This window comes from Streptomyces coelicoflavus, from assembly GCF_003112555.1.
Lineage (GTDB): Bacteria > Actinomycetota > Actinomycetes > Streptomycetales > Streptomycetaceae > Streptomyces > Streptomyces coelicoflavus.
The window spans coordinates 558,881-612,921 of sequence record NZ_BEWB01000005.1 but is presented as its reverse complement, the minus strand read 5'-3'; the positions used below and the strand labels follow the sequence as shown (position 1 = coordinate 612,921).

Here is a 54,041-nt window from a genome sequence, read left to right as displayed (position 1 = left end):
CGGTTCGGTCGCGCGGTGAGCCAGGGGTTTCCCGGGGCCCAGGGGGCTCCGGTGACAGGGCATGTTCCGGTGCTCCGGCTCGGTGAGGTCCTTCTGGTCACGCTTCAGGGCGATCTGCACGACAGCACCGCGCAGCAGCTCCAGGAGGACCTCGCCGAGACGATCGTGCGCAGCGGTGCCACGGGCGTGATCATCGACGTCTCCGGCGTGGAGATCGTCGATTCCTTCCTCGGCCGGATCCTGGCCGAGATCGCCGGGCAGACCGGCCTGCTGGCCGCGCGGACCGTGCTGGTCGGCATGCGTCCGGCGGTCGCCATCACGCTGGTGGAGCTGGGCCTGACGCTGCCGGGCGTGCACACCGCGCTCAGCACCGATGTGGCCATGGAGGTCCTCAGGCAGCAGGCCCCGTCGTCCCGCTTCGGCGGACTCGGCCAGGAGCGTTTGTGATGCACACTGCCGCGGGCTCCCAGGCCCGCCTGCCGATCCGTTCGGACATGGATCTGGTGTGGGTGCGACAGCATGTGCGGCAGGCGGCCGCCCAGCTCGGCTTCGGCCTGGTGGACCAGACCAAGCTGGTCACGGCGGCCAGTGAGCTGGCCCGCAACACGCTCGTGTACGGCGGTGGCGGCACCATGGAGACGGAGCCGCTCGTCGAGGGGACCACGCACGGGCTGCGGCTGACCTTCAGCGACGAGGGGCCCGGCATCCCGGACCTGGAGCAGGCGCTCAGCGACGGCTTCACCTCCGGCGGCGGTCTGGGCATGGGGCTGGGCGGTGCCCGGCGTCTGGTGCACGAGTTCGGGATCGAGAGCACGCCGGGCGCCGGGACGACGGTGCGGGTGACGTCCTGGGTGGGCCGGCCGCCCCGCCCGCGTGAGGAGTCCTGATGCCCCGCGTGTGGGACGTACCGGTGCACGACTCGACCCGGGTGCGCGACGCCCGGGTGGCCGCGGAGCACGCGGCGGCCCTGGCCGGTCTCGACGAGCAGCGGACCTCGACGGCGGCGCTGGTGGCGACCGAGCTGGCCACCAACCTGCTCAAGCACGCCGGGGGCGGCCGGGTGGTCGTCGACGTGGTCGCCCCGCCCGTCCTCGCGGCCGGCCGGGACACGGCGCCGCGGGTGCAGATCGCCACGGTCGACCACGGCCCCGGGATCGCCGACGTGTCCGCCGCGCTGCGTGACGGCTTCACCACCACGGGCTCCCTCGGTGCGGGGCTCGGCACCTGTGCGCGCCTCGCCGACGACTTCGACCTGCACAGCGTCCCCGGCCGGGGCACGGTCGTCGTCGCCCGGGTGGGCCCGGTGCCCGAGATCCGCGCCTTCGATCCCGGACCGGCGGGCCGGCTGCGGGCCGGCGCGGTGAACGTCCCGTTCGGCGGCGCCGAGTACTCGGGCGACGCCTGGGCCTGGGTCCGGGACGGGGACCTCGTCACGCTGATGCTGGCCGACGGTCTCGGTCACGGCCCGGAGGCGGCCCATGCCTCGACCGCCGCCGTGGAGGCGCTGCGGGGCTCGGCCCACCTGCCGCCGGCCGAGGTGGTGCGGCGGCTCGACCGGGCGCTGTCCGGCACCCGCGGCGCGGCCGTCGCGGTGGCCCAGGTCGACGCACGGGCGTCGGTGCTCAGGTTCACCGGTGTGGGCAACATCGGGGCGCGGCTGTGCGAGGGCGGCACCTGGCGGCATCTGGTGTCGCGCCCCGGCATCGTCGGCACCCACCGGCCCACCACGCTGCGCGAGGAGGAGTCGGCCTGGGCGGACGACCGGGTGCTGGTCCTGCACAGCGACGGTCTGCCGAGCCGGTGGTCGCCGACGTCCGACACGTGCCGCACCTCGGCCGACCCGGCGGTGACCGCCGCCGTGACGATCCGTGACGCCAGCAGCCCGGCCCGGCCCGTGCGGGACGACACCGCCGTCGCCGTGCTGGCCCCGACCCCGCCGGATGGCCCATGACCCGAACCTGGCAGATCAGCGACGTCACCGACGCGGCCCTGGCGCGCATCGCCACCGCACGGCTGGCGACGGCCTGCGGCGTGCCGCCCGTGGAGCGGACGCGGCTGACGGCCTCGCTCGGCGCACAGCTGCGGCTGTGCCTGACCAAGGGCGGCACCTGGCGGCTCACCCTGGAGACGGGCACCGACTCCCGCCCGGCCGCGGGAGCCGGGGAGCACGTGCTGCACGCCGTGGTGACGCCGTCGCCGGAGGCGGCCGCCGCCGGGCAGCCGCCGTGGCGGGTCACGGTGCCGTGCCCGGAAGCGGCGCCGGACGTCCGCACCGACGGTGCGGTGGACGACCCGGCGGAGCTGGCTCAGGCCCTGCTGGGGGCCGACGAGGACACGGCGCTGGTCCTGGAGCGGCTCACCGAGCAGGAGGACCTGGTCGACTTCCACCGGGAGGAGTTGCAGCAGACGAACCAGGGCGTGGTGGCGCTGCACGCCGAACTGGACGCCGCCGGACGGGCCCAGCGCGAGGCGTTCGCCGCCGAGCGCAAGGCGCGCACCGAGGCGGAGAACGCCCGGCGCAGGCTGACCTTCCTGGCCGACGCGAGCGCGGTGCTGACGGCGTCGCTGGACCATCACGAGATCGTGCGCCGGCTGCCGGAGCTGCTGGTGCCGGAGTACGCGGCGAGCGTGGACATCTGGCTGTTCGACCAGGACGGCAACCGGCCGGGCCCCGCCCACGCGGCCGCCGCGGTGGTCGCCGCCCGCACCGGACGGCCGCAGTACGCCGCGGCGCACCCCGGCGGGCTGCCCGGCGTCGACGACCAGCCGCCCTCGGCGCTGGCCCCGGAGCGGCCCCTGCTGTGCATCCCGCTGCCGACGCGGCAGGCACCGCTGGGTGTGGTGACCCTGTCGCCGCCCGGGGAGCGCTGGGACCCGGACGACGCCGTCATGCTGGTCGAGCTGACCCGGCGGGCCAGCATCGCGATCGACCACGCCCAGCGCTACCAGCACAACCGCGACATCGCCGAGACGCTGCAGCGGGCCCTGCTGACCGAGTTGCCGGCCCCGCCCGGACTCACGCTGGCCGCGCGCTATCTGCCGGCCACCCACGGGCTGAACATCGGCGGCGACTGGTACGACGCGTTCCGCCAGCCGGACGGCGGTGTCATCGCCGTGGTCGGGGACGTGACCGGGCACGGGCTGCGCGCGGCCGTGATGATGAGTCAGCTGCGCACCGCCCTGCGCGCCTACGCGGTGGACGGCGGCAGCCCCGGGCAGTTGCTGACCCGTCTGCACACCTTCCTGCACCACCTCCAGCCCGACCTGTTCGCCACCGCCGTCATCGCGCGCTTCCACCCCGACGACCCGAGCGTGACCTGGGCGGCGGCCGGTCATCCGCCGCCGGTGCTGCGCACCCCGGACGGACGGGTCCGGACGCTGGACGCGAAGCCCGGTGCGATGCTCGGCATCCCGCTGCGGCAGGAGATCGCGGACCACACGGTCCCCATGGCGCCCGGTTCGACGCTCGCGCTGTACACGGACGGGCTGGTGGAGCGCCGCGCCCGCGGCATAGACCCGGGCATCGCGCGGCTGACGCAGGCGCTCGGGTCGTTCGGACCGGCCGAGCTGGACGCCGATCTGGAGGGTTCGGCGGAGGGGATCCTGCGTCCGATGCTCAGCGACTCCGAACGCGACGACGACGTGTGTCTCCTGCTGTGTCACCTGCGCGGTCGCGGCTGACCCCGCACCGTTTTCACGCGGTTCGCTCCCGCCCGGTGCGTTCCCGGGCGGGGCGGGGCATGGTGGTGACCGGGCCTGTCCCCTGCCCGCACCGGGCCGTGTCGCCTGCCTGCCGCACCCGGCTGGCCGAAGCGGTCCGGGCACGGTGACATGGGGCGAGGTGACATCGGCGAGGTGCGAAGAGGCGATCCTCGGGCAGGCGAATGGCGTTCGCGGCGGACCGCCCCGGAGCCGCAGGAAGGGATGAACACCGTGACACGACCCAGGATCCTGGTGGTCGGCGCAGGTTTCGCCGGCGTGGAGTGCGTCCGTCGTCTGGAACGCAGGCTCTCGCCGAGCGAGGCCGAGATCACTCTGGTGACCCCGTTCTCCTACCAGCTCTATCTGCCGTTGCTGCCGCACGTCGCCGCCGGGGTGCTCACCCCCCAGTCGATCGCGCTCTCGCTGCGCCGCAGCAGCAGGTACCGGACCCGGATCATCCCGGGCGGCGCCATCGGCGTGGACCTGAAGGCGAAGGTCTGCGTGGTGCGCACCATCACCGACCGGATCGTCAACGAGCCCTACGACTACATCGTGCTGGCGCCCGGCAGCATCACCCGCACCTTCGACATCCCCGGACTGACCGACCACGCGTTCGGCATGAAGACGCTCGCGGAGGCCGCCTACGTCCGCGATCACGTCATCTCCCAGCTGGACCTCGCCGACGCCAGCGAGGACCCCGTGGAGCGCGCGTCCCGGCTGCAGTTCGTGGTGGTGGGCGGCGGCTACGCGGGCACCGAGACCGCGGCGTGCCTGCAACGGCTGACGCACGCGGCCGTCAAGCGCTACACGCGGCTGGACCCGGCGCTGATCAAGTGGCATCTGATCGACATCGCGCCGAAGCTGATGCCGGAGCTGGGCGAGCAGCTCGGGCGGGACGCGCAGCGGATCCTCACGCGGCGCGGCATCGAGATCTCCCTGGGCGTGTCCATCGCCAAGGCCGGGGAGGAGGAGGTCACCTTCACGGACGGCCGGGTGGTGCCCACCCGCACGCTGATCTGGACGGCGGGCGTGGTCGCGAGCCCGCTGATCGCCACGCTCGGCGCGGAGACGGTCAAGGGACGGCTCGCGGTCACCGCGGAGATGTGCCTGCCGGACCACGACGGGGTGTTCGCGCTCGGCGACTCCGCGGCCGTGCCCGACCTCGCCAAGGGACAGGAGGGTGCCGTCTGCCCGCCCACCGCGCAGCACGCCATGCGGCAGGGCCGGCACGTCGCCGAGAACCTCATCGCCACTCTGCGCAACCAGCCGATGCGGCCGTACGTGCACAAGGACCTCGGTCTCGTCGTCGACCTCGGCGGCGCCGACGCGGTCTCCAAGCCGCTCGGCGTCGAGCTGAAGGGCCTGCCCGCGCAGGCGGTGGCCCGCGGGTACCACTGGTCGGCGCTGCGCACGGGGGTGGCCAAGGCGCGGGTGGCGGCCGACTGGGCGCTGAACGCGATCGCGGGGGACGATTTCGTACGCACCGGTTTCCAGGCCCGCAAGCCGGCCAAGCTCAAGGACTTCGAGTACACCGACGCCTATCTGACGCCGGAACAGGTGCGGGAGCGGGTCGAGGGGGCGGACCGGGCGGAGTTGTGACCGCGGTCGCCCCCGCGGCCCGTGCCGGACCGGGGCATGACATGCTGAGAAGTGGATCTCGGCGTGAACCGGCCGGGACATGGCTGGAACCGGCTGTGAGGGCCGGCTGAATCGGGAGAGTGTTCGGCGGCGTGAAGGCAGCGGGACGCCCGGCGCGGACACGGCTGCGCGACCGCGTCGCCGCGTCCGACCCCGGGCTGTTGCGGCTGACGGCGGGCTTGCGGACGGTCGGCGCCATCGCGCTGACGCTGGGTGTGCTCGCCCTGTCCGGCGTGGACGTCAAGCATCTGGTGGCGGGCGCCATGACGGCGATGGTCGCGACCTTCGCCATCCGGGAGAAGGAACCGGGTCCGCAGGCCGTCACGCTGGCGCTCGGCCTGCCCGTCGCCCTGGCCTCGGTCTCGCTGAGCACCCTGCTCGCCTCACGGGTCGTCATCGGGGACGCCTTCTTCGTCGTCCTCATCTTCTGCGCGGTCTTCGTCCGCCGGTTCGGCGACCGGGGCACGGCCCTCGGGCTGATCGGCTTCCAGGTCTACTTCGTGTCGCTGTTCGTCGGCGGGAAGGTGTCCGGGCTGCCGGGGCTGTGGGCCGCCGTCGCGGTGGCGTTCGCGTCCAGCGCGGTGGTGCGTTTCGGGGTGGTCCCGGCGACGCCGGCGCGCATCCTGGGCCTGCTGCGGCAGGCGTTCCGGGCCCGGCTGGCCCAGCTGATCGCCACGCAGATCGAGTTGCTGGACGCCGGTCCCGACGCCATCGACAAGACGCTGGAGCGGCTGCGCGAGGGCACCGCGCGCCTGCACGAGACGGCCCTTCTGATCCAGTCGCGGCTGGAGGAGGGCACGCCCGACGCGTCCACGGCACGCCTGGTGCAGCGGCGCATCGCGGACGCCGAGATCGCCGCCGAGCGACTCGGTCTGCTGCTGCTGACCGCGCGCAGCGCCGAGCGGGCGGACACCCTGACCCTGCACCTGCCGGGCGCGCCCGCCCCCAGCGTGGGCAGTTCGCCGGCGCCCGGCGAGGCCACGGAGACGCTGCGCCGCGATCTGACGGCGCTGCGCGCCCTGGTGCTGCGCCCGCCCGCCGAGGCACGCGGCACCGCGCTGTCCCATCTGCGCAACCGGCTGCTCGGCTACCGGGACGAGGAGAACCTGCCCGAGGCGACCGCCGCCGTCCAGGACGTGTTCCGGGGCATCGGCGAGACGGCGCGCGCCGTCATGGGCCTCAGGATCGCGCTGGACGGGCCGCAGGACGAGTCCGACGACTCACCGGCCACCGCCAGGTCCCGCGAGGAACTGGACGCCGAGGACGCGGCCATCGACGCCGGCGAGGAGGCGGCGCCGGAGGAGGAGCAGACCGGGCTGCGGCGGCCCACCACGCGCGCCGCGGTGCAGGTGGCCGTGGGGTCGTCGCTGGCCATCGCCGGCGGGGAGCTGCTGTCCACGCAGCGCTGGTACTGGGCGGTGCTCACCTGCTGGATCGTCTTCATCAACACCGCTTCCACCGGTGAGATCCTCGTCAAGGGCTACCGCCGGCTGCTGGGCACCGTGCTGGGCGTGGTGGCGGGCATCGTGCTGGCCGGTCTGGTCGGCAACCACACCTGGACGGCGTTCGGCCTGGTGCTGGTGCTGATCTTCGCGATGTTCTACACGGCGCCGCTGTCCTACACGCTGATGTCGTTCTTCGTCACCGCGATGCTCGGGCTGCTGTACACGCTGCTGCACACCTACAGCATGTCGGTGCTGCTGCTGCGGGTGGAGGAGACGGCGCTCGGCGCGGCCTGCGGGATCGTGGCGGCGGCGCTGGTGCTGCCGATCCGCACCGACCGGCGTACGAACGAACTGCTCGGCACGGTCCTGGAGCGGCTCACCGACGTGACGGAGGGTGCCGTCGACCAGCTCAGCGGCGGCCCGGAGGCCGATCTGCTGGACACGGCGCGCGACCTGGACCAGGCGCTCGGCGATCTGCGCGCCGCCACCCAGCCGCTGACCCACCCGATCACGCCGCTGCGGGCCAGGCGCGACACGGCCCAGTACGTGGTGGCGCTGCTGGAGACCTGTGCCTATCACGCGCGGTCGCTGGCGGCGACCGCCGAACTGCTGCCCACCCATCCGTCGATCGCGGCCGACCCGCGGCTGCGCGGCGCGGTGCGGCGCACGGTGCGCAACATCGAGGCGATCGCCGCCCATGTCGCCGACGACGACGCGGGGACGGAGGTGGAGACCGGGCCGAGCATCGCCTCGCTGCTGGAGCCGGACGCCGCCGGGGTGGCGCGCTACGGCCGCATCACGGGCCGGGTGCTGCGGCACCTGGAGCGGCTGGACGAGGCGGTGGTCGGCCTCGCCCGGCCGCTGGGTGTGCCCGTCAGGGCGCCGCAGCGGTGACGGTCCCACCCGGGTGGTGAGGGTCAGAAGTCGCTGGGCAGACCGCTGGCCTCGGCGATGCCGCGCAGTTCCTCGTTCTGCTGGTGGCGTTCCTTGAGGTAGTCGGCGATCTCGCCGAGGCGCTCGGGGTCGGAGGCGGTGGCCGCGTCGGTGACGACCCGGACCGGGCCGGTCTCGTCGGTGTCGATCTCGACGACCTCGTTGTCGAGACGTCCGGTGACGGCGGTGGCGATGACCAGTGCGGCCTCGTCCCTGATCTCCTGGGGCAGCGCCTCGGCGTTGTCCCCGTCCAGGGAGAAGTCGATGGTCGGCATCTGCTGCTCGTCGATCGCCTGGAGGACCGGTTCCACCACGCTGAGCAGCAGCTGGTAGTCGTCGTTCGGCATGCGAACGCGCAGGAGGTCGAGGTAGACGTCCACGGGACGTCCGTCCGGCGGAGGAATCTCGTGTTCGTTCATTCGCCCCGTGTTCCCCGTGCCGGGCCGCTCAGACCCTCCGCAGCCGGGCGAGCGCGAAGGAGAAGACACCGAAGAGGACCAGGCCCGCGGCGACGCAGGCCAGCAGCCAGGGGCCGAGGGAGGTGCCGGCGAAGGAGCGGAGGGTGTCGTCCAGTCCCTTGGCCCGCTCCGGTTCGTAGTCGACGGCGGCCCGTACGGCGAAGGCTCCCGCCCCGGCGAAGACGAGACCGCGGGCGGCCCCGCCGGCGACTCCGGTGACGTCGACCAGCCGCCGGGTGCGCGGGCCCAGTCCGCCGAGTCTCATCTTCTTGCGGAAGGTGCGGCGGGCCGCCTGTATGCCGATCACCGCTCCGGCGACGACGATCGCGGCCCCGGCGATGCCCACGAGCCAGCGGCCCGCGGGCATCTCCATCACCCTGGCCGTGACGTCCCGGGACTGCCGGTCGCTGGATCCGCTGCCGCCGGCGCCGGCCGCGAAGGCCAGTACGGAGTAGGCGACGAACGTGTAGAACACGCAGCGGGCGGCGGCGGGGAGGCGCTTGCGCAGGGTGTGGCCGTCCTTGCCGGTGACGCCGAAGAGCGCCTCGGACAGCCGCCACAGGGCCATGCCGGCCAGCCCGGCGCCGAGCGCCCAGAGCAGCACGGCCCCGAACGGCTTGTCCGACAGCTCGGCCAGGGCGCCGCCCCGGTCCGCCTGCCGGTTTCCGGCTCCGAAGGCGATCCGCAGGGCCAGGACGCCGACCAGCAGGTAGATGACGCCGCGGGCGGTGAGCCCGGCCCGGGCGGCTCCCTCGGCCGCCGACCCGTTCGCGGCCCGTCGGGCGCGGCTTCGTCCGGTGGCTGTCAGGACACGTGCGTTCATGTGGATCCCCTCCCGGACTCCGGATGCCCCGGCTTCTCCCTCGCACACCGTGCGGCTGCCGGCGTGCGGCTGCCCGTACACCGTCGGGCGGGTACGGGCAGCCGTGGTGTCGCGCCCCGTCGTCCTGGTCCGTTCGTCTCCTGCCGGTCCGACGTCCGTGCGTCCCCCGGGTCCCTCGTCAGTCCGCCACGCCGACGGGCGCGGCGCCGGGCGCGGTAGCCGGCTCCGGCGGCCCGGCCAGTTGGCGCCGGGCGGCGTCCAGGGCCCGCGTCACGTCCCGCGTGCCGGTCGACACGCACAGCGTGTAGGCCAGGTCCCGGGTCCGCGGGCCCGGCTCGCCCGTCGCGCCGGCGGGCTCGTCCACCGCGGCCGCCTCGTACTCCTCCAGGAGCCTGCGCAGTACCTCGGGGTGTGGCATCAGCATCCGTCTCGTCCCTCCCTGGTCCCCGGGCCCGTCCGGCGTGTCGTCCGTCCGGCTCCTCAAGTGCGCACCGCGTGGCCGGGGCGGGTGGCCCGCTCCCCCATCGCCTCGTCGCGCACGCGGGCGCAGCTGCGGCTGATCAGCCGCGAGACGTGCATCTGCGAGATGCCCAGGCAGTCCGCGATCCGGCTCTGCGTCATGTCCTCGAAGAAGCGCATGTAGAGAATGGCGCGCTCACGTTCGGGCAGCCTGCGCAGGCCCTCCTTGGCGGACTCCCGGTCGATCACGGTGTCGTACGAGGCGTCGGCGGCGCCGAGGGTGTCCGCGAGGCTGTAGCCGTCGTCGCCGGCCGACAGTTCGGCGTCCAGCGACAGGGTGCTGAAGCTCTCCAGCGCCTCCATGCCGGCGCCGACCTCTTCCTCGGTCAGCCCGGTGTGGGCGGCGAGGGCGGCCACCGAGGGTTCGGGACTGCCCGGGCTCTGGACGAGTTCCCGGCGGGCGACGCGCACCTTGTTGCGCAGTTCCTGGACCCGGCGGGGCACCCTCAGGGCCCACATCCGGTCGCGGAAGTGGCGCTTGACCTCACCGGTGATGGTGGGGACGGCGTAGCTCTCGAAGGCTCCCCGGCCGGGGTCGAAGCGGTCGATGGCCTTGACCAGGCCGAGCGCCGCCACCTGGCGGAGGTCCTCGAGGGATTCGCCGCGGTCCCGGAACCGTCCGGCGATCCGGTGGGCCATGGGCAGCCAGGCCGTGACCAGTTCGTCGCGCACGGCGTCCCGTTCGGGTCCGTCGGCCAGTCCCGCCAGCCGGCCGAAGAGGGCCATGGTGTCGGGGGCGTCGTCGTGCCGGCGGCGGGCCGGGGCGGCGGAGGGGTCGTCGGTGGGCCGGGGGGTGGTACCGGGACGGATGGTGGGCGTTTCTATGAGCATGCGGATTCGCTCCTGAACGGTGGTCTCAGGGGACTTTCCGCGGGAACGGCGCTGTCCGGGGTGGCCCCGGCACAGCCGGAGTGTCCGAAACAGCCGTACCGCTCCCGCTGCTGCGCCTCCGGTCCGAAGCACGAATCTGCGACTGCCCCTGCCCCGGTGGAACAAACTCCGCTTTTCCAAAAGTCATCAGGACAGCGGAACGACGACGGTGATGCACTTGCCTCCCGAGGGAAGATCTGCCACGCGCACCTCGCGGGCCAGCCGGCACACGATCGGCCAGCCCCGGCCGCCGAGGCGCCGGTGGCCGCGGTCGTCGGTGGGCGGCACGGCCACCGGGAGGTCGTGGCTGCGGTCGCACACCGACAGCAGCACTCCCGGGTGCGCTCCGGGTCCCACGACGTCGACCTGGAAATCGGTGATGCCGCCGCCGTGCAGGATGGCGTTGGTGGTCAGTTCCGAGGCCACGAGCAGGGCGTCCGACAGGGCGCGCACGTCGCAGGACGCGGTGCCGTGGAGACCGCGGCACTCGGTGACGGCGTGCTCGACCGCCTTGCGCGCGTCGGCGGGCCTGCACGGCCCGCACCGGTGGTGCGGGTCCGTGCTTCGCCGTTCGACGGGTCGGGTGGTGTCCCTCTCGCTCATCCGTCGGCTCCCTGGTAGGTCCGGTTCGGTTCGCCGGCGTGCGCGCCGTGCGGCCCCGTCACTGTCGGCTGACCTCTGCCGGTACCGGCAAACCTTCGGTCCTCCTTGCGGCCCAAGGGATCCGGGCGCCCTGCGGGGTACGCGGAGTGCATGACGGATGTTGTGGACTCGGACGAACTGCTGCGCCGCATGCACCGGGCGCGGGCCTGTGCGCTGGAGGAGGGGCGCAGCTGGCGGGCGCGCAGCGAGGAGCTGCGGCCGACCGACCCGGAGGGCTCGCGGGAGGCCGCCGTACGGACGGTGGCGTACGAGGCCGTCCTGCGGGTGCTCGACGAGGTGCTGACCCCGGGCCGGAACGCGCGGTGAGGGACCTCGGGACGGACGGCCGGAACGCGCGGTGAGCGGCCGCCTCGGGACGGATTGACGGAGCGCCGGACGGGAAACCGGGCGGCATGACAGCCGATCACCGCCGAGCACCGGTCCTGGAAGCCCTCGCCGAGTACCGCCGTGAGGGGCGGCTGGCGTTCACGCCGCCCGGGCACAAGCAGGCGCGTGGCGCGGACCCGGCGGTGCGCGAGGTGCTGGGCGACGCGGTGTTCCACGGCGACGTGCTGGCGACGGCCGGGCTCGACGACCGGCTCACCCGGGGGCGGGTGCTGCAGCGCGCGCAGGAGCTGATGGCGGACGCCGTCCACGCCGATCACACGTTCTTCTCGACGTGCGGGAGCTCCCTGTCGGTGAAGGCGGCGATGCTGGCGGTCGCGGGGCCGCACGAGAAGCTGCTGATCGGCCGGGACGCGCACAAGTCCGTGGTCTCGGGGCTGATCCTGTCCGGCATCGAACCGGTCTGGGTCGAACCGCGGTGGGACGCCGAGCGGCATCTGGCCCATCCGCCGTCCGCGGAGGCGTTCGAGGAGGCGTTCGCCGCCCATCCCGACGCCAAGGGCGCCCTGGTCACGAGCCCGACGCCGTACGGCGCGAGTGCCGATCTGCGGGCCGTGGCCGAGGTCTGCCACCGGCGTTCGGTGCCGCTGATCGTCGACGAGGCGTGGGGCGCGCATCTGCCCTTCCACCCCGACCTGCCGTCCTGGGCGATGGACGCGGGCGCCGACATCTGTGTGACCAGCATCCACAAGATGGGCAGCGGTCTGGAACAGGGCTCGGTGTTCCATCTGCGCGGCGACCTGGTGCAGCCGAAGGTCCTCGGCATGCGCGCCGACCTGCTGAGCACCACCAGCCCCTCGGTACTGATCTTCGCCGGTCTGGACGGCTGGCGCCGCCAGATGGCGCTCGGCGGCCAGGAGCTGATGGGCGGGGCGCTGAGGCTGGCGGCCAGCGTGCGCGCGGCGATCGAGGAGATCGACGGGATGCACGTCAACGACCGCGACGACTTCTGCGGTCCCGGCAAGGCCCACGGCTTCGATCCGCTGCCGGTCGTCATCGACCTCGACGGGCTCGGCGTCCCGGGCTTCCAGGCGGCGGACTGGCTGCGCGAGCACCGCGGCGTGGTCGCCCACATCACCGACCACCGCCGCATCGGCGCGCAGATCACCCACGGCGACGACCGGGAGACCGCGGACGAACTGCTCACCGCCCTCAAGGACCTGGCCCGCGCCGCCGGCGGCCTGGAGCCCGCGCCGCGTGTCGAGGTGCCCTCCCCGGCCGAGCTGCGGATGCCGCAGGTGGACCTGCCTAGGGACGCCTTCTTCGGCCCCACCGAGGACGTGCCCCTGGAGCGGGCCTCGGGGAGGGTCGCGGCGGAGATGATCACGCCGTATCCGCCGGGCATTCCGGCCGTGCTGCCCGGTGAGCGGCTGGCCGAGCCGGTCCTGCGCTATCTGCGCAGCGGTCTGGAGGCCGGGATGTACCTGCCGGACCCGACCGATCCGGCACTGGAGACGATCCGGGTCGTCGCGGAGCGTGACGAGTGAGGAGCGGGCCGGGGACGGGCGAGTGAAACGGGTCACTCGCCCCGGTACCGGTTTCGCGGAACACCCGGAGATGGTTTAGCGTTCATCCATATGTGGCGACGGAGTCGACCGAAACGTCCTCCGCGGTCACCGCTTACGGCCCTGGCCGGCCTCCCCCGTCCGGCCAGGGCTTTTTCATGCTCTTTGCACGCCCTCGCGCCCCCGTTCCCGGTTCTCGCACGGAATCCGTACCGGATTCGCCGTCCGCCGAGGTGCTCAGGGCGCCGGCAGCGACTGAAATGGGCATAGGGAAAGCCCCGGAACCGAATCGCCGGCGAGGAGCCCCGTGCCATGACCAAAGCGATCAAACTCCTGAACGCCCTGCCCCTCCCCCAGCGCGCGCGGCTGATGGAGCTGGCCCAGGAGGTCTCCTTCCCGGAGGACGACCGGATCTTCGAGGCGGGAGCCAGGGCGGACCGCTTCTGGGTCATCCGCTCCGGCGCGGTCTCCCTGACCCAGCGGGTGACGTCCCTTCAGCGGGTCACGGTCGCCAGTCTCGGGGTGGGCGACCTGCTCGGCTGGTCCTGGCTGTTCCCGCCCTACGAGTGGGACTTCGGCGCCGAGGCGTTCAGCCCGGTACGTGCCTACGAGTTCGAGGCGGACGCGGTGCTCGACCTGTGCGAGCGGGACCCGCAGCTGGGCATCGTGCTGGTGCGCTCGGTGGCGGAGATCCTCGCGCACCGGCTGGAGAACACCAGGGGCCGGCTCATGGAGCACTACGCGCTGCACGGACGCGGCACCCTGTGAGGCGCGGTCAGACGCGGTAGCGGCGCAGCGCCGGCATCGCGGCGGCCAGCGCCAGCATCACGGCCACGACGAGCAGCCCGCCCCCGGTCACGGCCTCCCGCGCGCCGAAGGCGGAGCCCGCCCCGCCGTGCAGGACGTCGGCCAGCCGCGGGCCGCCCGCCACGACGACGGTGAACACGCCCTGCATCCGCCCGCGCATCTCGTCGGTGGCCGCGGACAGCAGGATCGCCCCGCGGAACACCATGGAGACCATGTCGGCGATTCCGGCCACGGCCAGGAACGCCACCGCGAGCCACAGGCTGCCGCTCAGCCCGAAGCCGGTGATGGCCGCACCCCACACCACGACCGCGCCGATCACCATCCAGCCGTGCCGGCGCGCCCGGGAGAAGGTCCCGGAGAACAGCCCGCCGGCCACGGCGCCGACGGGGATCGCCGCGAACAGCAGACCGAGCGCGAGCCCCTCGCCGTACGGGGCGTACGTCTCGGCGGCGAGCTGCGGGAACAGGGCGCGGGGCATGCCGAACACCATGGCGACGATGTCGGCCAGGAAGGACAGCAGCAGCACCTTGTGCCCGGCGATGTAGCGGAAGCCCGCCACCACCTCGCGCACGCCCGCGCGCCGGACCGCCGTGCCCGCGAGCGGCGGCAGCGCGGGGAGCCGGTAGACCGCCCACACGGTGACGCACAGGGCCAGCGCGTCGATCAGGTACAGCTCGGGCAGGCCGATCACCGGGATCAGCGCACCGGCGAGCAGCGGCCCGACCACCTGCCCGGTCTGCATGACGGTCGAGCCGAGGGCGTTGGCGGCGGGCAGCTCGTCCTCGGGCACCAGCCGGGCGATGGAGGCGTTGCGGGCCGGGGCGTTGAGGCCCCAGAAGGCCTGTTGCAGCGCGAGCAGCAGCATCAGCGCGGCCACCGACGCCATGCCGGTGACCGCCTGTATCCAGAAGAGCAGCGAGGTCACCGCGATGCCGGTGTTGGTGATCAGCAGCAGCCTGCGGCGGTCCATGGTGTCGGCCACCGCGCCGCCCCACAGGGCGAAGACGATGAGCGGCAGCAGCCCGGCGAGGCTCGCGGCGCCGACCCAGGCCGAGGAGCCGGTGATGTCGTAGATCTGCTTGGGCACGGCGACCGCGGTGAGCTGGCTGCCGACGGCCGTGACGATGGTCGAGGACCACAGCCTGCGGTAGGCCGGGCGGCGCAGGGGGCGGGTGTCCATGGCCCAGCGGCGCCATCCGCGCTGCCGCGTCCCGTCCGGCGCCGGGGCCTTCGCCTCCGGTTCGGTGCCGCTCTCGCCGCTGCTCTCGCCCGTGTCGCCGCTGCTCTCGCTGGTGTCGCCGCTGCTCTCGCTGGTGTCCACACGCTTCCTACATGCTCGGTACATCTTTCGACTGCGGGGATCACTATCGCAGCCGCGTTCGAGCCCGCCGGACGCGCGTGGCCCGATACCGGCCCTCTCACGCCCCGGCGACGAGGGAGACGCCGAGGACGATCATGGTGGCGGCCACCAGGCCGTCCAGTACGCGCCAGGCCGAGGGCCGGGCCAGGAAGCGGCCGAGGTAGCGGGCGCCGAAGCCGAGCGCGGCGAACCAGACCAGGCTGGCCGCGGCGGCTCCGAGGCCGAAGGTCCAGCGCAGCGGCCCCCGGTCGGCGGCGACGGAGCCCAGCAGGAACACGGTGTCCAGGTAGACGTGCGGGTTGAGCCAGGTCAGCGCCAGGCAGGTGAGTACGGCCCGGCGGCGGGAGCCCGCGGCGTCGCCCTCCGCCCGCAGCGCGCCGGAGGGGCGGAAGACCCGCCGGGCGGCCAGGGCGCCGTAGCAGAGCAGGAAGGCGCCGCCGATCCAGCCGACGGCGGTCAGCGCGCCCGGCCAGGCCACCACCACGGCGCCCACCCCGCCGACGCCGAGGGCGATGAGCAGGGCGTCGGACAGGGCGCAGATGCCGACCACGGCGAGGACGGCGTCGCGGCGGATGCCCTGACGCAGGACGAAGGCGTTCTGGGCGCCGATGGCGACGATGAGCGAGAGTCCGGTGCCGAAACCGGCGGCGGCTGCCGTGAGGGCGCTGTTCATGCCCTCGACGCTAAGCGGACGATCACCGGACGTACAGCTAAAGATTCTTACGTATCATTAGCCAGCGTGATGAAGACATGACGCCGACGTTCGCGGATCTGCCGCTGGACCATGTGCGCACCCTCCTGGCCGTCGTGGACGAGGGCACGTTCGACGCGGCCGCCGACGCCCTGCACGTGACGCCGTCCGCGGTCAGCCAGCGGGTGAAGGCACTGGAGCAGCGCACCGGCCGGGTGCTGCTGCTGCGCACCAAGCCGGTGCGGGCGACCGACTCCGGTGCCGTGCTGGTGCGGCTGGCCCGGCAGGTGGCGCGGCTGGAGCGGGACGCCTCGGCCGAGCTGGGCCTGCGGGGGGCGGACGAGCCGACCCGGGTGACGGTGGCGGTGAACGCCGACTCGCTGGCGACCTGGTTCCTGCCCGCCCTCACCCGCATCCCCCGGGAGCCCGCCCTCTGCTTCGAACTGCGCCGGGAGGACGAGGGCCACACGGCGACGCTGCTGCGGGAGGGCGTGGTGATGGCGGCGGTGACGTCGTCGCCGGAACCGGTGCCGGGCTGCACGGTCCGGACGCTGGGCCGGATGCGCTATCTCCCCTGCGCCGCCCCCGGGTTCGCGGCCCGGCACCTGGAGGCGACGCCGCGGGAGGCCGTCGCCGACGCCCCGGTGGTGGTCTTCGACCGGCGGGACGACTTCCAGGACTCCTTCGCCCGCCGGCTCGGTCACGGTGGCGCGAGCGCCGCGCGGCACTACGTGCCGACCTCGGAGGGCTTCGTCGAGGCCGTCGCCGCCGGTCTTGGCTGGGGCATGGTCCCGCAGCCGCAGGCCGAGCCCCTGCTGCGCACCGGCCGGCTCGTCGGCTTCGCGCCGGACCTGGCGGTGGACGTCACGCTGTACTGGCAGCAGTGGAAGCTCGACTCCCCGGCGCTGGCCGCGGTGGCGGACGCGGTGGTCACGGCGGCCGCGGAGGCGCTGGGCCGGTAGACCCACGGAGGCGGACACGGCGCCTCACGAGGACCGGGCCGGTTTCACCCCGCTGTCGACAGGTCACCCGCAACGGAGTAGGCCATGCACGAGGACGCGAACGATACCGATCGCAGGTGACTTTGATGGACAACTGGCGAGAGCACGCCGCATGCCGGACGGAGGACCCCGACCTCTTCTTCCCGATCGGCACCACCGGCCCGGCCGCTTTGCAGACCGAGCAGGCGAAGGCGGTCTGCCGGACCTGCCCGGTCCGGGAGCAGTGCCTGCGGTGGGCGCTCGACACCGGGCAGACCCTCGGCGTCTGGGGCGGTACCAGCGAGTTGGAGCGCCGTGCGCTCAAGCGACGCGAGGCCGTACGCCGCAGGTCGGCGTAACCCGGCGCCCGCGCCGCCCGGTTGGCCGCTCAGGCGGTCTGCCGTGCCGCGGCCCGGCCCGCCGCCCGACCGGAGAACAGGCAGCCGCCCAGGAAGGTGCCCTCCAGCGCGTTGTACCCGTGCACCCCTCCCCCGCCGAAGCCGGCCACCTCGCCGGCCGCGTACAGGCCCTCGACCGGGGTGCCGTCGGCGCCCAGTGCGCGGGAGTCCAGGTCGGTCTGGATGCCGCCGAGGGTCTTGCGGGTGAGGATGTGCAGCTTGACGCCGATCAGCGGGCCCGCGGCCGGGTCGAGGATGCGGTGCGGGATGGCAACCCGGCCGAGGCGGTCGCCGATGTAGCGGCGGGCGTTGCGGATGCCCTGCACCTGGGCGTCCTTGGCGTACGGGTTGGCCATTTGCAGGTCCCGCGCCTCGATCTGGCGCCGGAGTGCGGCGGCGTCCAGGAGTGGCTTGTCGGTCAACCGGTTCATCTTGTCCACCAGTTGCTCCAGGTCCGGCGCGGTCACGAAGTCGGCACCCTTGCGCAGGAACGCGTCCACCGGGGCCGGGGCGCCCTTGCCGAGGACGCGTTCGCGCAGGAATCCGGCGCGGTCCTTGGCGGTGATGTCGGGGTTCTGCTCGGAGCCGGAGAGCGCGAACTCCTTCTCGACGATCTTCTGGGTGAGGACGAACCACGAGTGGTCGTGTTCCGCGAGGTCCTCGGCCGTGCGCAGGTGGCGCAGGGTGCCCAGGGTGTCGTAGCCGGGCAGGTACGGCTCGGGCAGCCGGCGGCCCAGCGCGTCGAACCACATGGAGGACGGTCCGGGCAGGATGCGGATGCCGTGGCCGGGCCAGATCGGGTCCCAGTTGCGCACGCCCTCGGTGTAGTGCCACATGCGGTCGCGGTTGACCAGGCGGGCGCCCGCCTCGGCGCTGATGCCGAGCATCCGGCCGTCGACGTAGGCGGGGACTCCGGTGACCATCTCGGCGGGCGGGGTGCCCAGGCGTTCGGGCCAGTGGCGGCGGACGATGTCGTGGTCGGCGCCGATGCCGCCGGAGGTGACGACGACGGCCTGGGCGGTGAGTTCGAACTCTCCGGCCGCCTCGCGGCTGGAGGCGACGCCGCGCGGCGAGTGGTCCGGGGCGAGGACCGTGCCGCGCACCCCGCGCGCCGTGCCGCCCTCGACGACCAGGTGGTCGACGCGGTGGCGGTGGTGGAAGGTGAGCAGCCCGTCCCGCACCGCCTGCTTCGCGTACCGCACGAAGGGCTCGACGACTCCCGTGCCGGTCCCCCAGGCGATGTGGAACCGGGGCACGGAGTTGCCGTGCCCGCCGGCCCTCAGGTCGCCGCGCTCGGCCCAGCCGACGGTGGGCAGGAAGGTGATGCCGTGTCCCGCGAGCCAGGACCGCTTCTCCCCCGCCGCCCACTCCACGTAGGCGCGCGCCCAGCGCACCGCCCAGGAGTCCTCGTCGTCGGTGCGGTCGAAGCCGGCGCTGCCCTGCCAGTCGCTCCAGGCCAGGTCGAAGGAGTCCTTGACGCCGAGGCGGCGCTGTTCCGGGGAGTCGACGAGGAAGAGGCCGCCGAAGGACCAGAAGGCCTGCCCGCCGAGGTTGGCCGCGTTCTCCTGGTCGACCAGGGCCACCCTCCGGCCCCGGCTGGTCAGCTCGTGGGCCGCGACCAGGCCCGCGAGACCCGCTCCGACCACGATGACGTCGGCATCCATGGCGACCGTCCCTTCCTGTTGTGTCATTGACGCGTACTGCCGTCGGTGAGCAGCGCGGTGAGCAGTTGTCCGAGCCAGATCCGGGCGTGTGCGACGTCCCGGTCGAGGAGCAGCTGGGTGGTGACCCCGTCGTACGCGGCGACCACGGCGTGTGCGGCGTGCTCCGCGTCACCCAGCACGGCGGGCAGGGCGGTGTGTCCGCGGGCCCGCGCGAGCCGGTCGGCGATCGCCCGCCTGAGCCGGGCCCGGTGCTCCAGGAGGGTCCGGGCGACGTCCGGGTCGCGGGCGGCGTGCACGAGGAAGTCCGTCTTCACCAGGAGCCAGTCCCGGTCCAGGAGCAGCACCTCGGTGACGCGCTCCACGGCGGCCGGCACGTCCAGGTCGGGGCCGTCGGAGGCGAGGGCGGCGGACACCTGCTCGGCGATCAGGCCGGCCCGTTGCCCGTAGAGGGCGAAGAACAGTTCGTCGAGGCTGTCGAAGTTGGAGTAGAAGGCGCCGCGGCTGTACCCGGCGGCCTCGCAGACCTCCTCGATCGACACCCGCCCGAACCCCTTGGCGGCGAACACCCCGAACGCGGCGTCCAGGAGGTTGGCGCGGGTGCGCGCACGGCGTCTGGTCACCCGCCCGTTCGTCTCCCGCACCGCCACGCCCGGCCCCTTCTCCTCGTTCGATGCGCGAATGTATCGGATACGGCGGTGTATCGAAAGGGCCGGATCGCGCACTGCCCCGGCCGAGAGGTGAATAGAACACAGTTTCGAACACGGAGTACGCTGGTCCCATGACCACGCACCTCCAGGGCTCGCTCTTCGACCAGACCGACGAGGTCGGGCTCGGCTCCCTCGACGGGCTCCACCGCACCCGCCTCGGCTCCGGCGCCTGGATCGACCTGCTCCCCGGGTGGCTGAGCGGTGCCGACGCGCTCTTCGAGCGGCTGGCCACCGGGGTCCCCTGGCGCGCCGAGCGGCGTGAGATGTACGAACGGGTCGTCGACGTGCCCCGGCTGCTGGCGTTCTACGGCGCGGCCGACCCGCTGCCCGACCCCCTGCTGGCGGAGGCGCGAGACGCCCTGTCCGCCCACTACGCCGAGGAGCTGGGCGAGCCCTTCACCACGGCGGGCCTGTGCCACTACCGCGACGGCCGGGACAGCGTCGCCTGGCACGGCGACCGGATCGGGCGGGGCGCGCGTCAGGACACGATGGTCGCGATCCTCTCCGTCGGCGCGCCCCGTGATCTGCTGCTGCGGCCGGCGGGCGGGGGCGGCGAGACGGTGCGCCGCCCGCTGGGCCACGGCGACCTGATCGTGATGGGCGGCTCCTGCCAGCGCACCTGGGAGCACTGCGTCCCGAAGAGCACCCGCGCCGCCGGGCCCCGCATCAGCGTCCAGTTCCGCCCGCACGGCGTGCGCTGAGGGCCGGGAACCGCACGCGCCCGGTTTCTGGTTGGCTGTCCCGCGCGGGGACCACCGACCTGGAACGCGGGAGACCATGAGCGCGGACGTACGGCAAGTGGCCGACGGCACCTACCTGGTGCACGGCGGCCACACCAACTGGGTCATCCTCACCGACGGCGACGCGGTGACCCTCGTCGACACCGGATACCCCGGCGACCGCCGGGCACTGCTCGACTCCCTGACCGCCGTCGGGAGTTCGCCCGAGGCGGTGGCGGCCGTGCTGATCACCCACGCCCACAACGACCACCTGGGCTCGGCCGAGTACCTGCGCGCCGCCCACGGCACCCCGGTCCTGCTGCACGAGGCCGAGGTGCCGCACGCCCGGCGCGACTTCCTCCAGCAGGTGTCGGTGGGCACGGTGCTGCGCAACGCCTGGCGCCCCGGCGTGCTGCCGTGGATGGCGCACGTGCTGCGCACCGGCGGCACCGAGCAGCACCCGGTGACCGCGCCCTCGGGCTTCCCGGTGGACGGTGCCCTCGACCTGCCCGGCCGGCCCGTGCCGGTGCACACCCCCGGGCACACCGACGGACACTGCGTCTACCACCTCCCCGACGCCGGGGTGGTGATCTCCGGCGACGCGCTGGTGAGCGGGCACGCCATCTCACGGATCGAGGGACCGCAGCTGCTGCCCGACCTGTTCCACCACGACCGGGCGGGCGCGGTCGCCTCGCTCGACGTCGTCGCCGGTCTGGAGGGCGACCTCCTGCTGCCGGGCCACGGTCCGGTCCACCGGGGGCCGGTGAAGGACGCCGCGGGCCTGGCCCGGGAACGGGCGTTCTAGAGTCGGGGCATGGCCTTGCAGATCAGCGCCACCAATCCGGAGCATCCCGCGCTCCTTCTCGAACTGCCCTGGCAGCTGCCGCTGGAGCAGTGGCCCGAGGAGTACCTCGTGCCCCTGCCCCGCGGCATCTCCCGGCACGTGGTCCGCTACGCGCGCGCCGGGGACGAGGTGATCGCGGTCAAGGAGCTGGCCGAGCGGCCGGCGCTGCGCGAGTACCAGCTGCTGCGCGACCTGGACCGGCTCGCGATCCCGGCGGTGGACGCGCTGGCCGTGATCACCGGCCGCACGGACGCCGCCGGGGCCGCGCTGGAGCCGGTGCTGGTCACGCGGCACCTGGGCGGGTCGCAGCCGTACCGGTCGATGTTCGAGACGACGCTGCGCCCCGCGACCATGCACCGCCTGATGGACGCCCTCGCGGTACTGCTGGTGCGGCTGCACCTGGCCGGGTTCGCGTGGGGCGACTGCTCGCTGTCCAACACGCTCTTCCGGCGCGACGCGGGCGCCTACGCCGCCTACCTGGTCGACGCCGAGACCGGCGAGCTGCACCCGCGGCTGAGCCCCGGGCAGCGCGACTACGACCTCGACCTGGCCCGGGTCAACATCAGTGGCGAACTGCTCGACCTGGAGGCCTCCGGGGCCCTGCACCCCTCCGTCGACCCGGTCGACTTCGGCACCGAGATCTGCGCCCGCTACCGGAGCCTGTGGCAGGAGCTGACCCGTACCTCCGTGTATCCGGCGGGCAAGTACCACTACATCGAGCGCCGCATCCGGCGTCTGAACGACCTCGGCTTCGACGTGGCCGAGATGCAGATCGAGCACGCCTCCAACGGCGACGCGGTCACCTTCGTGCCCAAGGTCGTCGACGCCGGTCACCACCAGCGCCAGCTGCTGCGCCTGACCGGGCTGGACGCCGAGGAGAACCAGGCCAGGCGGCTGCTCAACGACCTGGAGAGCTGGATGGCCACCCAGGACGACTACGCCCCGGGCGACCCCCTCGGCGCCCGCCCGGAGGTCCTCGCCCACCGCTGGGTGCGCGAGGTCTTCCGGCCCACCGTGCGCGCCGTGCCGCTGGAGCTGCGCGGCGCGATGGACCCGGCGGAGATCTACCACGAGCTGCTGGAGCACCGCTGGTACCTGTCCGAGCGGGCCCAGCACGACATCGGCCTGGACACGGCGGTCGAGGACTACCTCGTCAACATCCTGCCCGGGGTACGGGAGACGCTGCGGCCCACGGCGGACTGAGCGGCGGCCCCCACCGCGCGCCTCACGTGTGCGGGACGACCGCCACCGGGCACTCCGCGTGGTGCAGCACGCCGTGGGCCACCGAGCCGATCCGGGCGCCGACGGCGCTGCGGCGGGCGCGGCGGCCGACGACCACCAACTGGGCGTTCGCGGACGCCGACAGCAGCACCTGGCCGGCGCTGCCCATCTCCACGTGCTCGACCACCGGAACGTCGGGGAAGCGTTCGCGCCAGGGTGCGAGGGCCTCGCCGAGCGCCTTGTGCTCGTACTGCTCCAGGCCGCCGGCCTCGTCGGCGAGCGCCATGGAGCCGGGGCTGTAGGTGAACACCGTCGGCAGGGTCCAGGCGCGTACGGCCCGCACGGCGGCGCCCCGGGCGGCGGCCGCCTCGAACGCGGCCCCGACGACGTCGGCACTGTCCTCGGGCTCGCCCTGCTGGCCCACGACGACCTCGCGGCCCGCGGCCTCGGCGGCGGCCTCGTCACCGGCGCGCACGAGGACGACCGGCCGGGTCGCCTCGGCGATCACCTGCTGACCGACCGAGCCGAGCAGGAAGCCGACGACCGGTCCGTGGCCGCGCGAGCCGAGGACCAGCGTCTCGGCCTCGCCCGCGGCGGCGAGCAGGGCCGCTACGGCGTCGCCCTCGCGCAGGTCGGTGGTGACCGTGAGGCCGGGATGGCGCTCGGTGACGGTGCCGACCGCCGAGGCGAGGGCGTCCCGCGCCCACCCCTCCTGGGTCTCCCGGGTCACCGTGCCGGCCACGCCCCGGTCCTGGAACCGCCAGGCGTGCACGACGTGCAGCGGGGCATCGCGGCGGACCGCCTCCCTCGCCGCCCAGGCCAGTGCGGCCAGGCTCTCCTCCGAACCGTCCAGGCCGGCCGTGATCGGGCGCGTCATGCGGGTCCCTCCCTGTGTCGCGGTCACGTCGTTCATGGCGCCCAGTCTTCCCCAAGCCGTCCCCGTCACCACGCAGGGGGACCGGGCGGGCCCCCGGCGCCCTTCCGCTGCCTGAGCGGGGCGCGGCGATCGAACATACGATGGGCTGGAGGCCGGTGCGGTGACGGGGACGCCGTGCCGTGAACCCGGCCTCTCGACGTGGGGGACGTATGGCACAGGCCGACGGGGAGACACGGACCGTCATCATGACCGTGGACGACGATCCGGGGGTCTCCCGCGCCGTCGCCCGCGACCTGCGGCGGCGCTACGGCGCCACGTACCGGATCGTGCGCGCGGAGTCCGGCGAGTCGGCGCTCGACGCGCTGCGTGAACTGAAGCTGCGCGGCGACCTGGTGGCCGTCATCCTCGCCGACTACCGGATGCCGCAGATGAACGGCATCGAGTTCCTCGAACAGGCCCTGGACGTGTACCCGGGCGCCCGGCGGGTGCTGCTGACGGCGTACGCGGACACCAACGCGGCGATCGACGCGATCAACGTCGTCGACCTGGACCACTACCTGCTCAAGCCCTGGGACCCGCCCGAGGAGAAGCTCTACCCGGTCCTGGACGACCTGCTCCAGGCCTGGCGCACCGGCGACCACCGGCCGGTGCCCAGCACCAAGGTCGTCGGGCACCGCTGGTCGGCGCGGTCCTCGGAGGTCCGGGAGTTCCTGGCCCGCAACCAGGTGCCGTACCGCTGGTACTCCGCCGACGAGCCGGAGGGGCGGCGGCTGCTGTCGGCGGCCGGGCAGGACGGGCAGCGCCTGCCGGTGGTGGTCACGCCGGACGGGACCCCGCTGGTGGAGCCGGAGGCGCCCGAGCTGGCGGCCCGGGTGGGTCTGGCGACCACGCCGACGGCCGACTTCTACGACCTGGTGGTGATCGGCGGCGGTCCGGCCGGACTGGGCGCGGCCGTGTACGGGGCGTCGGAAGGGCTGCGCACGGTACTGGTGGAGCGGTCGGCGACCGGGGGCCAGGCCGGGCAGAGCTCGCGCATCGAGAACTACCTGGGCTTCCCCGACGGCGTCTCCGGCGGCCAGCTCACCGAGCGGGCCCGGCGGCAGGCGGCGAAGTTCGGCGCCGAGATCCTCACCGCGCGCGAGGTGACGGGCCTGGAGGCGAACGGCGCGGCGCGGGTGGTCCGGTTCTCGGACGGCTCGGCGATCGCCGCGCACAGCGTCATCCTGGCGACCGGCGTGTCCTACCGGCAGCTGACCGCGCCGGGCACCGAGGACCTGGCCGGCTGCGGGGTGTTCTACGGCTCGGCGCTGACCGAGGCGGCCTCCTGCCAGGGCCACGACGTGTACATCGTCGGCGGCGCCAACTCGGCCGGGCAGGCGGCGATGTACCTGGCCCGGGGCGCCAAGTCGGTGACGCTGCTGGTACGCGGCGGCTCCCTGGAGGCGTCGATGTCGTACTACCTGATCCAGCAGATCGAGGAGACGCCCAACATCCGGGTGCGCTGCTCCACCCTCGTCGAGAGCGCGCACGGCGACGGCCACCTGGAGCGGCTCACCCTGCGCGACGCGGTCGGCGGCGCCACCGAACTCGTCGACGCGCAGTGGCTGTTCGTGTTCATCGGCGCGGCCCCGCTGACCGACTGGCTGGACGGCACCGTGCTCCGCGACGAGCGGGGCTTCATCCTCGCCGGGCCGGATCTGACCCCCGACGGGCGGCCGCCGGCCGACTGGGAGCTGGACCGGCCGCCGTACCACCTGGAGACCAGCGTCCCGGGCGTGTTCGTGGCGGGCGACGCCCGCGCGGAGTTCTCCACGCGGGCATGTCCGCCCACCGTACCTGGAGCAGTCTTGAATCCTCGCCCGGCTGAAGCAGGGAGATTCCTGGCTCACGCTGCCTGTGGATCAGCGATCCGGCAGGTCTTCCACGATCAATACCAGCCGGGTTGAAACCAGCCCGGTTTTGTACAGCAAGGAAAGGCATGCGCTGTCTTGGCTCTCGATCAGCACGATGTACGCGCTTGGTTCTCGCAACGCACGGCATGCAGCCTACTCGGTCAAACGGACCGCGTTGCGACTTCGAGGAAACTTCCGTTTGCCACCTGCAGCACGGGAGGCCGGCTGCACCGCGAGCGGGAGGCGTCCACTCGCCACGCGAGAGATGGGCGCCATGTTCCTGTTCGGGAAGCTCACCCCGGAGCGGCTTGGACGGAGGAGAACACCCAGCGCACCATCGGCCAGCGCGAGCGGCTGCTGGCGCCGGGGTCGCTGTCCGCCGGTCTCACACACGAGCTGAACAACCCGGCGGCGGCCGCGGTGCGGGCCACCTCGACGCTGCGGGAGCGGGTGGCGAAGATGCGGCACAAGCTCGCCGTGATCGCCGAGGGCCCGTTCTCCCGCGACGCGCTGGCGGGGCTCGTCGAGATCCAGGAGCGCACGGCGGAGCGGGTCGCCAAGGCGCCCTCGCTCAGTCCGCTGGAGGCCGCCGACCGGGAGGACGAGCTCGGCGACTGGCTGGCCGACCACGGCATCGAGCACGGCTGGCAGCTCGCGCCGACCTTCGTGCAGGCCGGTCTCGACACCGGGTGGCTGGAGCAGGTCGCGGCGGCCGTGGACGCGGAGATCCTGCCGGGAGCGGTCGGCTGGCTCAACTACACGGTCGAGACCGAGCTGCTGATGAACGAGATCGCGGACTCCACCGCCCGCATCTCCCACCTGGTGGACGCGGCCAAGCAGTACGCGCAGCTGGACCGGGCGCCCTACCGGACGGTCGACGTGCACGAACTGCTCGACAGCACCCTGCTGATGCTCTCCGGCAAGATCGGCCCGCGGATCGGGGTCGTCAAGGAGTACGACCGTACGGTGCCCGGGATCCCGGCGTACCCGGCGGAGCTGAACCAGGTGTGGACCAATCTGATCGACAACGCCGTCGCCGCGGTGAACGACGCGGGCGGCGAGGGGACGCTGACCGTGCGGACGGCGCTGCACCACGACCGGCTGCTGGTGGAGTTCCGCGACACCGGCACCGGGGTCGCCCCGGAGATCCGGGAGCGCATCTTCGACCCGTTCTTCACCACCAAGCCGGTGGGCGAGGGCACCGGGCTCGGCCTGGACATCTCCTGGCGGATCGTGGTCGACAAGCACCACGGCGGCCTCCACGTCGAGTCCGAGCCGGGCGACACCCGTTTCCAGGTGCTCCTCCCGCTCACCGCCACGGAATCCGACACCGCCGAACCCGGAGAGGCGACCGACCCGACCGACCTCACCGATCCGACCGAGGAGCCGGTATGACCAGCGACACCGGAATCGACCCCACCGTCCCGCCGAGCGGCACCGGCTGCGCCGAGTGCGACGCGGCCGGCGGCTGGTGGTTCCACCTGCGGCGCTGCGCGAGCTGCGGCCACGTCGGGTGCTGCGACAGCTCCCCCGGACAGCACGCGACCGGACACTACCGGTCCACCGGGCACCCGATGGTGCAGAGCTACGAGCCGGGCGAGGACTGGTACTGGGACTACGCGGCCAACGAGGTCCGCGCGTCGGGCCCGGACCTCGCCCCGCCGGGCAGCCACCCGGACGACCAGCCGTCACCGGGCCCGGCGGGCCGGGTCCCGGCGAACTGGGCGGCCACCCTCCACCGCTGACCCGGCAGCGGGCCCGCGGCCGGGCCACGAAACCGGGAGGCCCGTGGTCCGGCCCGCGTGTCAGGATGGGCGGCGTGCCGCAGACCTCACTCACCAGTCCGCTCGTCGGCCGCGAGGACGAACTCGCGCGTCTCACCGGCGTACTGGAGCGCGCCCGCGCCGGCGAGGCCCGTGCGGTGCTCGTCGCCGGGGACGCGGGCGTCGGCAAGACCCGGACCCTGGACGAGGTCGCCGGGCGGGCCGCCGCGGCCGGGACGACCGTGCTCACGGGGCACTGCGTGGACCTGGGCGACGTGGGCCTGCCGTATCTGCCGTTCACCGAGATCCTGGGCGTGCTGGCCGCCGACGAGCGGTTCGCCGCCGTGCTGGCCGGGCATCCGGTCGCCGACCGGCTGCTCGGCGGCGGCCCGGACGACGGGACCGACGCCGCGCCCTCGCGGCTCAGGCTCTTCGAGGGCGTGGCCGCGCTCCTGACCGAGCTGGCGGACGTCGCGCCGCTGCTGCTGGTCCTGGAGGACCTGCACTGGGCCGACCAGTCCTCCCGGGACCTGCTGAGGTTCCTGCTCAGCCGTGGGGTCCTGCAACGGCCGGCGGGCGGGACGCCCGGCCACCGGCTCGCGCTGTTCGCCTCGTACCGCGCGGACGACCTGCACCGCCGCCATCCGCTGCGCCCGCTGCTGGCCGAGCTGGTGCGGCTGCCCGGTGTGGAGCGGCTGGAGCTGCGGCCGCTGCCGGACGCCGACGTGGCCCGGCTGGTGCGCTCGCTGCGGCAGCGGCCGTTGCCGGACACCACCGTGCACCGGATCGTGGAGCGGGCCGAGGGCAACGCCTTCTACGCCGAGGAACTGGTCGCGGCCACGGACGCGCCCGCCGTGGGCGTGCCCAGCGGGCTGGCCGACGTGCTGCTCATCCGGTTCGAGCAGCTGTCCGAGACCGCCCAGCAGGTGCTGCGCACCGCCGCCGTCGCCGGGCGCCGCGTGGGACACGGCCTGCTGCGGGACGCCGTCGGGCTGCCCGAGGAGGAACTGGAGTCGGCGCTGCGCGAGGCGGTGGAGCGGCAGTTGCTGGTCTCCGCCGACGGGGACACCTACTCCTTCCGGCACGCGCTCGCCCGGGAGGCGGTCTACGCCGATCTGCTGCCCGGTGAACGGGCCCGGCTGCACGGCGCGTTCGCCCGGCTGCTCGCCGGTCCCGACCGCCGGTCCGACAGCGCGGCCGAGCGCGCCCACCACTACCGCGAGAGCCACGACCTGCCCGAGGCGCTCGCCGCCTCCCTGGAGGCCGCCGACCACGCCCAGCGGGTCGGCGCGCCCGCCGAGGAACTGCGGCACGTCGAGGCGGCCCTGGACCTGTGGACGGCGGTCGACGCGTCCGCACGGCCCGCGGGCCCGCACGCGGTGACGCTCACGCTGCGTGCCTCGGCGGCCGCCGTGCACGCCGGTGAGCTGCACCGCGCGGTCTCCCTCACCCGGTCCGCGCTGGCCGGTCTCGGCCAGGACGCCGACCTGGAGCTGGCCGCCCGCGTCCGCTACACCCTCGCCGGCAATCTCCTGAGCGTCGACGACCTGGAGGCCGCGTACGCCCACAGCAGCGAGGCCCTGGCCCTGATCCCCGCCGACCCGCCCTCGTCGACGTGGGTGTGGGCGGCGGCCACGCATGTGACGACCGCCCGCCAGGTCGGGGAGAACGAGACGGCGCTGCGGGTGGCCCGCCGGGCGCTGCGGGTCGCCGAGGAGTTGGAGGTCACCGACGCCCGCGCCGATCTGCTGATCTCCCTGACGAGCCTGGAGGGCCACAACCGCGCCACCACGGCGGGCCGGGAGCGGCTCCTCGAGGCTCGCGAGCTGGCGCGGCGGGCGGGCAACGCGCCCGTGGAGCTGCGGGCGCTGTTCAACCTCGCCATCGGCTGCTTCGAGTCCGGCGACCTGGAGGAGTGCCTGCCCTGGGCGTCGGAGGGGCTGGACCGGGCCCGCCGCGCCGGGCTGCTGTCCTCGCCGTACCCGCGGGAGATGCGGTATCTGCGGCTGCTGGTGCGGTACACGCTGGGCCACTGGGACGAGGTGCTGCGGGAGTCCGCCGAGGAGGACACCGGTCAGGGGCCGGTCGTGGAGGGTCATGCCCTCGGGCCGGGGCTGTACGTGGCGCTGGCGCGCGGCGACTCCGGTGTGGCCGACCGGGCCGCGGCCCTGCTGGAGGGGCCGTTCGACTGGATGGCGCGGATGGTCGCGGCCGTGGTGCTGACCGACGCGGCGGCGCTGCGCGGGGACCCGGAGGACGCCGTGCGGTGGATGCGGTCCAGCGTGGAGGCGCTCACCGAGGCGGGCACGCGGCCCACCGTGACCCTCCGGCTGGCCGCCCTCGCGCTGTCCGCGGTCGCCGACGCCGTGGCCGAGTCGCGCCGCGCCTCGGACGCGGCGGGTGTGGCCCGCTGGACGGACACGGCGGCCGAACTGCTGGCCGACGCCCGCTGGTCCGCGGCGCACGGCTACGACGACGCCCCGCAGGGCCCGGAGGGCCGGGCGTGGCTGGCGCGCGCGGAGGCCGAGTGGTCCCGGGTCGCCGGGCCCGTTCCGGACCCGGCGGCCTGGGAGAAGGCGGTGGCCGCCTTCACGTACGGCGACGCCTACGAACGGGCGCGGTGCCGGCTGCGGCTGGCCGAGGCCCTGCTGGCCGCCGGCCGCCGCGAGGACGCGGCCGCGGAGGCCGACGCGGTACGCGGGGAGGCCGACCGGCTCGGCGCCACGGTGCTGCGCGAACGGCTCGACGACCTCGTCCGCCGCGGCCGCCTCACGGGCACGGCGCCGGCCGGGCCGGGCGCCGCCGTGCTGACCGCCCGCGAGCGGGACGTCCTGCGGCTGCTCGCCCTGGGCCACAGCAACCGGCGGATCGGCGAGGAGCTGTTCATCAGCGCCAAGACGGCGAGCGTCCACGTGTCCAACATCCTCGCCAAGCTCGACGCGGCGAGCCGCACGGAGGCGGTGGCGGTCGCCCACCGGCAGGGGCTGGTCGCACCGGAGCACAGCTCGTCGTAGTCCGGCCGCACCGGATCTTGGCGGAACGGAACGCTCCGGGCCACGATGCCGTCATGAAGGGTGACCTCTTTTCCAGCGAGCACATGGTGCGGCCCGCCACGGCGCCGGGCATGACCGTCGAGAACGCCAAGTGCATCCGGTACGCGGTGAACGGCGAGATGCTCGCCAGACAGGGCGCGATGATCGCCTACCGGGGCAGTCTGCAGTTCGAGCGCAAGGGCCAGGGCGTGGGCGGCATGCTCAAGCGCGCGGTCACCGGGGAGGGTCTGCCGCTGATGGCGGTGCGCGGACAGGGCGAGGCCTGGTTCGCGAACGAGGCCCAGAACTGCTTCGTCGTCGAGGTCGAGCCCGGCGACGAGTTCACGGTCAACGGCCGCAACGTCCTGTGCTTCGACGTGTCGTTGTCGTACCGCATCGCCACCGTGAAGGGCGCGGGCATCGCCGGCGGCGGACTGTTCAACAGCGTCTTCACCGGGCACGGCAGGCTGGGCCTGGTGTGCGAGGGCGACCCGCTGGTCATTCCGGTCTCGCACCAGTACCCGGTGTACGTGGACACGGACGCGGTCGTCGGCTGGTCCGCGGGGCTGGCGACCTCCCTGCACCGTTCGCAGTCCATCGGCTCGATGCTGCGCGGCGGTTCGGGCGAGGCGGTCCAGCTGGTGCTCCAGGGCGAGGGCTTCGTCGTCGTACGGCCGAGCGAGGCGGCGCCGCAGAAGACGCAGCAGCACTGAGCCGGCCCTGTGCCGGCGACTTGTTGACCTTGGGGGGCTCGCGCGAAAGGCTGCGTACGGGCGCGGATCACCGCCCGCGCCGGAAGGAAGACTGCCTTGATCGCGATCACGGAGATCGAAGCCGCGGCCGAGCGGATCGCCGGACACGTCGTACGCACCCCGACCGTGCCGAGCCCGGGGCTGTCCGCGCTGCTCGGCGTCCCGGTCACCGCGAAGCTGGAGCTGCTCCAGCGCACCGGCTCGTTCAAGGCGCGCGGCGCGACGGCGAAGCTGCTGTCGCTGACCGACGCCGAGCGGGCCGCCGGTGTCGTCGCGGTCAGCGGCGGCAACCACGGCATCGCGGTGGCGGTGATGGCCGCGGCCCTGGACGTGAAGGCCACGGTGGTCATGCCGCGTACGGCGCCGGCCCGTTCGGTGGAGATCGCCGAGGAGGCGGGCGCCGTCGTACGGCTCACCGACGGCATGGACAGTGCCTTCGCGCTCGTCACCCGGCTCCGGGAGGAGGGGCTGACCCTGGTCCACCCCTTCGACGACCCCGTGGTGGTCGCGGGCCAGGGCACCGTGGGACTGGAGTTCGCCGAGGACGCCCCGGACCTCACCGACGTGCTGGTGAGCATCGGGGGCGGCGGGCTGATCGCGGGCGTGGCGGCGGCGCTGCGGGCGCTGCGGCCAGGGGTGCGGGTCTGGGGCGTGGAGACCGAGGGCGCCGAGGCCATGTCACGGGCGCTGGCGGAGGGCGGGCCGCTCACGGTGCCGCTGTCGTCGGTCGTCACCACGCTCAGCGCGCCGTCCGTCTCGCGGCTGACGTACGACCATGTCGCGGAGCTGGTCACCGAGGTGCTGGTGGTGCCGGACGGGGAGGCGGTCCGGGGTTCGCTGGCGTTCGCCGAGCACGCCAAGGTGTGGACCGAACCGGCCGCCGGCTGTCTGCTGCCGGCGGCCCGGCGGGTGGTGGAGCGGGTCGGCGACGAGGCCCGGATCGGGCTCGTGGTGTGCGGCGGCAACGCCACGGTGGCCGACATGGCGGTGTGGGCGGACCGCTTCGGACTGCGCTGACGCCCGGGACGGCCCCGGGCCCGCCTTTTTGAAGAAGGGTCAGAAAGGGGCCGGTCGGGCGCCGGCGCTGAACGCACCCCGGTCCCCTCGACGTACCTCTGGTCAAGCCGAGAGCCGGCGGTGCGAACGAGGGATGGCCATGGGCAGGGCGCACGTCTCCCCACACGAGCTGGTCGCCGGACGCTACCGCCTGTTCGAGGTCGTCCAGCGCGAGACGAACCGTGTGTGCTGGTCCGGGGAGGACGCCACGACGGGACGTCCCTGCCTGGTCACGCGGATCGCGCTGCCGCAGGAGCGGTCCGGCGGGGCGGGCCGCCGGGCCCCGGACCGGGTGGTCCGCACCGCTGGGGCGATGGCCGCGCTGTGCCCCGGCCGGATCGCGGCGGTGCTGGACGCGGTGGTCGCGGACGGCACGCTGTGGACGGTGTCCGAATGGGTCGCCGGTGTTCCGCTCGGCGATCTCCTGGACCGCCGGGGCGCGTTCGGCCACGCCCGGGCCGCGCGCGTCGGTCTGGAGCTGCTCGCGGTGCTGGAGGCGGCGCACGCGCACGGCGTGACGCACGGCGAGCTGAGTCCGGGGCAGGTGTTCGTGCGCGAGGAGGGCTCCGTCGTCGTCACCGGCTTCGGGCTGGCGGGCGCCACCCTCGCGCCCCGGCTGACCGCACCCGCGTACGCCTCGCCCGAGCAGGCCCGCGACGAGCGGATCGGTCCCGCGGCCGACCTGTGGACGCTGGGCGCGATCCTCTACACGATGGTCGAGGGCCGTCCTCCGTTCCGTGACCGGGGCCGGCCCGAGGCGACGCTGAGGGGGGTCGACCGGCTGCCGCTGCGCACGCCGGTGCGTGCCGGGCCGCTCACCCAGGCCGTGCAGGGGCTGCTGCGCAAGAACTCCCGGGAGCGGCTGACCCGGCCCGTGGTGCGCGCGGCCCTCGCCCGGGCGCTGGCGGAGGACCCCGACGGGGCCGGGGGCGAGGTGCCCCGGACGGGGCCGCGCAGTGGGGACGCGGTCGCCCGGAAGACGGGTCGCGGCCGGTCGCGGCGGACCGTGGTCGCCGGGACGGCCCTGGCCGTCGTCGCGGTGACGGCCGCCGTCCTCACCGCCCTCGCCCTCACCGACGGGCGCCCAGGTGCGGATGACGGCGCCGAGGCGGGCGCCGGACGCCGCACCTCGGCCCCCGCCGTCCCGCCCACCGGCTCCGGACCCTCCTCCCCCGCGGGCGGGCCCGGCACCGGCACCTCACCCTCCGCGCCGGGTCCCTCCGCGCCGGCCGGGTTCCGCCGCTACGAGGCGCCGGAGGGCTTCTCCGTCGCCCTCCCCGAGGACTGGCGGCGGCTGGACACCTCCCGGGTGCCGGGCGGCGCCTACCGGGTGGTCTTCGGCGCGTCCGGCGACCCGCGCACCCTCGCCGTCACCTACAGCAGGCGCGCGGGCGACGACCCGGTGGCCGTCTGGCGGGACGACGTCGAGCCGGGCCTCGAACGCTCCGGCGGCTACCGGCGGATCGGCGCCATCCGCGCCACCACCTACCGGGGGCGCGAGGCGGCCGACATGGAGTGGCTGGCCCGGGGCGACGGCGCCCGGGTACGTACCTTCGGCCGCGGCTTCCTGCTCGGCGGGGGACGCAGCTTCTCGCTGCGGTGGACGACGCCGGCCGGCGACTGGGACGACAGCGCGAACGAGCGGGCGCTCGCCGCCTTCCTCGGAACGTTCCGGGAGGGCACGGCGTGACCCCTTCCGTCCCGTTTCCCCCTGTTTTCCCTCCGGCCGGGCGGGGACTCGGCCGCCATGGCACACATCGGATACACGATGATGACCGAGCAGGCCGGCCCGCGGGAACTCGTCGGCCATCTGGTGCGGGCCGAGGAGGTGGGGTTCGACTTCTCGGTGACCTCGGACCACTACTTCCCCTGGCTGCGCTCGCAGGGCCACGCGCCCTACGCCTGGAGCGTGCTGGGCGCCGCGGCGCAGGCGACCTCCCGCATCCCGCTGATGACCTACGTGACGTGTCCGACGTTCCGCTACCACCCGGCGGTGGTGGCGCAGAAGGCGGCGACGCTCCAGCTGCTGTCGGAGGGCCGGTTCCGGCTGGGTCTCGGCTCCGGAGAGAACCTCAACGAGCACGTGACGGGCGGCGGCTGGCCCTCGGTCGACGTACGGCACGAGATGCTCCGGGAAGCCGTGGAGATCATCCGGGCGCTGTTCCGGGGCGGCCATGTGAACCACCGCGGCACGCACTTCGACGTGGAGTCGGCCCGGCTGTGGGACCTGCCGGACAGTCCGCCGCCCATCGGCATCGCCGTCTCCGGGGAGCGCTCCTGCGAGCTGGCGGGCGAGTTGGCCGACCTGGTGATCGCCACCGAGCCGAAGGCGGGGCTGCTGGAGTCCTTCGGCCGGCACGGCGGCGAGGGCAAGCCGCGCGTGGGTCAGCTGCCCGTCTCCTACGATCCCGACCGGGACACGGCGATCGAGCGGGCCCACTCCCAGTTCCGCTGGTTCGGCAGCGGCTGGAAGGTCAACTCCGAGCTGCCGCACCCGGACTCCTTCGACGCCGCCACCCAGTTCGTGACGCCCGACGACGTCGCCGATTCCATCCCGTGCGGTGACGACCCCGACGCCTTCGTGGCGGCCGTACGCCCGTACGTCGAGGCCGGGTTCACCGAGATCGCGCTGGTGCAGATCGGCGGCGACTCCCAACCCGCCTTCCTGGACTGGTCGGAGCGGACCCTGCTGCCCGCGCTGCGCGAGGCGTTCGGCCGCGACTGAAACCGGCGGGCGGGCGAATCACCCGAACGCCGGAGCATCTTGCCCGTGAAGCGGGTACTAGAGGGCTCTACGTCCGTCCCCCTGGAGGCTCTCGTGAACACCGTCGTGCACAAGACCATGGTCGTGCAGCTCCAGGCGGGCGACGCCGGCGACCGGTTCCCGGTCCTCGCCCACCTCGGTTACGACGCGGCGGACCCCTTCGCCCTCACCGTGGTCTTCAGCCACGACGGACGGGTGCTCGCCGAATGGGCGCTGGACCGGGAGATGGTCGGTGAGGGCCTCACCCGCCCGGTCGGGGTGGGCGACGTGCGGATGCGGCCCGAGTCGCGGGGCATGTGGGACGAGCTGCGCCTCGAACTGCTCGGCGACGACCGGGCCGACGGGGAGCGCCACCGCGCGGTGGTGTTCGTGTGGGCCGCGGCCGTCGAGGCGTTCCTGCGCGAGACGTACACGGTGGTCCGGCCCGGCGAGGAAGAGGTGCGCGCCGACGACTTCCTCGCCGAGCTGACCGCCGAGGGCTGAGGGGCCACCGGGCCCGGCCGCCGGGGCGCGCTGCCTCAGCGGGCCGTGTGGCGGTGCCGGGTCCACAGGGGGATCCCGAACCAGCACAGCAGGTACCAGAGCACCACGCCGGCGACCAGGTAGGGCACGAAGCCGTCGTGCGTCGCGACGCGCAGGATCAGCAGGAGCGAGCAGGCCGTCGTCGCGAGCAGCAGCACCAGGCCGAGCACCGTCAGCCGGGACGCCCATCGCACCGCCTGGGGTTTCACCCGCCGCCCGGAGACGAGGCGGTGCAGGGACACCGGTCCGATCAGGGCACCGGTCGTCACGGCACCGAGGACCACGGTGATCAGGTAGATCGTCTGATCGGTGTCCGAGAGGGTGTCGTACTTGGGCTGGAACACGACGGTGAGCAGGAAGCCGAACAGGATCTGCACGCCCATCTGCGCGACGCGGACCTCCTGGATCAGCTCCGTCCACATCCGGTCGGCCCGTTCCTCCTCGGTCTCGTTGCGCCCCCTGCGCCGGGTCTGTCCCCCGGCCGATCCCGAGTCCGAGTCCGAGTGCGTCACGTCTGCCTCCCGTCGACCGTCGCCTGCGTCCCCTTCCCTCTTCCCGGGATCCCCGTACTCAGGCGCAGGTCCGGCGGCGACACCCGGTTTGGGTGATCGGGGGGCGGTTACACGGGCCGGGACCCACCCGGGCGCGGCAAGGAAGGCGAAGGATGTCCGACACTCAGCTCACCGTGACGCTCGACGGCGGCGGCATCGACGACGCGCGGGCGATCGTCCACGCGCTGGAGGGCGTCTTCGGTGCCCCCGGCGACCTGCCCGCGGACGAGGGGGCGACGGTGCGCACCGCGACCTTCGACTCCCCGGACGCCCCGCGGGCCGCCGCCCCGGCAGCGGGCGGGGCGCTGTCCGGGCCGGTGACGGTCACCGTGCAGGGCACACCGCAGGCGGTGGAGGCGGCGAGCGAGACGCTGTCCCGTGCCTTCACCGCGCGCGACGAGGGAGCGGCCTCCGGCGACCAGGAGCGGGAACGGCAGTTGCTCCTGGTGCCGTGAGGCAGCGCCCGGGGCCGTCTACCAGCGGCCCTCCACCTGGTCCTTGACGCGCCGCTCGTAGAGGTCGCGGATCGCGGCGAGGGTGGCGTCGGACAGCTCCGGCAGCCGGGCGGCGTCCGTGTTGGCGCGGGCCTGCTCGGGCGAACGGGCGCCCGGGATCACGCTCGTCACGCCGGGCTGCTGGACGATCCAGCGCAGCGCGAGCTGGGCCGGGGTGTATCCCTCGGGGGCGAGCGCGGCGAACTCGGCGGCGGCCTCCACGCCGGTGGCGTAGTCGACGCCGGAGAAGGTCTCGCCCTGGTCGAAGGCCTCGCCGTGCCGGTTGAAGTTCCGGTGGTCGTTGGCCGCGAAGACGGTGTCCTTGGTGTACTTGCCGGTCAGCAGACCGGAGGCCAGCGGCACCCGGGCGATGATGCCGACGCCGGCCTCGCGGGCCGCGGGCAGGACCTCGCGCAGGGGCTTCATGCGGAACGGGTTGAGGATGATCTGGACGCCGGCCACGTTCGGCCGGGCGATCGCGGTCAGCGCCTCCTCGCACGTCTCGACGCTCACGCCGTACGCGGCGACGCGCTCCTCCTCGACGAGGGTGTCCAGGGCGTCGAACACCTCGTCGCTGGAGTAGACGGGCGTCGGCGGGCAGTGCAGCTGCACCAGGTCGAGCCGGTCGACGCCGAGATTGCGGCGGGAGCGGTCGTTCCACTCCCGGAAGTTGTCCAGGACGTAGTTCTGCGGGATCTGGTCGACCCGGCGGCCCATCTTGGTGGCGACCAGCACGTGCAGGTCGGGCCTGCTCGCCAGGAAGGTCGCGATGGTCTGCTCGCTGCGCCCGTCGCCGTAGACGTCCGCCGTGTCGAAGAAGGTCACCCCCGACTCGGCCGCCGCCTCCAGTACCGCGAGGGCTTCCTTGTCGTCGACGTCTCCCCAGTCGGCGCCCAGTTGCCAGGTGCCGAGGCCGATCACCGACGCGTGCTGATCCGACCTGCCGAAAGTGCGCTCGTCCATGGCGTCAGTCTGTCATCCGCGGCGCGCGGGCATCGCGTCGGGACGCCCGGAGCGGGCCCGGCCCTCGCCGGTCGCGAGCCTGCGCGCCTGGACCGTGCGCGCGACCACCGGCCCCAGGCGGCGCTTCGCCCGGCGCAGCGTCTCCAGCCGGCCGGCCGCCCGGTCGATCCGGTAGTACAGGCGGGGCGGGAGATACGGCAGCAGCGGCGAGTGGCGCTGGCCGAGCAGGGCGAACATCTGCTCCGGCGGCAGGCGGATGTAGCGGGGCAGGTTCTCGTACCACTGGGCGCTGAGCCGGGCCGCGCTCTGTGCCGGCAGCAGGGCCGTCCTGCGTTCGCGTTCGTAGTGGGCGAGGGCGTCCGGGAGGGGGAGGTCCGGCTCGCGCAGTGCGGTGGCCAGGGCCATGGCGTCCTCCAGGGCGAGCGTGGTGCCGGCGCCGACGGAGTAGTGCGTGGTGTGGGCCGCGTCGCCGAGCAGGACGAGGTTGCCGCGGGACCAGGTGCGGTTGGTGACGGTGCGGAAGACGGGCCAGGAGGCGCCGGCCCGGCCGGAGGAGCGCGCGGTGAGCGGATGGCCGTCCAGGACGTCGGCGAAGAGCTTCTCCAGCAGGACGAGCCCCTCGGCCTCGTCGGCCCGGTCCAGACCCAGGCCGGTCCAGGTCCCGGGCGCGCACTCGACGACGCAGGTGCTGCCCTCGGGGCCGTAGCCGTAGCCGTACGCCCAGATCCAGCCGTGGTCGGTCTCGGCGAAGGCGAAGGTGAAGGCGTCGAAGACCTTGGGGGTGCCGAGCCACACGTAGTGGTTGCGGCCGCCGGTGATCTCGGTGCCGAAGTGGCCGGCGTGCCGGCCGCGCAGGGCGCTGCCCGCGCCGTCGGCGGCCACCACGAGGTCGGCGGCGGGCGGGGCGGCGGCGGTGACCGGGTGCTCGTACTCCAGGTGTACGCCCAGTTCACGGGCGCGGGCGGCGAGGAGGGCGAGGAGGCGGTGGCGGCCGATGCCGAAGCCCTCGTCGCCGTGGTGCCGGGTGGCGAGGTCGCCGACGTGGGCGACGCCGTCGCGCCAGCGCACGGAGTGCTCCTCGACGGCGCGCGCGGAGTCGGGGTCGTGCTCCTGGAGCCGGTCGAGCAGTCCGCGCCAGTAGGTGACGCCCCAGCCGTAGGTGGAGCCCTCCGGGTCGCGTTCGTACACGGTGACGTCGTGGGTCGGGTCCTGCCGCTTCAGCAGGATCGACAGATACAGTCCGGCGGGCCCACCGCCGACGCAGGCGACCTTCACACACACCCCTGGTATGCACTCATAACGGTCATTCGGGACCGCAGGGTAACAAGGGGAAGGTGGCGGGCCGGTGCCACGCGGCCGTGGGCGGCGCGGATTATCCGGCGGCCACCGTGCGGCACTCCGGGTGGCCCCAGCCCTGGTCGTTCTTGGCGATGGACTCGCCGGCGGCGTACGAGCGGCCGCACAGGCAGCGTCCGGGGAACTTCGCCTTGATGGTGCGGGCCGAGGAGCCGCCGCTCTTGCGGGCCGTGCCGGACGAGCCCCGGCGCGGCGCCTTGCGGGCCGCGGGGACGTCCGGTGCGGGCGGCGGTTCCGGCGAGCCGAGACCGCTGCCCGCGGCTTCCTGCACGACGGCCGCCTGGCTGGCGGCGCGGTCGGCGAAGTCGTTGAGCTTGTCGCCGTCGACCTGGTGGGCGGGTACGTAGCGGAACTCGACCGAGCGGCCGTCGAGCAGCTCGTCGATGCGCACGACCAGCTCCTGGTTGGCGACCGGCTTACCGGCGGCCGTCTTCCAGCCGTTGCGTTTCCAGCCGGGCAGCCAGGTGGTGACGGCCTTCATGGCGTACTGCGAGTCCATGCGGACCTCGAGCGGCACGCCGGGGTCGGTCGACGCCAGCAGGCGTTCCAGCGCCGTCAGTTCGGCGATGTTGTTGGTGGCCCTGCCGAGCGGGCCGGCCTCCCAGCGGACCGGGGTCTCCGACGCGTCGGCCACCACCCAGGCCCAGCCGGCCGGGCCCGGGTTTCCCTTCGAAGCCCCGTCGCACGCGGCCACTACACGTTCACGCATGCGCTCGATCATGCCATGGCCCGGCGGGGTGTCCGGACGGGGTTCAGGAGGCGTCCGTGACCTTGGGCATCTCCCCCTCGGCGGTCGTGACGTCGATCACCGAGAAGGCCGCGCCCTGCGGGTCGCTCAGCGCCGCGAACCGGCCGAAGGGGGTCGTGACCGGACCGAACCGCAGGATGCCGCCCCGTTCCGTGGCGCGGGCCACGGCGTCGTCGCAGTCCTCGACCGTGAAGTAGACGTTGATGTAGGGCGGGACCTCGGGCGGGAAGTCCTCCGTCATGGCCATGCGGCCCAGGACGGGGTCGTCACCGAGGTCGAAGAGGCGGAAGTCCACCTGGTCGTCCTGCATCTGCTGGGCGCGGTAGGAGAAGACCGCGGGGAAGAAGGCGTCCGACTTCGCGGGCTCGCGGGTGAAGACCTCGGCCCAGCAGTAGGCGCCGGGCACGGCCGTCGCCTCGAAGCCCTGGTGCCGGTCGCCCTGCCAGACGCCGAAGACGACGCCGCTCGGGTCGCGGGCCAGGCACATGGTGCCGAAGTCGCCGACCCGCATCGGCTCGAGGAGCAGCTCGCCGCCGGCCTCGCGGATCCGGCCGGCGGCCGCCGCCGCGTCCGGGGAGGCGAGGTAGAGGCACCACTGCGACTGGTCCTCCTGACCGGGCGCGGGCGGGACCACGGCGGCCACCGCCTTGCCGTTCGCGTAGCACTGCGTGTAGTTGCCGAACTCCGACGACGACTCGCCGAAGGTCCAGCCCAGGACGTCGCCGTAGAAGCGCTTGGCTCCCTCGACGTCGGTGAACATCGCGTCGGCCCAGCAAGGGGCCCCTTCGGGTGGCACGGCCATGGCTGCCGCCTCCTGTGCGAACGTGCGGGTGAACGGGGGTCGGGTGGGGTGGGGTGGGGTGGCGGTCGGGTGCGGGTCACTCCCCGGCGTACGCCCGCTCCAGCTCGGCGATGTCGAGCTTGCCCATCGACATCATGGCCTTGTTGGCGCGCGCCACCCTGGCGGGATCGGGGTCTCGGAACATCTCCTCGAGCCGGCTCGGCACGACCTGCCAGGACACTCCGAACCGGTCCTTGAGCCAGCCGCAGGGGCCGCCCTCGCCGCCGCCCTCGGTGAGCGCGGTCCAGTAGTGGTCGACCTCGTCCTGGTCCTCGCAGGTGATCTGGAAGGAGACCGCCTCGTTGAACGTGAACTGCGGGCCGCCGTTGAGGCCCACGAACTTCTGGCCGTTGGCGGTGAACTCGACGGTGAGTACCGACCCGGCGGGCTGTGGTGCTCCCTCGGGGTAGTGGGTGACGGCGCCGATGCCGGAGTTCTTGAAGACGGAGACGTAGAAGTGGGCGGCGTCCTCGGCCTCGCCGTCGAACCACAGGCACGTGGTGAATCCGTCGGTGCTCATGACTACCTCCTGGGGGCGGAACACGGTCACCACTGTCGACCGGCGCGGGCCGCGGAACTCATCGCTCTGCCGTCGGCGAATCTGCCGCGGGCAGAGAAACCCCCGGCGGGGCCCGGGGCGGGCCGAGAGTGGAGGAATCGCGGCACGTCCGGCCGCGCACCACTCCCACCAGCCCCCTTCAGGACTGGTCACGACTCGACAAGGAGCGCCGATGTCTCCACTCTTCACCGGCCCGGCCCCGGCCGCATCCCCCAGGGCCGAGGACGGCGACACCCCCGCGACCCGGTTCGACGACCGGCTCGCCGAGCAGTTGCTCGACCAGCGGATCGTGCTGCTGGGCACGCAGGTCGACGAGGTCTCCGCGAACCGGGTCTGCGCCCAGTTGCTCATCCTGTCCGCGCAGGACCCGCGCACCGACATCAGCCTGTACGTCAACAGTCCCGGCGGCTCCGTGCACGCGGGACTCGCCATCTACGACACCATGCGGCTGATCCCCAACGACGTCTCGACGCTCGCCATGGGGTTCGCCGCCAGCATGGGGCAGTTCCTCCTGAGCGTCGGCACGGCGGGCAAGCGCTACGCGCTGCCGAACGCGCGGATCATGATGCACCAGCCGTCGGCGGGCATCGGCGGCACCACCGCCGACATCGAGATCCAGGCGGACAACCTGGACTTCACCAAGCGGACCATCGAGCGGATCACCGCCGAGCACACCGGTCAGAGCCCCGAGACCATCTCCCGGGACGGCGACCGCGACCGCTGGTTCACGGCCGAGGAGGCCAGGGAGTACGGAATGGTGGACCGGGTCGTGCAGTCCCTCGAGGATGTGCGCCCGGCCGCCGCCAAGCGACGGATGGGGCTGTGACATGGGGAGCTACACGATTCCGAACGTCGTCGAGCGGACCCCGCAGGGCGAGCGGTCCTACGACGTGTTCAGCCGGCTCCTGTCGGAGCGGATCATCTTCCTGGGGACCGAGATCGACGACGGCGTGGCCAACGTCGTGATCGCGCAGCTCCTGCATCTGGAGTCGTCGGCCCCGGAGAGCGAGATCGCGATCTACATCAACTCCCCCGGCGGCTCGTTCACGTCGCTCATGGCGATCTACGACACGATGACCTTCGTCCAGGCCCCGATCTCGACGTTCTGCGTCGGGCAGGCGGCGTCCACGGCGGCCGTGCTGCTGGCGGGCGGGGACCCCGGGCGGCGGTTCGCGCTGGAGCACGCGCGGGTCCTGCTGGGGCAGCCGGCCAGCGGCGGACGGCAGGGCACGGTCTCCGACCTGGCGCTCCAGGCCAAGGAGATGGTGCGGATCCGCTCCCAGGTGGAGGAGGTGCTGGCCCGCCACACCCACCACGACGTCGCGACACTGCGCGCGGACATGGACCGCGACAAGGTGTTCACCGCCGAGGAGGCGGTGGCGTACGGGCTGGCCGACGAGGTGCTCGCCCGGCGCCTGGCGAGGGTGTGAGCCGCCGGGCCGGTGCCCCGCTCCCGGCGGGGGCACCGGCCCGTACGCGACCGCGCGTCCTCAGGCGGCCAGGCACATCCCGTCGAACCGCGCGCCGGACGTGTCCCGGCCCGCTCGCGCGCCGGTGTGCCGGGAGGTCAGGCGGACCAGCTCGCCCTGCGCGCGGGCCAGCAGGTCGCCGAGTCCCAGCCCGAGGGCGCCGGCGGCGGCCGCCAGCACCTCCGAGGACGCCTCCTTGCGGCCGCGCTCCACTTCCGACAGGTAGGGCATGGAGATCCGTGCGGCCTCCGCGACCTCCTTCAGCGTGCGCTCCTGGTCGAGGCGTTCACGCCGCAGGACGTCTCCGACCAGATCGCGCCACAGGGGCTCGCGCACGGTGGGCGGCCTTCGCTCCGGGGGAACCGGCGAGGCGGCGGGGCGGGCCCCCGGGGGCCCGGACTGCGGGCGCAACGGAATGACGCGGGCTTCGTTCGGCACGTGGCTGGTCACCTCCTCAGCCTAGGGTTCCGGCCGGATCACGGAAGGGTGCGGCGTTCCGCCCTCAGGGAAATCCCGGCGGGCTCCGGGGTGCCGCACACATCCCGCGGGACTACTCTGAGAAGGTACGCAGCACCCCGCGAAGACGCCGCGGCACACGGATCCGGCCACCCGTGAAAACGGGGGCATGTGCCGCCGCGACCCGGGTACCCGCAAGCGGGCAACGCCTAGGGAGACGTCGAACCGTGACTTTCGTGGGAGAGGTAATGGAGACCGCCGTGGTCCGGCCGGAAGCGCAGGTTGTCGAGAAGACCGCCGGGAGCGGGACGGGTGAGGGATCACCGCCGGCTCACGTGGACCCCCGCACCGTGGCCCCGCGTGACGCACGGCAGCTGTCCCGCCAGTTCTTCCGGCGTCTGACGGAACTCGAAGAGGGCACGAACGAGTACCAGTACGCGCGCAACACGCTGATCGAGATGAACATGTCGCTCGTGCGGTTCGCCGCGGGCCGCTTCCGCGGTCGCGGGGACGACATGGAGGACATCGTCCAGACCGGCATGATCGGCCTGATCAAGGCGATCGACCGCTTCGAGCTGTCCCGCGAGGTCGAGTTCACGTCCTTCGCGCTGCCCTACATCGTCGGCGAGATCAAGCGCTTCTTCCGGGACACCACCTGGGCCGTGCACGTGCCGCGGCGGCTCCAGGAACTGCGCGTGGAGCTGGCCAGGGCCCGCGAGGAGCTTTCCTCCCGCCTGGACCGCGAGCCCACCGTCGCCGAACTCGCCACGCTGATGAACATCGGCGAGAACGAGGTGATCGAGGGCCAGATCGCGTCCAACGGCTACAACTCGTCCTCACTGGACGCCGCGCTGACCGGCGACGGGCCCGAGAACGGCGAGTCGGTCCTGGCCGACTTCATCGGTGTGGAGGAGGACGGGCTGCGGCTCGTGGAGGACTTCCACTCGCTGGCCCCGCTGATGGCCGAGCTGAGCGAGCGCGACCGGCAGATCATCCACCTGCGGTTCGTCGAGGAGGCCACGCAGGCGGAGATCGGCGAACGGCTCGGCTGCTCGCAGATGCACGTGTCCCGGCTGATCAAGCGGATCATCGGCCGGCTGCGCGAAGGCATGCTGGGCGAACTCGGCTGCGCCTGAGCCCGGCCCCGCGGTGACGACGGTGCCCTTCACCCTCCGGTGAGGGGCACCACGGCGCGTACCCGCTTGCCGACCGGGACGCGTTCGACGACGACGGTCTCCACCAGGGCGTGCACGATCTCCAGGCCGTGCCCGCCGACCCGCTCGGGGTCCCGGGCGAAGCGCTCGGGCTCGGCACCGCTGCTGTCGTAGACGGTCACCGCCACCGAGCTGCCCGTGCCCTCCAGCTCCAGGATGTACGGCCCCCTGCTGTGCCGGTCGGCGTTGGTGACCAGCTCGCTCACCACCAGAAGCACCGCGCCGTCCGCGCGGGGACCGATCGTGGCGCACCACTCGGTCCTCAACTGGTCGAGGAAGAGCGAGGCGAAGGAACGCGCCTGCGCTATGCATCCCGGCTCACCGGAGTAGTGTGCCGCCCGCCTCAGCGGTTCAACGGGTACGTCGAAACCAGTCGGTATCACTGCCCCGTCCAGGTACTCGGTCATGCGTTTCTCTCTCGGAAGCCGGACTGGCCGGACGCTGCTGCACCTGTCCTCGTACCCCGAGCCGCGCATCGCAGTCCCCGTCTCTTCACAGTGCGGGCATCGTCACAGTGGTGCGGGGAACCCGTGGGTGCGAGAAGGGTGTGCGATCGGCGGGGGAAGGGTGTGCGATGGACGAACTGATGGCCGCGCGAAGCCTGACCACCCGGCCGGTGGTCACCCTCGGCGGCGATGCCGTCGCCCATGTCAAGGACACCGTATGCGACGCCGCCGCGGGCCGGATCACCGGTTTCACCCTGACCGGACGGGGCCTGCTGTCCGGCCCGCTGAAGGAGGCCCTGCCGTGGCAGGCGGTGTACGCGCTGGGCCACGACGCGGTGATGATCCGGGACCGGCGAGGTCTGGTGGACGCGGCGGCGATGACGGCGCACCAGCAGAACCTGCGGTTACGGTTGCTGGGGGCCAGGGTGGTGACCGGGGCGGGGGCGGAGATCGGCACCGTGCTCGACGTGGTGGTGGAGGGCGGTACCGGGGGGCGGATCGTCGGCTTCCGGGTGGCGGCGAGCCGGCGGTTCGTGCCGAGCCCGGCCCGGCACCGGCGCCGGGTGTACGTCCCGCGCGGCGAGACGCTCACGGTCGCCGGCCGGTCCCTGGTCCTCCCCGAGGACACCGTCCGGCACGTCGCGGACGATCTGCCGGGTTTCACCGCCCTGGTCGGCGGGGTGCCCGGCCGGTGGAGGAGTTCGCTGCCGTGATGCTGTTCACCGAGGTGCGGGGGCTGCCGGTGCTCGCGCCGGAGCCGGCCGGCGGCGGCCCGATCGGCACCGTGTCGTCCCTGACCGTCGACGTCGGGCCCGGGTCCGGGGCGGTGAGTCATGTCCGCTTCCGCGACGGCCGGTTCGGCCGCGAGAAGGCACTGCCGTGGGACGCGGTGGACACGGTCGGACCGGGCGCCGTCCGCCTCCGGTCCGCCGCCGTCCTCGAGACGCCGCCGTCCCACCACGACCTGCTGGGCCGCCGGGTCCTCGTCGATACGGGCACCGAGCACGGCACGGTGCTGGACGTCGCGTTCGACACGCGGACCGCCCGCGTCCTCGCCCTGTTCACCACTCGCGGCGAACTGCCGGCCGGCCGTCTGCTGGGCCTCGGCGGGTACGCCCTCGTCGTGCGGGCGGGCTGAACACCGGCCGGGTCCCGGCTCCCGCCCCGCTGCGCCGTCCGGTGCGAACGGCCCTGCCGGCGCGCGCCGCCCGCGGGGGCTGCTTAGCGTGGCAGCGTGAACGCGCGCACCCCACCGGTACCGCCCGAGCCGCCCGTGCCTCCCGGATCCTCCGGCCGCGCGGTCGCCCGTCACGGCTGGGCGCAGGCCCTCGGTACGGTGCTGGCCGGGCTGGTGGCCATGGGAGTCGTGGCCGCGCTCGGGCTGTGGGCGGCCGGTGCCGCGGACCTGCCCGACAACGCCTTCCCCCGGGTCGTCGTGGCGACCGTCGTCACCGCCGTGGGCGGCGCGCTGGAGATGTCCGGCGACGCGGGCGAGCTGGCGGCCACCGACGCCGGGCTGACCGTGATGCCGCTGTCCGTCACCCTGACCGGCGCGCTGGTGATCGCCCGGGGCTTTCTGCGGCCGCTGCGCCACCGGACCGTCATCGGCGCCCCGGAGCTGGCCGGCTGGGCCGGGCGGGTCGCCGTCCTGTGGCTGCTCGCCCTCGTCGGGACGGCGTTCGCCGCACGCCAGACCTTCGAGGTCTCCCTCGGCGAGGGCCTGCTGAACGACCTCGGCGATCTCTTCGGCGTCACCCCGAGGGTCGGCTTCACCGCCGACGTGCCGCTGACCGTCCTGTTCGGACTGCTGTGGCTGGCGGGTGTGCTCGTCCTCGCCCTGCTGGCCTCGCGGCGGGCGCCGCTGCCCGGCGGCCTGCCCCGGCTGCGGACGTCGGTGCGGCCGCCCGCGCAGGCGATGGTCGCGCTGCTGCTCGCGTACGTGGTCGTCGGCGTCGTCGTCGCCCTGGTCACCGCCGGGACGCGTGGTCACCCCGCGGACACCTTCGCCGTACTCCTGCTCGGGCTGCCGAACCTGGCCTGGCCGGCGCTCACCATCGGCCTGGGGGCGACCTGGAACGGACGGGTGGAGGGGCCGTTCGGTCTTCCGATGCCCCAGGTCCTCGACGAGGTGCTGCGCACGCCGGACGTCTCGACCGTGAACGTGGGCACGCTCGCCGAGCGCGACGGGCGGATGTGGTGGCTGCTGGTCGCCGCTGCGGTCCTGGTCCTGGCCGCCGGGTTCCTCATGGTGTCCCGCTCCCCCGCCCGGGCGCCGGCCTGGCTGCACGCGGTGCGCATGGCGGTGGCGCTGGCACTCACGGTTCTCGTGGTCGGCCTCGTCGGCCGGATCTCCGCCCACTACGGACTGTCGGTGCTCGGCATCGGCGACCTGGGCGGCGGGCTGTCCGGGCGGGTGTTCCTGCGCCCGCGCCTGTGGGGTGCGGTCGGTCTGGCGCTGCTGTGGGGGCTGGTCGCCGGGTTCCTGGGCGCGCTGCTCGCGCGGTGGGTGGGTGAGCGGTCCCGGTCCGGCCGGGCGGGTTCCTGATCCTGCCGGTGCGACGGCACGGGGACTCAGGCGACGGGAACTCAGGCGACGGGGACGACCAGGGGCGGAGCGGCCCGCTGCATGCGGAGCGCGTCCACGGACTCGGCCATCAGCTCGTACTCCGTGGTCTCGTCACTGGTCGCGACGAGCACCAGGTGTCCTGCGGCCAACTCCTCGGCGACCAGCTCCTGTTGTACGTCGTCGGCGCACCAGGTGCGCAACATGAGCGGCACGTCGGGCGCGTCGTCGGCGACGGGAGTCAGGGCGCCGCGCGGTAAGTGGGGGGTGTCGGGCTGCGGATCCAGCCGCTCGGCGATCCAGGTCGCCCGGTCCCGCAGCCACCACAGGGCCAGCGCGAGGGTGGGGGCCCGGTAGGTGCCCAGGGGGACACCGATGCGCCGGCCGTCGCAGACACCGTAGGCCGTGACGTGGCACAGGAACTCGTCGTGCACTGCTACCCTCCCCCGTCACCCAGACGCCGTGCCGGTCAGGCATGACGTCCGTGCGGCTCGTGTGCTGTGCGTGAGGGCGCTGTCGCGTGGTGTGAGAGGCCCTAGTGGTGAGTATGTTCACGGCTGAACCACTGTCACCACGAATTTCCGGCCAGTCTCCTGGCATATTCGGGGCGCGGGTTGGCCGAAATGCCGTGCCGGGTGCCATGACCCCGGGGGTAATCGACGGCGCCCGCGGGTGCGGGCAGTGTGGCCGTACCGGGTCACCGAGACCGGGATCCGGCTCCTGACCAGCGCACCCACCTCATTGGAGGCTGATCGCCATGTCCGCACCCACCCGTCGTTACGAGGACGCCGTCGCCCGCTACTTCGAGGCCTGGAACGCGGCCCCGGACGCGGTGGCCAAGGCGGTCGCCGCGGCCTGGACGGAGGACGGCGGATACACCGACCCCCTGGCCGACGTGCGCGGCCACGAGCAGATCGCCGCCGTGGTGGCGGCGGCGCGGGAGCAGTTCCCCGGCTTCTCCTTCCGGCTGACGGGTGCCGTCGACGGGCACCACGACACGGCGCGCTTCTCCTGGGAGCTGGTGAGCGAGGCCGACGGTTCGGCACCGGTGGCCGGGTTCGACGTGATCGCCCTGGACGGCGAGGACCGCATCCGGTCGGTGTTCGGCTTCCTGGACCGGGTGCCCGCGGGGGCCTGAGCACGGCGGGACACGTACGACGTCGACGCCGGAGGCGGGGTGCCTCCGGCGTCGACGTCCGTACGTGTCCCGCCCGGGTCCGGACTAGCCCTTGACGACCTTGTCGATGCGCGCCAGTTCCTCGGTGTCGAAGTCGAGGTTTCCGATGGCCGCGACGCTGTCCTCCAGCTGCCGCGGGCTGCTCGCGCCGACCAGGGCCGAGGTCACCCTGCCCTGCCGCAGCACCCAGGCCAGCGCCATCTGGGCCAGTGACTGGCCGCGGGACCCGGCGATCTCGTTCAGGGTGCGCAGCTTGCCGACCAGTTCCTCGGTGACCGCGTCGGAGTTGAGGAAGGGGCTGTCGCTCGCGGCCCGGGAGTCCTCCGGGATGCCGTTCAGGTAGCGGCCGGTCAGCAGGCCCTGCTCGAGCGGGGAGTAGGCGATGGAGCCGGTCTTCAGCTCGTCGAGGGCGTCCAGCAGGCCGCTGGTCTCGGGGCGCCGGTCGAGCATGGAGTAGCGCGGCTGGTGGATCAGCAGCGGGGTGCCCAGCTCGGCGAGGATGCGGGCGGCCTCGCGGGTCTGCTCGGGCGAGTAGTTGGAGACGCCGACGTAGAGCGCCTTGCCCTGCTGCACCGCCGTGTGCAGCGCGCCCATCGTCTCCTCCAGCGGAGTGTCCGGGTCGGGGCGGTGCGAGTAGAAGATGTCGACGTACTCCAGGCCCATCCGGGACAGGCTCTGGTCCAGGGACGACAGCATGTACTTGCGCGAGCCCCACTCGCCGTACGGCCCGGGCCACATCAGATAGCCGGCCTTGGTGGAGATCACCAGCTCGTCGCGGTACGGCGCGAAGTCGGCCTTCAGGGCCTCGCCGAGCGCGGACTCGGCCGAGCCGGGGGGCGGGCCGTAGTTGTTGGCGAGGTCGAAGTGGGTGACGCCGAGGTCGAAGGCGCGGCGCAGGATGGCGCGCTGCGTCTCGACGGGGCGGTCCGGGCCGAAGTTGTGCCACAGGCCGAGCGAGAGCGCGGGGAGCTTCAGACCGCTGCGTCCGGTGCGCCGGTAGGGCATCTCCGCGTAGCGGTCGGGGTGTGCGGTGTACAACGCGACTCCAGAGGGGTTGGCCCCCGAGGTACGGGGCTTGGGTGGAACCGTCCTCCACTCTCCCGTGACCTGCGTGCAGTGGTCCAACAGAAGAATCCGATGGGATTGCGCGGTTACGCTTCTGAGTCATGGAACTGCGTCATCTCCAGCACTTCGTGGCGGTCGCCGAGGACCAGCACTTCACCCGGGCGGCGGAACGGCTGCTGGTGTCCCAGTCCGGTCTTTCGGCGTCGATCCGGGCGCTGGAGCGGGAGCTGCGGGCACCGCTGTTCGTGCGCACCACGCGCCGGGTGACGCTGACGGAGGCGGGGCGGGCGCTGCTGGAGGAGGCGCGGCGGATCCTGGCCCAGGTGCGGTCGGCACACGAGGCGGTCGCCGCGGTGCAGGGGGTGCTGCGCGGGACGCTGTCGCTGGGAGCCGAGCAGTGCATCGCCGGGGTGCCGGTGGCCGGGCTACTGGCGGCGTTCCGGCGGCGTCACCCGGACGTGGAGATCCGGCTGCGGCAGGCGGGCTCCGGGGAGCTGGCGGAGGAGGTCGCGGCGGGCCGGCTCGACCTGGCCTTCGCCTACCGCACGCAGGCGGACACGGACCAGCTGCGCTCGGTCTCGCTGGCCGGCGAGCCGATGACGGTGCTGTGCCACCCCGACCACCGGCTCGTGGCGGACGGCGCGGTGCTCACCCCGCACGACCTGGCCGACGAGGTCTTCGTCGACTTCCACCCGGACTGGGGCCCGCGCCGCGTCACCGACGCCGTCTTCGCCGCAGCCGGGGTTCGGCGGACCGTGCCGCTGGAGGTGAACGACGTGCACGGGCTGCTCGACCTGATCGACGAGAACCTCGGCATCGCGGTCGTGCCGCGCCACTTCCGGCACAAGCGGGCCGCCCTGACCTCGCTGCCGCTCAAGGACGCGGACGGGACGGAGTACGAGACGATCGCGCTGCTGCCGTCCGCGGCGGCCACCAGCCCGGCGGCGCGGGCGCTGATGGGGCTGCTGGACACGGGGAGCGTGTGAACGAGCGGCTGAACGGGGAGCGCGTGCGGTCCGGCTGCGCGATGGTGGACGTATGCATGCGAAGGACATCCTCATCGAGGGCTACGGCCGTATCCAGGAAGAAGTCCACGCCGCCGTCGGAGGTCTGGACCCCGGCGGCCTGAACGCCCGGCCCGCCGCCGACGCCAACTCCGTGGCCTGGCTGGTCTGGCATCTCACCCGCGTCCAGGACGACCACGTCGCCGGCGCCTTCGGGCTCGACCAGGTGTGGCTCGGCGGGGGGTGGGAGAAACGCTTCGGCCTGGGTCTGCCCCGCAGGGACACCGGGTACGGGCACAGCCCCGCCGAGGTCGCGAAGGTGCGGGTCGACTCCGGCGACCTGCTGACCGGCTACTACGACGCCGTGCACGAGCAGACGCTGACCGCCCTGCGCTCCCTGACCGCGAAGGACCTGGAGCGGGTGGTCGACGACAACTGGGACCCGCCGGTCACGCTCGCGGTGCGGCTGGTCAGCGTCCTGTCCGACGACCTCCAGCACGTCGGACAGGTCGCCTATGTGCGCGGGCTCGTTCAGAGCGCGGAGGCGTAGCCCGGCAGGACCACGTCCTCGATGAGGGCCTCGCGCTCGTCGAACGGGACAAAGGCGCTCTTGAGGGCGTTCACGGTCACCGTGCGCAGGTCCGCCACGCTCCAGCCCGCCTGCTCGACCAGCAGGGACATCTCGCGGGTCATCGTCGTGCCCGAGACCAGGCGGTTGTCGGTGTTGAGGGTGACGCGGAAGCCGAGGTCCTTCAGCGCGGTGATCGGGTGCTCGGCGATCGAGGTCGCGGCGCCGGTCTGGAGGTTGGAGGTCGGGCACATCTCCAGGGCGATCCGGCGGTCGCGCACCCAGGCGGCGAGCCGGCCGAGCTTGCCGGCGGCGAGGTCCGGGATGTCGTCGGTGATGCGCACGCCGTGGCCGATGCGCTGGGCGCCGCACACCTGGAGGGCCTGGTGGATGCTGGGCAGTCCGTGCGCCTCGCCGGCGTGGATGGTGAAGGGCACGTTCTCGCGGCGCAGGTGCTCGAAGGCGGCGAGGTGGTCGGCGGGCGGGAAGCCGTCCTCGGCGCCGGCGATGTCGAAGCCGACGACACCGGCGTCCCGGAAGGCGACGGCGAGGTCGGCGGCCTCGCGGACCCGGTCGAACATCCGCATGCCGCAGAGCAGGGTGCCGACCCGGACGGGCGTCCCGGCGGCGGCCGCCCTGGCCATTCCGGCGGCAAGGCCCTCCTGGACGGTCTCCACGACCTCCCCCATCGACAGCCCGCCCCTGGTGTTCAGTTCGGGGGCGTAGCGGACCTCGCCGTAGACGACGCCGTCGGCGGCGAGGTCGAGGACGTACTCCTCGGCGGTGCGCAGCAGCCCCTCGCGGGTCTGCATCACGGCGAGGGTGTGCTCGAAGGTGGCGATGTAGCGCACCAGGTCCCCGGAGTTGGCGGCCTCGTAGTACCAGGCGGCCAGCTCGTCGGGGTCGGTGGTGGGCAGCGTGTGGCCGACGGCATCCGCCAGCTCGACGACGGTCGCCGGGCGCAGGCCGCCGTCGAGGTGGTCGTGGAGGACCGCCTTGGGGAGGCGGGTGAGGGTCTCGGTGTCTATGCGCGTAGATGGCATGTGTGGTGGTTCCTCGGCGGTTCTGAGCGTGTTTGCGGGGACGGGTGTGCGTGACGTACGGGGGGGGGACGGTCAGGGGGTGGCGGGCTGGAGCAGGTCCCAGCGGTTGCCGTACAGGTCCCGGAAGACGGCGACCGAGCCGTAGGGCTCGTGGCGGGGCTCCTCCAGGAAGGTGACGCCGGCCGCCTCCATGCGGGCGTGGTCGCGGGCGAAGTCGTCGGTGTGGAGGAAGAAGCCGACCCGCCCGCCGGTCTGGTCACCGACCCTGGCGCGCTGGGCGTCGCCCTTGGCGCGGGCCAGCAGCAGGGCCGTGCCCCGCGCCGGTCCGCCGGGCTCGACGACCACCCAGCGGGAGCCGTCGGGCCGGGGCGTGTCCTCGGTGAGGCGGAAGCCGAGGGCCTCGGTGTAGAAGCGGATCGCCTCGTCGTAGTCGTCGACGACGAGGGCGACCAGGGCGATGCGTGTCATCGGCACCTTCCGGGACGGGCGATTGACGGGAGAGGTTATACGTAAAACTCGCCGGACGCCAAGTCCCCGCCCCGGGGAACCGGCGCGGTGCGGCGCGGGTCAGGCGGTGCGGGCCCCGTCGAGCCGTGCCAGTTCCTCGCCGGTGAGGCGGAGGGCGCCCGCGGCGACGTTCTCGGCGAGGTGCACGGGGTCACCGGTGCCGGGAATGGCCAGGACGTGCGGGCCCTGGTGCAGGGTCCAGGCGATCTTGACCTGGGCGGGGCTCGCCCCGTGCGCCCGCGCCACCGCGCGCACCTCCTCCTCGTGGGCGGTGCCGGCGCCGCGTGGTCCGGCCTCGCCGGCGATGGCGTAGAACGGCACGAAGGCGATGCCCTGGGCGCGGCACTGGGCGAGGAGCGCGTCGGTGGCGGGGTCGTGGAAGCCGAGGCCGTACCGGTTCTGGACGCTCACCACCGGGGCGACGGCCTGCGCCTCGGCGAGGTGGCGGGGCTCCACGTCGGAGAGGCCGAGGTGGCGGATCAGTCCCGCCTCGCGCAGTTCGGCCAGGGCGCCGAAGTGCTCGGCGACCGAGTCCTGCCGCATGCGGCGCAGGTAGACGAGGTCGAGGTGGTCGCGGCCGAGCTGGCGCAGGTTCTCCTCGACATGGGCGCGCAGGTCCTCGGGGCGGGCGGAGGTGCCCCACTCCCCCGACCAGTCGCGGTACGGGCCGACCTTGGTGGCGATCACGAGGTCGTCGGCGTAGGGGGCGAGCGCGCTGTTGATCAGTTCGTTGGCGGAGCGCAGGGAGGAGAAGTAGAAGGCGGCGGTGTCGATGTGGTCGACGCCGAGTTCGACGGCCCGGCGCAGTACGGCGAGGGAGCGCTCGCGGTCGCTCGGGGTGCCGAGGTGGAAGGCGGCGCTGCCCGTCAGCCGCATCGCGCCGAAGCCGACGCGGCGGACGGGCAGGTCGCCGAGGTGCCAGGTGCCCGAGGACTCCGCGGTGATCGTTTCCGAGGTCATCGGCGGAGTTTCGCACACCCCGCGAGGCTCAGCAGTACAGGTTTCCGCCCGGGGAGACGCCGAGGATCTGGGCGAACTGCTGGTACTTGGTGACCCGGCTCTGGACCTGCGCGGGGTTCTTGCCGTCGCACTCCAGCGAGCCGTTGATGGACCGGATGGTCTGGCCGAAGCCGGCGCCGTTGACCATCGCGTTGTGCGGGGTCATGGTGCCGGGTCCGGACTGGGTGTTCCAGTACCACAGGCCGGTCTTCCAGGCGACGGCCGCGTCGTTCTGGACCAGCCAGGGGTTGCCCAGCAGGTCGATGCCGAGCGCGTCACCGGCCGCCTTGTAGTTGAAGTTCCAGCTGAGCTGGATCGGGCCGCGCCCGTAGTAGGCGGCCTGGCCGGCCGGGCAGCCGTAGGGCTGGTTCCAGTCGCAGTAGTGGGGGTAGTTGGCGGTGTTCTGCTCGACGATGTGCACGAGGCCGCCGGTCTCGTGGCTGACGTTGGCGAGGAAGGCGGCGGCCTCCTGCTTCTTGGTGGTGTCGCTGCCGGTGTTGGCGAAGCCGGGGTAGGCGCTGAGCGCGGCGGTGAGGCCGCTGTAGGTGTAGAAGGAGTTCCGGCCCGGGAACATCTGGTTGAACTGGGCCTCGCTGACGACGAAGTCGCCGACCGGCGTCTGCGAACCGCCGTCACAGGCGTACGGGTCCCAGTACCAGGTGCTGATGAGCGGGTCGTAACCCGGGTTGGCGTGCTCGGCGATGTAGGCCTTGCCGTCGGTGTAGCGGACGATGTCGCCGGTGTTGTAGTTCGCGTCGGCCGACCAGGCCGGGTAGCTCGAACACGCGGCGGCCGACGCTTCGTCGGCGGGCGCGAGCAACGGCACGGCGCCCGCGAGGGCGAGTGCGGTCACGACGGCGGATATGCGGCGCCTCGACACAGGCTTGTCTCCTTCTGCGGAGCACGGCCGCTCCCGTACAGGGTCGGAACGGAGCGGAACCTTGTGCGCACGTGCCGGTGGGACCGGCCACGGCGTGGGGGCGGCCGTGGAGGGGGGTGTGGAGGCACACTCAACCGCGTTGGTCTGTA

57 protein-coding genes and 1 pseudogene (1 of these 58 cut by a window edge) are annotated in these 54,041 nt (G+C 73.5%); 34 read left to right on the top strand and 24 right to left on the bottom strand.

From position 1 onward, the window contains the following. The 7 genes from Sco07f_RS14665 to Sco07f_RS14635 form a co-directional block, all read left to right on the top strand. Window positions 1-19, top strand: the end of a protein-coding gene (locus tag Sco07f_RS14665) for an STAS domain-containing protein (protein WP_108988083.1). Its footprint begins 881 nt before the window's first position; only the last 19 of its 900 coding nucleotides appear in the window; its start codon lies off the left edge, out of view; the stop codon is at window positions 17-19. Continuing rightward, window positions 16-447 (top strand): STAS domain-containing protein, encoded by a 432-nt coding sequence (locus Sco07f_RS14660; protein ID WP_108988082.1) that lies wholly within the window; start codon window positions 16-18, stop codon window positions 445-447. Before Sco07f_RS14665 ends, Sco07f_RS14660 begins: the two co-directional genes overlap by 4 nt. Then, window positions 447-887, top strand: coding sequence for an anti-sigma regulatory factor (locus Sco07f_RS14655; protein ID WP_007446573.1), 441 nt, complete (start codon window positions 447-449; stop codon window positions 885-887). The genes Sco07f_RS14660 and Sco07f_RS14655 overlap by 1 nt, the downstream gene beginning before the upstream one ends. Continuing rightward, window positions 887-1,951, top strand: coding sequence for an ATP-binding SpoIIE family protein phosphatase (locus Sco07f_RS14650; RefSeq protein ID WP_108988081.1), 1,065 nt, complete (start codon window positions 887-889; stop codon window positions 1,949-1,951). The genes Sco07f_RS14655 and Sco07f_RS14650 overlap by 1 nt, the downstream gene beginning before the upstream one ends. Beyond that, entirely contained in the window at window positions 1,948-3,681 is a 1,734-nt protein-coding gene (locus Sco07f_RS14645) for a PP2C family protein-serine/threonine phosphatase (RefSeq protein ID WP_108988080.1), read from the top strand. The genes Sco07f_RS14650 and Sco07f_RS14645 overlap by 4 nt, the downstream gene beginning before the upstream one ends. Before the next feature lie 243 nt (window positions 3,682-3,924). Further along, entirely contained in the window at window positions 3,925-5,301 is a 1,377-nt protein-coding gene (locus Sco07f_RS14640; protein ID WP_164143660.1) for an NAD(P)/FAD-dependent oxidoreductase, read from the top strand. Window positions 5,302-5,432: 131 nt separating this feature from the next. Next, on the top strand, window positions 5,433-7,679 hold the full coding sequence (locus Sco07f_RS14635) for an FUSC family protein (RefSeq protein ID WP_167468094.1): 2,247 nt from the start codon (window positions 5,433-5,435) through the stop codon (window positions 7,677-7,679). A gap of 23 nt (window positions 7,680-7,702) precedes the next feature. Here Sco07f_RS14635 and Sco07f_RS14630 read toward each other — a convergent pair whose 3' ends face one another. From Sco07f_RS14630 to Sco07f_RS14610, 5 genes are all read right to left on the bottom strand, one after another. Beyond that, the gene (locus Sco07f_RS14630) at window positions 7,703-8,137 is read right to left on the bottom strand and encodes a hypothetical protein (RefSeq protein ID WP_042825638.1); all 435 of its coding nucleotides are present in this window, start codon (window positions 8,135-8,137) and stop codon (window positions 7,703-7,705) included. Between the two features lie 28 nt (window positions 8,138-8,165). Then, window positions 8,166-8,999: a DUF1206 domain-containing protein gene (locus Sco07f_RS14625; protein WP_108988078.1), complete on the bottom strand. Its 834-nt coding sequence runs from the start codon at window positions 8,997-8,999 to the stop codon at window positions 8,166-8,168. A 178-nt stretch (window positions 9,000-9,177) separates the two neighbouring features. Beyond that, window positions 9,178-9,423, bottom strand: coding sequence for a DUF5133 domain-containing protein (locus Sco07f_RS14620; protein WP_108988077.1), 246 nt, complete (start codon window positions 9,421-9,423; stop codon window positions 9,178-9,180). 56 nt (window positions 9,424-9,479) lie between these two features. Continuing rightward, window positions 9,480-10,349: a SigB/SigF/SigG family RNA polymerase sigma factor gene (locus tag Sco07f_RS14615; protein ID WP_007446605.1), complete on the bottom strand. Its 870-nt coding sequence runs from the start codon at window positions 10,347-10,349 to the stop codon at window positions 9,480-9,482. A 186-nt stretch (window positions 10,350-10,535) separates the two neighbouring features. Further along, window positions 10,536-10,991 carry an ATP-binding protein gene (locus Sco07f_RS14610; RefSeq protein WP_007446608.1) on the bottom strand — a complete coding sequence of 152 codons (456 nt, stop codon included), beginning with the start codon at window positions 10,989-10,991 and terminating at the stop codon, window positions 10,536-10,538. 150 nt (window positions 10,992-11,141) lie between these two features. Here Sco07f_RS14610 and Sco07f_RS14605 point away from each other — a divergent pair, with 150 nt between their 5' ends. The 3 genes from Sco07f_RS14605 to Sco07f_RS14595 all read left to right on the top strand — a co-directional run bounded on the left by Sco07f_RS14605 (window position 11,142) and on the right by Sco07f_RS14595 (window position 13,708). Continuing rightward, window positions 11,142-11,357 (top strand): hypothetical protein, encoded by a 216-nt coding sequence (locus Sco07f_RS14605; RefSeq protein ID WP_007446612.1) that lies wholly within the window; start codon window positions 11,142-11,144, stop codon window positions 11,355-11,357. Between the two features lie 86 nt (window positions 11,358-11,443). Further along, window positions 11,444-12,922, top strand: coding sequence for an aminotransferase class I/II-fold pyridoxal phosphate-dependent enzyme (locus Sco07f_RS14600; RefSeq protein WP_108988076.1), 1,479 nt, complete (start codon window positions 11,444-11,446; stop codon window positions 12,920-12,922). Between the two features lie 330 nt (window positions 12,923-13,252). Beyond that, entirely contained in the window at window positions 13,253-13,708 is a 456-nt protein-coding gene (locus tag Sco07f_RS14595; protein ID WP_007446616.1) for a cyclic nucleotide-binding domain-containing protein, read from the top strand. A gap of 7 nt (window positions 13,709-13,715) precedes the next feature. Here Sco07f_RS14595 and Sco07f_RS14590 read toward each other — a convergent pair whose 3' ends face one another. Further along, window positions 13,716-15,092, bottom strand: coding sequence for an MFS transporter (locus tag Sco07f_RS14590; RefSeq protein ID WP_108988075.1), 1,377 nt, complete (start codon window positions 15,090-15,092; stop codon window positions 13,716-13,718). Window positions 15,093-15,165: 73 nt separating this feature from the next. After that, window positions 15,166-15,780: a LysE/ArgO family amino acid transporter gene (locus Sco07f_RS14585; protein WP_054100094.1), complete on the bottom strand. Its 615-nt coding sequence runs from the start codon at window positions 15,778-15,780 to the stop codon at window positions 15,166-15,168. Between the two features lie 77 nt (window positions 15,781-15,857). Between Sco07f_RS14585 and Sco07f_RS14580 the strand changes: the two genes are divergently transcribed. Together Sco07f_RS14580 and Sco07f_RS14575 are read left to right on the top strand one after the other, a co-directional pair. Beyond that, window positions 15,858-16,760 (top strand): LysR family transcriptional regulator ArgP, encoded by a 903-nt coding sequence (locus Sco07f_RS14580; protein WP_108988074.1) that lies wholly within the window; start codon window positions 15,858-15,860, stop codon window positions 16,758-16,760. 125 nt (window positions 16,761-16,885) lie between these two features. Beyond that, a complete protein-coding gene (locus tag Sco07f_RS14575; RefSeq protein ID WP_054100096.1) occupies window positions 16,886-17,137 on the top strand; it encodes a WhiB family transcriptional regulator in 252 nt (83 codons plus the stop codon). Window positions 17,138-17,166: 29 nt separating this feature from the next. On the opposite strand, the gene Sco07f_RS14570 is transcribed toward Sco07f_RS14575, so the two are convergent. Together Sco07f_RS14570 and Sco07f_RS14565 are read right to left on the bottom strand one after the other, a co-directional pair. Further along, the gene (locus Sco07f_RS14570) at window positions 17,167-18,840 is read right to left on the bottom strand and encodes an FAD-binding dehydrogenase (protein WP_007446624.1); all 1,674 of its coding nucleotides are present in this window, start codon (window positions 18,838-18,840) and stop codon (window positions 17,167-17,169) included. Between the two features lie 23 nt (window positions 18,841-18,863). Next, window positions 18,864-19,487, bottom strand: a complete 624-nt coding sequence (locus Sco07f_RS14565; RefSeq protein ID WP_007446626.1) for a TetR/AcrR family transcriptional regulator — start codon at window positions 19,485-19,487, stop codon at window positions 18,864-18,866. Between the two features lie 131 nt (window positions 19,488-19,618). On the opposite strand from Sco07f_RS14565, the gene Sco07f_RS14560 reads away from it, so the two are divergent. From Sco07f_RS14560 to Sco07f_RS14550, 3 genes are all read left to right on the top strand, one after another. Then, window positions 19,619-20,248, top strand: coding sequence for an alpha-ketoglutarate-dependent dioxygenase AlkB (locus tag Sco07f_RS14560; protein WP_007446634.1), 630 nt, complete (start codon window positions 19,619-19,621; stop codon window positions 20,246-20,248). Between the two features lie 76 nt (window positions 20,249-20,324). After that, window positions 20,325-21,071, top strand: a complete 747-nt coding sequence (locus Sco07f_RS14555; RefSeq protein WP_108988073.1) for an MBL fold metallo-hydrolase — start codon at window positions 20,325-20,327, stop codon at window positions 21,069-21,071. A 9-nt stretch (window positions 21,072-21,080) separates the two neighbouring features. Further along, the gene (locus tag Sco07f_RS14550; protein WP_007446636.1) at window positions 21,081-22,313 is read left to right on the top strand and encodes a DUF4032 domain-containing protein; all 1,233 of its coding nucleotides are present in this window, start codon (window positions 21,081-21,083) and stop codon (window positions 22,311-22,313) included. Between the two features lie 22 nt (window positions 22,314-22,335). On the opposite strand, the gene Sco07f_RS14545 is transcribed toward Sco07f_RS14550, so the two are convergent. After that, window positions 22,336-23,208, bottom strand: a complete 873-nt coding sequence (locus Sco07f_RS14545; protein WP_054100100.1) for a universal stress protein — start codon at window positions 23,206-23,208, stop codon at window positions 22,336-22,338. Window positions 23,209-23,417: 209 nt separating this feature from the next. Here Sco07f_RS14545 and Sco07f_RS14540 point away from each other — a divergent pair, with 209 nt between their 5' ends. The 9 genes and pseudogenes from Sco07f_RS14540 (at window position 23,418) to Sco07f_RS14500 (ending at window position 34,950) form a co-directional block, all read left to right on the top strand. Next, window positions 23,418-25,154: an NAD(P)/FAD-dependent oxidoreductase gene (locus Sco07f_RS14540; protein ID WP_108988072.1), complete on the top strand. Its 1,737-nt coding sequence runs from the start codon at window positions 23,418-23,420 to the stop codon at window positions 25,152-25,154. Between the two features lie 264 nt (window positions 25,155-25,418). Then, window positions 25,419-26,495 (top strand): annotated as a pseudogene (locus tag Sco07f_RS14535) (ATP-binding protein); the annotation flags it as partial. Next, window positions 26,492-26,845, top strand: coding sequence for a UBP-type zinc finger domain-containing protein (locus tag Sco07f_RS14530; RefSeq protein ID WP_007446646.1), 354 nt, complete (start codon window positions 26,492-26,494; stop codon window positions 26,843-26,845). The pseudogene Sco07f_RS14535 and the gene Sco07f_RS14530, both read left to right, overlap by 4 nt. Before the next feature lie 65 nt (window positions 26,846-26,910). Beyond that, window positions 26,911-29,877: a helix-turn-helix transcriptional regulator gene (locus Sco07f_RS14525; protein WP_108988071.1), complete on the top strand. Its 2,967-nt coding sequence runs from the start codon at window positions 26,911-26,913 to the stop codon at window positions 29,875-29,877. A 53-nt stretch (window positions 29,878-29,930) separates the two neighbouring features. After that, a complete protein-coding gene (locus tag Sco07f_RS14520) occupies window positions 29,931-30,608 on the top strand; it encodes an AIM24 family protein (protein ID WP_054100103.1) in 678 nt (225 codons plus the stop codon). Window positions 30,609-30,704: 96 nt separating this feature from the next. Further along, a complete protein-coding gene (locus tag Sco07f_RS14515; protein WP_087792360.1) occupies window positions 30,705-31,664 on the top strand; it encodes a threonine/serine dehydratase family protein in 960 nt (319 codons plus the stop codon). 133 nt (window positions 31,665-31,797) lie between these two features. Continuing rightward, a complete protein-coding gene (locus Sco07f_RS14510) occupies window positions 31,798-33,393 on the top strand; it encodes a serine/threonine protein kinase (RefSeq protein WP_108988070.1) in 1,596 nt (531 codons plus the stop codon). A gap of 57 nt (window positions 33,394-33,450) precedes the next feature. After that, complete coding sequence (locus Sco07f_RS14505) at window positions 33,451-34,428, top strand: LLM class F420-dependent oxidoreductase (RefSeq protein WP_108988069.1); 978 nt, start codon at window positions 33,451-33,453, stop codon at window positions 34,426-34,428. Window positions 34,429-34,521: 93 nt separating this feature from the next. After that, window positions 34,522-34,950 (top strand): SsgA family sporulation/cell division regulator, encoded by a 429-nt coding sequence (locus tag Sco07f_RS14500; RefSeq protein ID WP_007446685.1) that lies wholly within the window; start codon window positions 34,522-34,524, stop codon window positions 34,948-34,950. A 35-nt stretch (window positions 34,951-34,985) separates the two neighbouring features. On the opposite strand, the gene Sco07f_RS14495 is transcribed toward Sco07f_RS14500, so the two are convergent. Then, on the bottom strand, window positions 34,986-35,411 hold the full coding sequence (locus Sco07f_RS14495; protein ID WP_373558698.1) for a DUF6328 family protein: 426 nt from the start codon (window positions 35,409-35,411) through the stop codon (window positions 34,986-34,988). Between the two features lie 242 nt (window positions 35,412-35,653). Here Sco07f_RS14495 and Sco07f_RS14490 point away from each other — a divergent pair, with 242 nt between their 5' ends. After that, window positions 35,654-35,995, top strand: a complete 342-nt coding sequence (locus tag Sco07f_RS14490) for a hypothetical protein (RefSeq protein ID WP_007446686.1) — start codon at window positions 35,654-35,656, stop codon at window positions 35,993-35,995. Between the two features lie 18 nt (window positions 35,996-36,013). On the opposite strand, the gene Sco07f_RS14485 is transcribed toward Sco07f_RS14490, so the two are convergent. From Sco07f_RS14485 to Sco07f_RS14465, 5 genes are all read right to left on the bottom strand, one after another. Then, window positions 36,014-36,997 carry an aldo/keto reductase gene (locus Sco07f_RS14485; protein WP_007446669.1) on the bottom strand — a complete coding sequence of 328 codons (984 nt, stop codon included), beginning with the start codon at window positions 36,995-36,997 and terminating at the stop codon, window positions 36,014-36,016. 12 nt (window positions 36,998-37,009) lie between these two features. After that, window positions 37,010-38,278, bottom strand: a complete 1,269-nt coding sequence (locus tag Sco07f_RS14480; protein WP_042825646.1) for an FAD-dependent monooxygenase — start codon at window positions 38,276-38,278, stop codon at window positions 37,010-37,012. A 91-nt stretch (window positions 38,279-38,369) separates the two neighbouring features. Continuing rightward, window positions 38,370-39,074, bottom strand: coding sequence for a ribonuclease H family protein (locus Sco07f_RS14475; protein ID WP_007446672.1), 705 nt, complete (start codon window positions 39,072-39,074; stop codon window positions 38,370-38,372). A gap of 31 nt (window positions 39,075-39,105) precedes the next feature. After that, a complete protein-coding gene (locus tag Sco07f_RS14470) occupies window positions 39,106-39,903 on the bottom strand; it encodes a VOC family protein (RefSeq protein ID WP_007446674.1) in 798 nt (265 codons plus the stop codon). Window positions 39,904-39,979: 76 nt separating this feature from the next. Further along, entirely contained in the window at window positions 39,980-40,462 is a 483-nt protein-coding gene (locus Sco07f_RS14465) for a VOC family protein (protein ID WP_108988068.1), read from the bottom strand. Window positions 40,463-40,673: 211 nt separating this feature from the next. Here Sco07f_RS14465 and Sco07f_RS14460 point away from each other — a divergent pair, with 211 nt between their 5' ends. Continuing rightward, the gene (locus Sco07f_RS14460) at window positions 40,674-41,327 is read left to right on the top strand and encodes an ATP-dependent Clp protease proteolytic subunit (protein WP_007446688.1); all 654 of its coding nucleotides are present in this window, start codon (window positions 40,674-40,676) and stop codon (window positions 41,325-41,327) included. A 1-nt stretch (window position 41,328) separates the two neighbouring features. Continuing rightward, window positions 41,329-41,931: a ClpP family protease gene (locus Sco07f_RS14455; protein WP_054100107.1), complete on the top strand. Its 603-nt coding sequence runs from the start codon at window positions 41,329-41,331 to the stop codon at window positions 41,929-41,931. A 60-nt stretch (window positions 41,932-41,991) separates the two neighbouring features. On the opposite strand, the gene Sco07f_RS14450 is transcribed toward Sco07f_RS14455, so the two are convergent. Beyond that, on the bottom strand, window positions 41,992-42,420 hold the full coding sequence (locus Sco07f_RS14450) for a helix-turn-helix domain-containing protein (RefSeq protein WP_108988067.1): 429 nt from the start codon (window positions 42,418-42,420) through the stop codon (window positions 41,992-41,994). Between the two features lie 254 nt (window positions 42,421-42,674). On the opposite strand from Sco07f_RS14450, the gene Sco07f_RS14445 reads away from it, so the two are divergent. Then, window positions 42,675-43,562 (top strand): RNA polymerase sigma factor SigF, encoded by an 888-nt coding sequence (locus Sco07f_RS14445; RefSeq protein WP_054100109.1) that lies wholly within the window; start codon window positions 42,675-42,677, stop codon window positions 43,560-43,562. 29 nt (window positions 43,563-43,591) lie between these two features. Here Sco07f_RS14445 and Sco07f_RS14440 read toward each other — a convergent pair whose 3' ends face one another. After that, window positions 43,592-44,047 carry an ATP-binding protein gene (locus Sco07f_RS14440; protein ID WP_007446690.1) on the bottom strand — a complete coding sequence of 152 codons (456 nt, stop codon included), beginning with the start codon at window positions 44,045-44,047 and terminating at the stop codon, window positions 43,592-43,594. Window positions 44,048-44,214: 167 nt separating this feature from the next. Here Sco07f_RS14440 and Sco07f_RS14435 point away from each other — a divergent pair, with 167 nt between their 5' ends. The 3 genes from Sco07f_RS14435 to Sco07f_RS14425 all read left to right on the top strand — a co-directional run bounded on the left by Sco07f_RS14435 (window position 44,215) and on the right by Sco07f_RS14425 (window position 46,631). Further along, window positions 44,215-44,799: a PRC-barrel domain-containing protein gene (locus Sco07f_RS14435; RefSeq protein WP_108988066.1), complete on the top strand. Its 585-nt coding sequence runs from the start codon at window positions 44,215-44,217 to the stop codon at window positions 44,797-44,799. Further along, the gene (locus Sco07f_RS14430; protein WP_007446704.1) at window positions 44,796-45,224 is read left to right on the top strand and encodes a PRC-barrel domain containing protein; all 429 of its coding nucleotides are present in this window, start codon (window positions 44,796-44,798) and stop codon (window positions 45,222-45,224) included. Before Sco07f_RS14435 ends, Sco07f_RS14430 begins: the two co-directional genes overlap by 4 nt. Before the next feature lie 96 nt (window positions 45,225-45,320). Then, entirely contained in the window at window positions 45,321-46,631 is a 1,311-nt protein-coding gene (locus Sco07f_RS14425; protein ID WP_244942050.1) for a streptophobe family protein, read from the top strand. A gap of 41 nt (window positions 46,632-46,672) precedes the next feature. Here the strand turns inward: Sco07f_RS14425 and Sco07f_RS14420 are convergent, their stop codons facing one another. Further along, on the bottom strand, window positions 46,673-47,083 hold the full coding sequence (locus Sco07f_RS14420; RefSeq protein ID WP_007446691.1) for a hypothetical protein: 411 nt from the start codon (window positions 47,081-47,083) through the stop codon (window positions 46,673-46,675). Window positions 47,084-47,406: 323 nt separating this feature from the next. Between Sco07f_RS14420 and Sco07f_RS14415 the strand changes: the two genes are divergently transcribed. Beyond that, window positions 47,407-47,787, top strand: a complete 381-nt coding sequence (locus tag Sco07f_RS14415) for a nuclear transport factor 2 family protein (RefSeq protein WP_087792346.1) — start codon at window positions 47,407-47,409, stop codon at window positions 47,785-47,787. A gap of 84 nt (window positions 47,788-47,871) precedes the next feature. On the opposite strand, the gene mgrA is transcribed toward Sco07f_RS14415, so the two are convergent. After that, entirely contained in the window at window positions 47,872-48,864 is a 993-nt protein-coding gene (gene mgrA, locus Sco07f_RS14410; RefSeq protein WP_087792345.1) for an L-glyceraldehyde 3-phosphate reductase, read from the bottom strand. A gap of 128 nt (window positions 48,865-48,992) precedes the next feature. Between mgrA and Sco07f_RS14405 the strand changes: the two genes are divergently transcribed. Together Sco07f_RS14405 and Sco07f_RS14400 are read left to right on the top strand one after the other, a co-directional pair. Further along, window positions 48,993-49,877 carry a LysR family transcriptional regulator gene (locus Sco07f_RS14405; protein ID WP_087792344.1) on the top strand — a complete coding sequence of 295 codons (885 nt, stop codon included), beginning with the start codon at window positions 48,993-48,995 and terminating at the stop codon, window positions 49,875-49,877. 52 nt (window positions 49,878-49,929) lie between these two features. Continuing rightward, the gene (locus Sco07f_RS14400) at window positions 49,930-50,445 is read left to right on the top strand and encodes a mycothiol transferase (protein ID WP_108988065.1); all 516 of its coding nucleotides are present in this window, start codon (window positions 49,930-49,932) and stop codon (window positions 50,443-50,445) included. On the opposite strand, the gene Sco07f_RS14395 is transcribed toward Sco07f_RS14400, so the two are convergent. From Sco07f_RS14395 to Sco07f_RS14380, 4 genes are all read right to left on the bottom strand, one after another. Then, the gene (locus Sco07f_RS14395) at window positions 50,427-51,506 is read right to left on the bottom strand and encodes an adenosine deaminase (protein WP_087792342.1); all 1,080 of its coding nucleotides are present in this window, start codon (window positions 51,504-51,506) and stop codon (window positions 50,427-50,429) included. The genes Sco07f_RS14400 and Sco07f_RS14395 overlap by 19 nt on opposite strands. A gap of 72 nt (window positions 51,507-51,578) precedes the next feature. Beyond that, entirely contained in the window at window positions 51,579-51,974 is a 396-nt protein-coding gene (locus Sco07f_RS14390; RefSeq protein ID WP_108988064.1) for a VOC family protein, read from the bottom strand. Window positions 51,975-52,073: 99 nt separating this feature from the next. Then, window positions 52,074-52,973 (bottom strand): aldo/keto reductase, encoded by a 900-nt coding sequence (locus tag Sco07f_RS14385; RefSeq protein WP_174855356.1) that lies wholly within the window; start codon window positions 52,971-52,973, stop codon window positions 52,074-52,076. A gap of 28 nt (window positions 52,974-53,001) precedes the next feature. After that, window positions 53,002-53,892 carry a glycoside hydrolase family 19 protein gene (locus tag Sco07f_RS14380; RefSeq protein ID WP_007446699.1) on the bottom strand — a complete coding sequence of 297 codons (891 nt, stop codon included), beginning with the start codon at window positions 53,890-53,892 and terminating at the stop codon, window positions 53,002-53,004. Between the last annotated feature and the right edge of the window lie 149 nt (window positions 53,893-54,041).

Bases quoted from the DNA above. Each gene is read 5' to 3' on its own strand.
- Sco07f_RS14505 (WP_108988069.1), top strand. From the start codon at position 33,451: ATGGCACACATCGGATACACGATGATGACCGAGCAGGCCGGCCCGCGG.
- Sco07f_RS14590 (WP_108988075.1), bottom strand. From the start codon at position 15,092: ATGTACCGAGCATGTAGGAAGCGTGTGGACACCAGCGAGAGCAGCGGC.
- Sco07f_RS14390 (WP_108988064.1), bottom strand. From the start codon at position 51,974: ATGACACGCATCGCCCTGGTCGCCCTCGTCGTCGACGACTACGACGAG.
- Sco07f_RS14510 (WP_108988070.1), top strand. From the start codon at position 31,798: ATGGCCATGGGCAGGGCGCACGTCTCCCCACACGAGCTGGTCGCCGGA.
- Sco07f_RS14520 (WP_054100103.1), top strand. From the start codon at position 29,931: ATGAAGGGTGACCTCTTTTCCAGCGAGCACATGGTGCGGCCCGCCACG.
- Sco07f_RS14465 (WP_108988068.1), bottom strand. From the start codon at position 40,462: ATGAGCACCGACGGATTCACCACGTGCCTGTGGTTCGACGGCGAGGCC.
- Sco07f_RS14485 (WP_007446669.1), bottom strand. From the start codon at position 36,997: ATGGACGAGCGCACTTTCGGCAGGTCGGATCAGCACGCGTCGGTGATC.
- Sco07f_RS14405 (WP_087792344.1), top strand. From the start codon at position 48,993: ATGGAACTGCGTCATCTCCAGCACTTCGTGGCGGTCGCCGAGGACCAG.
- Sco07f_RS14475 (WP_007446672.1), bottom strand. From the start codon at position 39,074: ATGATCGAGCGCATGCGTGAACGTGTAGTGGCCGCGTGCGACGGGGCT.
- Sco07f_RS14585 (WP_054100094.1), bottom strand. From the start codon at position 15,780: ATGAACAGCGCCCTCACGGCAGCCGCCGCCGGTTTCGGCACCGGACTC.
- Sco07f_RS14605 (WP_007446612.1), top strand. From the start codon at position 11,142: ATGACGGATGTTGTGGACTCGGACGAACTGCTGCGCCGCATGCACCGG.
- Sco07f_RS14460 (WP_007446688.1), top strand. From the start codon at position 40,674: ATGTCTCCACTCTTCACCGGCCCGGCCCCGGCCGCATCCCCCAGGGCC.
- Sco07f_RS14550 (WP_007446636.1), top strand. From the start codon at position 21,081: ATGGCCTTGCAGATCAGCGCCACCAATCCGGAGCATCCCGCGCTCCTT.
- Sco07f_RS14400 (WP_108988065.1), top strand. From the start codon at position 49,930: ATGCATGCGAAGGACATCCTCATCGAGGGCTACGGCCGTATCCAGGAA.
- Sco07f_RS14625 (WP_108988078.1), bottom strand. From the start codon at position 8,999: ATGAACGCACGTGTCCTGACAGCCACCGGACGAAGCCGCGCCCGACGG.
- Sco07f_RS14540 (WP_108988072.1), top strand. From the start codon at position 23,418: ATGGCACAGGCCGACGGGGAGACACGGACCGTCATCATGACCGTGGAC.
- Sco07f_RS14600 (WP_108988076.1), top strand. From the start codon at position 11,444: ATGACAGCCGATCACCGCCGAGCACCGGTCCTGGAAGCCCTCGCCGAG.
- Sco07f_RS14525 (WP_108988071.1), top strand. From the start codon at position 26,911: ATGGGCGGCGTGCCGCAGACCTCACTCACCAGTCCGCTCGTCGGCCGC.
- Sco07f_RS14655 (WP_007446573.1), top strand. From the start codon at position 447: ATGCACACTGCCGCGGGCTCCCAGGCCCGCCTGCCGATCCGTTCGGAC.
- Sco07f_RS14495 (WP_373558698.1), bottom strand. From the start codon at position 35,411: ATGTGGACGGAGCTGATCCAGGAGGTCCGCGTCGCGCAGATGGGCGTG.
- Sco07f_RS14615 (WP_007446605.1), bottom strand. From the start codon at position 10,349: ATGCTCATAGAAACGCCCACCATCCGTCCCGGTACCACCCCCCGGCCC.
- Sco07f_RS14595 (WP_007446616.1), top strand. From the start codon at position 13,253: ATGACCAAAGCGATCAAACTCCTGAACGCCCTGCCCCTCCCCCAGCGC.
- Sco07f_RS14610 (WP_007446608.1), bottom strand. From the start codon at position 10,991: ATGAGCGAGAGGGACACCACCCGACCCGTCGAACGGCGAAGCACGGAC.
- Sco07f_RS14650 (WP_108988081.1), top strand. From the start codon at position 887: ATGCCCCGCGTGTGGGACGTACCGGTGCACGACTCGACCCGGGTGCGC.
- Sco07f_RS14385 (WP_174855356.1), bottom strand. From the start codon at position 52,973: ATGACCTCGGAAACGATCACCGCGGAGTCCTCGGGCACCTGGCACCTC.
- Sco07f_RS14570 (WP_007446624.1), bottom strand. From the start codon at position 18,840: ATGGATGCCGACGTCATCGTGGTCGGAGCGGGTCTCGCGGGCCTGGTC.
- Sco07f_RS14490 (WP_007446686.1), top strand. From the start codon at position 35,654: ATGTCCGACACTCAGCTCACCGTGACGCTCGACGGCGGCGGCATCGAC.
- Sco07f_RS14555 (WP_108988073.1), top strand. From the start codon at position 20,325: ATGAGCGCGGACGTACGGCAAGTGGCCGACGGCACCTACCTGGTGCAC.
- Sco07f_RS14415 (WP_087792346.1), top strand. From the start codon at position 47,407: ATGTCCGCACCCACCCGTCGTTACGAGGACGCCGTCGCCCGCTACTTC.
- Sco07f_RS14395 (WP_087792342.1), bottom strand. From the start codon at position 51,506: ATGCCATCTACGCGCATAGACACCGAGACCCTCACCCGCCTCCCCAAG.
- Sco07f_RS14560 (WP_007446634.1), top strand. From the start codon at position 19,619: ATGACCACGCACCTCCAGGGCTCGCTCTTCGACCAGACCGACGAGGTC.
- Sco07f_RS14620 (WP_108988077.1), bottom strand. From the start codon at position 9,423: ATGCTGATGCCACACCCCGAGGTACTGCGCAGGCTCCTGGAGGAGTAC.
- Sco07f_RS14545 (WP_054100100.1), bottom strand. From the start codon at position 23,208: ATGACGCGCCCGATCACGGCCGGCCTGGACGGTTCGGAGGAGAGCCTG.
- Sco07f_RS14470 (WP_007446674.1), bottom strand. From the start codon at position 39,903: ATGGCCGTGCCACCCGAAGGGGCCCCTTGCTGGGCCGACGCGATGTTC.
- Sco07f_RS14630 (WP_042825638.1), bottom strand. From the start codon at position 8,137: ATGAACGAACACGAGATTCCTCCGCCGGACGGACGTCCCGTGGACGTC.
- Sco07f_RS14530 (WP_007446646.1), top strand. From the start codon at position 26,492: ATGACCAGCGACACCGGAATCGACCCCACCGTCCCGCCGAGCGGCACC.
- Sco07f_RS14645 (WP_108988080.1), top strand. From the start codon at position 1,948: ATGACCCGAACCTGGCAGATCAGCGACGTCACCGACGCGGCCCTGGCG.
- Sco07f_RS14640 (WP_164143660.1), top strand. From the start codon at position 3,925: ATGAACACCGTGACACGACCCAGGATCCTGGTGGTCGGCGCAGGTTTC.
- Sco07f_RS14445 (WP_054100109.1), top strand. From the start codon at position 42,675: ATGGAGACCGCCGTGGTCCGGCCGGAAGCGCAGGTTGTCGAGAAGACC.
- Sco07f_RS14435 (WP_108988066.1), top strand. From the start codon at position 44,215: ATGGACGAACTGATGGCCGCGCGAAGCCTGACCACCCGGCCGGTGGTC.
- Sco07f_RS14580 (WP_108988074.1), top strand. From the start codon at position 15,858: ATGACGCCGACGTTCGCGGATCTGCCGCTGGACCATGTGCGCACCCTC.
- Sco07f_RS14440 (WP_007446690.1), bottom strand. From the start codon at position 44,047: ATGACCGAGTACCTGGACGGGGCAGTGATACCGACTGGTTTCGACGTA.
- Sco07f_RS14455 (WP_054100107.1), top strand. From the start codon at position 41,329: ATGGGGAGCTACACGATTCCGAACGTCGTCGAGCGGACCCCGCAGGGC.
- Sco07f_RS14575 (WP_054100096.1), top strand. From the start codon at position 16,886: ATGGACAACTGGCGAGAGCACGCCGCATGCCGGACGGAGGACCCCGAC.